Source organism: Pelagibacterium halotolerans (assembly GCF_044811015.1).
Classification (GTDB): Bacteria; Pseudomonadota; Alphaproteobacteria; order Rhizobiales; family Devosiaceae; genus Pelagibacterium; species Pelagibacterium halotolerans_A.
Window position 1 is genome coordinate 2561606 of sequence record NZ_CP085243.1, and the last position, 55441, is coordinate 2617046.

Below are 55441 nucleotides of genomic sequence, written 5' to 3' on the forward strand. Positions count from 1 at the left end.
CGGTCTTGGCGAAAGGGTACAGATTGACCACGACGAGGTCGATCGGGGAGATGTCGTGGATCCGCATGGCGCTCTTGTGCGCCTCATTCGAGCGGATACCCAGAAGGCCGCCATGGACCTTGGGGTGGAGCGTCTTGACGCGTCCGTCCATGATCTCGGGGAAGCCGGTGACCTCGGAAATGTCGATGACGGGCAGGCCGGCATCGGCGAGCGCCTTGCGCGTGCCGCCGGTCGAGACGATTTCCACGCCGAGCCGGGAGAGGCTCGAGGCGAAGTCGACAATGCCGGTCTTGTCGGAGACCGACAGCAATGCCCGTTTGATCTTAACCCGCATTTTTCACACTCCTTGTGCCCTGCGTCGGATTTTGGCGAGTTGGATACGGGTGCGGAGCGAAAAAGCATAGTACACCTATGCTTTTCTCGCGCCGTGCCCGGAGGCGACCGCCAAAGTCCGACCCGAAGGGCCGGTCGAAAATGGCGACAGGGGGCGTCAGAGAGCTTGCGCGTATGTCCAATACGCTCTGCGCTCTCTTCCTGCCCTGATCGCCATTTTCGACCGGCGCAGGGCACAAGGAGTGTGAAAAATGCGGGTTAGGGTTCGCGGCAGGCGCCATGCTCATCACGTCCTGAATAGCAATTTCTAGGGGAGGATGCGCGCTCGCTAGCACGGAATGAGCAAAAGGGGAACCGGGTCGGCTTTTACTGCCGGGTGAACACCCAGGCGATTTCGGCGTCGGGATGGGCGGGGCCGGAGAGCACGATCTGGCGGGTCTTGACCAGCCCGAAATGTGCAGAATGACGAACGCTTTCCTCGATATCGGCATAGGCGCCTTCCCAGAGGAAGGTCCAGGGGCTGCCGGACTTGAAGGCGAGCCGGATGAGGTCCTCGCCGTCGGCGCGTTCGAGGGTAACGTCCGGGGCGAGGTGGAAGCGGATGATGAAGTCACCCCGGCGGTTGCGGTTCTTGGGGCCAGTAACGAAGCGGTCCTGGCCCACGAGCGTATGGCCGCCGCCTAAAAGTGTGAGCGAGCGGATGATGTCGAGGCCGTAGCGGTTGCGATAGGCGGTCGAGCGCATCTCGATAGCGTTGTCCTCAGGCGAGACGGTCATGTCCGTCGCGCCGCGTGGGCGCAATATGCCGCCGAGCAGGCAGCCGCCAGAAATCGAAGCGTTCGAGAGATCGTCGATTGTCGGAGCCGAATGGGCCGAGGTGTGGCGGAAGAGATTGCGGCTTTCGGGGAGCTGCGCGGGGGCAGGGCCGCAATTGCCCACGATCAGGGCGCCATGGCTCGAAAATTCGAAGCTCAGAGCGCCCGCATGAGCGTTGCCGGCGAATTCGGGCGGTGGAACGAGACCGCTATCGGCGACGAGCTTCCCGGTCCCATCGACCAGGATGCCATAGCCGTCGCAGGTCCCTGTGCCGTTGCCACGGCTGCCGGACTGCGCGGCAATCGAAAGAATGAGTTCGACGGGAGCCTGGCCGCATCCGTTCATGTAAACGGGCTCGCGGGAACCGAGAACAAGCCGGTTGAGGGCCCCCTGCATCGTTTCGACCCTGGCGCCAATCGCGGCGGACAGTTCGTGCCGGCGCTGGCTGATGAGCTGGCTCACGGGAATGAGTTCAGTCAGAATCTGGATTTGCGCGAAGGGATTGCGTGAACGGTGCAAACCGTCGGCACCCAGCTGGGCGGAAAGGCAGGCTTCGAGCCGGGCGACGAATTTTTCGGTGTCCGGATTGTCCTCGGAGCTGCTCAGCGCCGCGCCGGCCATGGCGATCTGCGCCATCAGCCGCGCCAGTGGATCGGCCGCAAGCGGTGCGCGGACGACGAGCGACTGGAGCTGGATGGCCAGGGACCGGTTGATAGTGCGGATTTGCTCGGGATTGGCGCCCTCGGTTATCAGCGCGTAATTCTTGAGCCAGTTGAGCACCCGCCGGGCCGTCGCAAAGAGCGACCAGGTCCCGCGCTCGAATCTGCCATGTCGGCCGATCCAGTCCATTACGAGCGTGCGGGCAAAGCGGCGCTGGCCGGGATCACGCAGGTCGCGGAAATGCCGCAGCCAGCCAAAGCTGTGGAGATCGGCCAGCCAGTCCTCGGCATCGGTTTCGATCGCAAAGGGGGAGACGCCACCGGTATCGATGAAGCGCGTGCCCAGAAGGTATTTGCCTTCCATCATTTCGACGATGGTCTGGGCGTCGGCGGAACGGAAGTCAGTGAGGCGTTCGGTGAAAGTACGCGCGGAACTGCCGGACCAGGTCCAGGCGAAAAGCGGGTTCGTCACAACCCGGTCCGCAACGGAGAGCGCCATCCGCCGCAGAGCAAAACGCATAACTTCCAACACGCCTTTGGCCCCATAGATACTCGCAATTATGAGTTTATCATCAAAGCGGCGTTAACCACACCCAAAAGCGCTTTGGCTGTCCGCTGAATTGCGGAGCTGGTCCAAGCCTTTGTTTTAGCGCATGTTTTAAGCGAAAAAGTCTGTCAACTTTTCCAAAAAAAGCGGGCGTAGCGGGGCTTCAACCGAAAACTCGGGCTCAAGCGATCGTGAATCGGGCGATGAAGAAGCCGTCGAGCGTACCTGCGGCAGTGCCGGGCGCGGCGAGGCCGGGGTGGGTGCGGACGGTACCGTCTTCGCGAATCGGCGTTGTCCAGCCATCGAGCTCGGCAGGGGAGACGGGGGCGAGGGTAAGGCCAGGATGGGACGTGAGTACCCATTTGACCTGATCCTCACCCTCTTCGGGTTCGAGTGAGCACACGCAATAGATGAGCGTGCCACCGGGCGCGAGGAGGGTAAGCGCGCGGGCAATAAGGTCGCGCTGGAGCGCGACGCGGTCTTTTATGCCCTCGGGGCCACGGTTGACGAGGACGTCGGGGTGGCGGCGGAAGGTGCCGGTGGCCGAGCATGGAGCGTCGAGGAGGATGGCATCGAATGAACGTCCGGGCGCGTAGGTGAGCGCATCGGCGACGACAGTTTCGGCTTTGAGGTTCAGGCGTTCGAGGTTTTGTGCGAGGCGCCCGGCGCGGGCGGCGTCGATATCGAGCGCGGTGACGTCGGCGCCGGCGGCGGCCAGCTGTGCGGTCTTGCCGCCGGGTGCGGCGCAGAGGTCGAGAACGCGCATGCCCGGCCCGGCACCGATGAGCCGCGCGGGAATTGCGGCGGCCGCGTCCTGCACCCACCACTGGCCTTCGGCAAAGCCGGGGAGGTCTGCGACAGCGGCGTCGCGGGTCTCGATGCGAACGGTGGTCCCGAGAACGGGTGTGGCGCCGAGGGCTTCGACGAGCGCGGGATCGAGGGTTTTGAGGGTGAGGTCGAGCGGTGCGCCCGCGAGGAGAGCGTTCGCGAAGGCATAGAGCGCCTCATCGCCATAGGCTTTGCGCCATTTGCCCGCGAGCCAATCGGGGAAAAGCTCTGTTTCGGGCAGCGTGCGGAAGGTTTCGGCCTCGCGCTGGAGGGTGCGTAGGGCACCGTTCACGAGCTTGTCGAAGCGGCCGGCGCGCTTATCGGCGCGAGCGGATTCGACGGCGAGGTGGATGGCCGAATGGGCGGGGACCGCGTCGATATAAAAGAGCTGGGCGATGGCTATGCGCAGGACGGCTTCGAGGATGCCGGCGCGGGCGGGTACGCCTTTTTTCAGAAGCGTGTCGAGGATCGCCGTGATGTGGCCGTGGCGGCGGAGCGCCGTGGTCGCGAGGCGGTTGGCGAGGGCGCGGTCGCGCGGGTCGGGGAGGCGGTCGGAGGCTATGGGCGTAAAGGGGGCGCCACGGAGGACGGTGTTGAGGGCGAAGGCGGCTTCGAGCCGGGGCTGGAGGCCGGGGGTGGGTTTGGTCGACATTGGCCCTCGTTGTGCGCGTCCGCACCCAAACAGACGTGCGTCGGTTGCCCAACGCACGTCTGTTTGGGTTTTTTTGTTGCAGGTTCTTGTCGCAAAACCGCTGGACACTTTTGCGGAACCTGCTTGGCCCCCGCTTATCCCCAGGGTCCCCGGTGCTCCCCCGCATCACGCGGGCGGGTGCCGGGGGTACGCCAGTTGGGGGTCGTGCGCGGGCGGTCGGGGTCGACATATACCTGCGTGCGTTCGGATGCGCCACCACCGCCACCGGAGATTTCGCCAGCCATCGCTTCGAGCGCGGCGATGCGGTTGGCCGGGTTGGGGTGGGTTGCGAACAGGTTGTCCATGCGCTGGCCCGAAAGCGGGTTGGCGATATACATATGCGCCATCGCCGGCGCGCGCTCGGCTGCCATATTGGGGGTACGCCGGGCCATGCGGGTGATTTTGCCGAGCGCCGAGGCGAGGGCGAGGGGATCGCCGCAGATCTGCGCGCCGTCCTTGTCGGCTTGGTATTCGCGGGTGCGCGAGACGGCCATCTGGACGAGCATGGCGGCGATGGGCGCGAGAATGACCATCGCGATGGTGCCGATAAAGCCGACCGGCGAATCATTGTTGCGGCCGCCGAAGAAAAGGCCGAACTGCGCCAGCATGGAAATGGCACCGGCCAGCGTCGCGGTGATGGTCATCGTCAGGCTGTCGCGGTTTTTGATGTGGGCGAGTTCATGGGCGATCACCGCGCCGACTTCGTCCATCGAAAGATTTTGCACGAGCCCGCGGGTGACCGCCACGACACCTTTTTCCGGGCTGCGGCCCGTGGCAAAGGCGTTGGGCTGGGGCGAATCCATCAGATAGAGCTTCGGCGTCGGGATGCCGGCGTTCTCGGCCAGGCGGGCGGTCAAATCGTAGAGCTCGGGAGCGGAGCGCGGGTCGAGTTCGCGGGCGCCCTGCATGGAGAGCACCATCTTGTCGGAATTCCAGTAGGCAAAGGCGTTCATGCCGAGGGCGACGATAAACGCGATCGTCATGCCGCCGGTGCCACCGACGAGATATCCCACGCCCATAAAGAGCGCGGTCATACCGGCGATCAGAATGGTGGTGCGCAGAAAGTTCATCATCGTCTCGCTATGGTGCTGTCTGGTCGCTATAGTTATGGGAATGCGCGAACCGTCAAACAAGGTTCGCGCGCCTTAACTCTTTGTCATCTTGATAGCCAGGCGATCACAATGAACGACACCGCCAAACCCAAGCGCCCCGACCCCGAAACCGCCCGCCGGGCGCTCGCGGAAGCCAGAGCGCGCAAGGCGGAGATCGACGCCAGGACCGAAGCCGCGCCGCGCGAGGTTGACGGGCGCGGCGGGCTCGACCCGGCGCGATATGGCGACTGGGAGGTCAAGGGGATTTCGAGCGATTTTTAGGGTCCCGGGCCTTAAAGTCCCAACGCCGCCGCGAGGCCGATTTCCACCATGTCCACCAGCGAGGTCTGACGCGCGTCGGCGTCGATTTCCTCGCCGGTAATGAGGCAATCGGTCATGGTGCAGACCGTGAGCGCGCGGGCGCCATGACGGGCGGCGAGGGTGTAAAGGCTGGCGGCTTCCATTTCGACGCCCAAAACGCCGTGCGCCATCAGCTTGGCGTAGGTTTCAGCACCCGAGGGGTGGTAGAAGATGTCCGAGGAGAGGAGGCCGCCCACATGGGCGGTGAGGCCTTTGGTCTCTGCTACCTTGGCGGCGGCGCGCAGGAGGCCGAAATCGGCTATTGGGGCGTAATTGTAGGCGCCGAACGCGTCCTTGACGATGGTGGAATCGGTGGACGCCGCCTGGCCGATGACGACGTCGCGGACCTTCACTTTTGTGTTGAGCCCGCCGCATGTGCCCACGCGAACGAGGGTCTTGACCTCGTAGACGTTCAAAAGCTCGTGGACGTAGATGGCGGTCGAGGGCTGTCCCATGCCGGTGGCCTGCACCGAGACGGGCTTGCCCTTATAGGTGCCGGTGAACCCGAGGCAGTTGCGGACGGTGTTCACGCATTTTGCGTCTTCGAAAAAGGTCTCGGCGATCCATTTGGCGCGCAGGGGGTCGCCGGGGAGAAGGACGGCCTCGGCGTAGTCGCCGGGCTTTGCGTTGTTATGGGGCGTCATTTTTTATCCATTGGTCAAATTTCACCGAGATTAGCGGTGGCGGGGTGGCGAGGCAACAGAGTCTTGTCCGAGGATAGATTGCATGCACTTTCGCCCGCTGACCGCTTGGCTTTCGGCGTCGGTTGGATTAGAGAGCGCAGCAGACACTTCAATCTGCGGCTTTTCCGGGACGTGCCGGAAATGTCCCTTGGGGAGCTTTGGCGAAAAGAGACATGGATAAGTTCACGACCCTGACCGGTGTGGCGGCCCCGTTGCCGATCATCAATATCGACACCGACATGATCATCCCCAAGCAGTACCTCAAGACGATCAAGCGTACCGGGCTGGGGTCGGCGCTCTTTTCGGAAATGCGGTACAATGAGGACGGTTCGGAAAAAGAGGATTTCGTCCTCAACAAGCCGGGCTACCGGGACGCCAAGATCATCATTGCGGGGGACAATTTCGGCTGCGGGTCTTCGCGCGAGCATGCGCCCTGGGCGCTTCTGGATTTCGGCATCCGCTGCGTCATTTCCACGAGCTTTGCCGATATTTTCTACAACAACTGCTTTAAAAACGGCATCCTGCCCATCGTCGTAACCCCCGAGCAGCTCGAATTGCTGCTCGATGACGCCGATCGCGGGTCCAATGCGACATTGACGGTCGATCTCGAGGCCCAGACGATTTCGGGGCCGGACGGCGGGTCGATCCATTTCGACATCGATCCCTCGCGCAAGCACGTTCTTCTCGAAGGCCTCGACGATATCGCCATGACGCTCAAGGACGACAAGGCGATCACGGGCTTCGAGACGAAGATGGCCGAAAGCCGGCCCTGGGTTTAGCTTTGGTCACACGCGTTTCCACCGGTTCCCCATTCGAAAAGACCTTCGGCTATTCGCGCGCCGTGCGCGATGGGGAGATGGTCTATGTCTCCGGCACCACCGGGTACGATTACGAAACCATGACGATGCCCGAGGGCGCTGGCGCGCAGGCAAAAAATGCGCTCGCCACGATCGCTAAGGCGCTTGAAGACGCAGGAGCCGCGATCGAGGACGTGGTGCGCGTGGTTTATTACGTCACCGATACTGCGTTCGTCGACGATGTCGTCGCGGCGGTCGGTCCGGTCTTTGCCGACGTCCGGCCGGCGGCGTCGATGGTCGTTTGCGGGCTCATCAAACCCGAGATGAAGGTTGAGATCGAAGTGACCGCGCGGATCGGTGCCGCGTCTTCGCAATAGAATTTCAAAAGCAAACCCGAAACGGATCGATATGGCCCAGCATAATCTTTTCCTCCTCCCCGGCGACGGCATCGGCACCGAGATCATGGCCGAGGTCGAAAAGCTCATCGCGCATTTGAACGCGAGCGGGAAGACCGATTTCGCTTACGAAACCGGGCTCGTCGGCGGTGCCGCCTATGACGCGCACGGGGTCGCGATTTCGGATGCGGATATGGAAAAGGCGCTGGCCGCCGATGCTGTGATCTTCGGCGCAGTGGGCGGGCCCAAATGGGACGACGTGCCCTATGAGCACCGGCCCGAGGCGGGGCTTTTGCGGTTGCGCAAGGATCTGGGGCTCTTCGCCAATCTGCGGCCGGCGATCTGCTATTCGGCGCTTGCGGATGCGTCTTCGTTGAAGCGCGAGCTGGTCGAGGGGCTGGATATCCTCATCGTGCGGGAGTTGACCGGCGGGGTCTATTTCGGCGAGCCCAAGGAAATCACCGAGCTGGGCAACGGCCAGAAGCGCGCCGTCGATACGCAGGTCTATGAGAGCTACGAGATCGACCGGATCGCGCGAGTCGCATTCGATCTGGCGCGCACGCGCGGCAAGAAGGTGCACTCGGCGGACAAGAAGAACGTCATGAAGTCCGGCGTCTTGTGGGACGAGGTGGTAAAAGAGGCGGCCAAGGATTACCCGGATATTGATTTGCATCATATCCTCGCGGACAACGCCGCGATGCAGCTTGTGCGCAATCCCAAGCAGTTCGACGTGATGGTCACCGACAACCTTTTCGGTGATATCCTTTCGGATGCCGCGGCGATGCTGACAGGCTCGCTCGGCATGCTGCCCTCGGCCTCGCTCGGCGCGCCTGATGCAGAGACCGGTAAGCGCAAGGCGATGTACGAGCCGGTGCACGGTTCCGCGCCCGATATCGCGGGGCAGGGGGTCGCCAATCCGATTGCCATGTTCGCCTCGGTCTCGATGGCGCTGCGCTATTCCTTCGAGATGGTCGAGCTTGCAACCGCGCTCGACAATGCGATCTCGGATGTGCTGGCAGACGGGCTCCGGACCGGCGACATCATGCAGACCGGTTGCCGGAAAGTGACGACCTCGGAAATGGCTGACGCGATCATCGCCAAGCTCGTTTGATTTCAGTCAAGGCTCCAACCTCCGGTGCCACCATAATGGGGCTCCGGAGTTGGGCTTATGAGCGTGGGTCTCTTCATTGCTGTAGGAATTGTTCTTGTTGCTGCGGGAGGCCTCCCGTGGCTGGCCGTGCTCGCCAATGCGGAAATCCGCCGATTGAGGGCTTCAGTTCTTGGCGCCCGGAAAGAGCCGCCTTCAGCGAGGGTACCCGCGCAGCTCGCCACGCTGGCCGAACGGTTCGGTCCGATACCGGAAGGGGCGGTGGCGCTTTGCCTGCGCCAGACGGGTGAGATGCGGCTTTCGCCCACCGGGGACTGGCTGCCATTTCGTGCCGAAGCGGTTTTCTCCCTCGATGCCGTCGCGTTCGTGTGGGATGCCTGGGTGCGCATGATGCCCGGGGTCAGGGTACGGGTGATGGATGCCTATGATGGGACCCGAGGCATTCTGTGCGTGCGGCTTTTCGGGATCGTGCCGGTGGTCGTTGCGCGGGGGGCGGATATCGATCGGGCCGAGGTGCAGCGCTACATTGCGGAATTGGCGTGGAACCCGGTCGCCTTCAACCGTAACGGCGCACTGGCGATCGCTGGTCAAGGGGCGAACGAATATGCCGTTCATTATTCGGGTGATCCGTCGACCCGTGTCGATTTGCGGCTGGCCGAGGACGGTACGATTGCCGAAACTTATACCGATGCCCGCCCGATGCGGGCAGGGGGCGAAACGGTAGAGCGGCCCTGGGCTGGTGATTTTTCCGGCTGGGGAACCGTTGGAGCGTTCGCGATGCCGCGCCGCGGGCGGGTGTCGTGGCTCCTCCCGGGGGGAGAATATGAATACTGGCGCGGGGATATCCGGCAGGCGGTCTTTCTCGACGCCGACGGGAACGCCCTCTCGCCTTGAGCGTTGACAATCCGCCTGCTCTGGGGTCGAGTGCGGCGCGCCTATATCAAAACAGCCTTGCCCGATTCCGATGAAGCTTTCCCAAGTTGCCCTTGCCGTTTTCGCAGGCCTGATCCTGCCTCAGGCCGCCTCGGCGCAGGAGGACCGGGTGCTCGATGAGATTCGGGGCGGGGTGTTCTTTCACAACGCCTATATCGGCTTCCTGCCCACGGGTGACAGTTGGGACCTCTCGCGGCTCGAGGACGTGAAGGTTTCGGCACTTTTCAATTTGCCCGAGCATCCCGTCGTCGAATTCATCGGCTCGCCGCGTCTCGAGGTGGGCGGCACGGTCAATCTCGCGGGCTGGGAAAATCTCGTTCACGCCAATCTCAACTGGCAGTTCGGTTTATTCGATACGCCGTTCTATATCGAATTGGGTTTCGGTGCCGCGCTGACGGATGCGGCGCTCGACGGCGCGGCGACGCCGGGGCGCAATATGGGCTGTCCGCTCAATTTCTACGACGCCGGAGGCATCGGGGCGCATGTCAATGAAAACGTCACGGTGACGCTACGCTACGAGCATATCTCCAATCTGAGCCTGTGCGACCGCAATGACGGGCTTTCAAATCTCGGGCTGATGGTTGGGTTCAAGTTCTAGCCCGCCGTTGATCTTGGGCCCGATTGCGTCTATGAGATGGGCGCGAATTATGGGGAGCGTGCCATGCGCCGTCCGGCCATGACATCGATGAGCAGGAAATCACGCGGCGTGATAAGCGCCGCGGGCGGCACGCTTTTTTCCAAAACCACCACCAAAACCGCCTAAAGCGTCTCCCCGGGCCTACGCCTCCCGACGGGGAGGCGGCGATAAACGCGGCCCTCGGACGGAATGGTCCGAAGCGGGAGGTGGGGTCAAAAGGATCAGCAAAATAATGGGTTACAAGGTTGCAGTCGTCGGGGCCACGGGCAATGTGGGCCGCGAGATGTTTGAAATCCTCGCCGAGCGGAATTTTCCGGTCTCTGAAGTGGTGGCCCTGGCGTCCTCGCGGTCGGTTGGGCGCGAGGTGAGCTTCGGGGACAAGATTCTGAAGTGCAAGAACCTCGAGGATTTCGATTTTGCCGGAACCGATTTCGTCTTGATGAGCGCGGGCGGGGATATCTCGAAGGCCTGGGCGCCCAAGATCGGCGCGGCCGGTGCGATCGTGATCGATAATTCCTCGGCCTGGCGCTATCACGAGGATGTGCCGCTGGTCGTCCCGGAGGTGAACCCGCAGGCGCTCGATGCGTATTTCAAGAAGAACGACCGCAAGAACATCATCGCCAACCCGAACTGCTCGACCGCGCAACTTGTGGTGGCTCTAAAGCCGCTGCACGATCTGGCGAAGATTACGCGTATCGTGGTTTCGACCTATCAGTCGGTTTCCGGCGGAGGCAAGGACGCGATGGACGAATTGTGGAACCAGACCAAGGGCATTTTCGTCAACGATACGCCGACGCCCAACAAGTTCCCCAAGCAGATCGCCTTCAACGTCATTCCCCATATCGATGTCTTTATGGAGGATGGTTACACCAAGGAAGAGTGGAAGGTGCTCGCCGAGACCAAGAAGATGCTCGATCCCAAGATCAAGGTGACTTGCACGGCGGTGCGCGTTCCGGTCTTTGTCGGGCATGCCGAGGCGGTCAATATCGAATTCGAGAACCCCATCACGCCGGACGAGGCGCGTGACGCGCTGCGCGAGGCGCCGGGGATCGCCGTCGTCGACAAGCGCGAGCCGGGCGGCTACATCACGCCGGTCGAGGCCAAGGGCGACGACAACACTTTCGTCTCGCGCATCCGCGAGGACGTGACGGTGGAAAACGGGCTCGCCATGTGGGTGGTTTCGGACAATCTACGCAAAGGCGCGGCGCTCAATACCATCCAGATCGCTGAAGCGATCATTGAGCGCGGGTTGGTTTCGCCGAAGGCCGGCGCGTGATGCGCCGAGTGGCGCTTGTCTACCTTTTCATGTCGTCACTCGGGTTGGCCGGGTGACGACATGAGCGCAGCCTCTAAACGTCTGGCCGCGTAAAATCTCCACTTTCGCCGTTCATCACCCAGAGTTCGCCAGTCGAGATGTCGAACCAGGCGCCGTGCAGGGAGAGTTTGCCCTCGTCAACGCGGGATTTGACGAAGGGGAAGCCCATCAGGTTGCCGATAGACTGGCGGATGGAGATGCGTTCGAGTGCCGTCTGGCGCTCGGAGGCGGTCAGGAGGTCGTTGGCTTCGACGCGCTCGGCGACGGGCTTGACCATGTCGAGCCATTTGCCGATGAACGCGCCTTCGGGGGCGTTGCCGCCGGCAGTCGCGAGCGCGCCCTGGATGCCGCCACAGCGGCCATGGCCCATCACGACGATATGGGCAATCTTCAAATGCACGATTGCGAATTCTATGGCCGCGGAGGTTCCGTGATAGGCAGCGTCCGGTCCGAAGGGCGGGACGAGGTTGGCGACGTTGCGGACGACGAAAAGCTCGCCCGGGCCGCAGTCGAAGACGGTTTCGGGTGCGGCGCGGCTGTCGCAGCAGGCGATGACGAGGGTTGTGGGTTTTTGCCCTTTCTCGGCAAGGTCGCGATAGCGTCCGCTTTCGGTCGCGTAGCGTCCGGCCATGAAGTTCTTGTAGCCATCCAGCAAAAACTTTGGAAAGCCCTGCATCTGCTTACCCTTCTTCTTCATACTGTCCGCCTTGCAACTAGCCCTTGAGAGAGAAGAAGCGCAAGAGGTAACCTCGGTTTCGTGATTCCCTCCGCGTATCCAAGGAGTTCTCTCATATGGTGATTTACCGGTTCTTGAGCGGCGACGACGATTCGGCGTTCTGCCATAAGGTGACCAAGGCACTTTCAGAAGGCTGGCTGCTCTATGGCGAGCCGCACTACGTCTTCGACGCGGTGGCCGGGAAGATGCGGTGCGGGCAGGCGGTGACCAAGGAGGTCTCCGACCAAGTCTACGATCCTGACAAGAAACTCACCGAGTACGAATAGGCGTCAGGTCTTCGGGCCGTTCCATTTCATGCGCATATAGACACTGCCGTTCCGAAGTTCGTCGAGCATCTGCGCAATGCGCTTTTCGCGCGTTTCGAGGCGCTTGGCGCGGGCGATCCAGCCGAGATAGTCGTTGCGCTGATAGGCGGGGCGCGCGGCGTAGGATGCACGCAGGCCCGCCTTATCGAGTCTGGCGGCGACATCCGCCGGCATCGGGTTGAGGGGGCGGGTGAGGTTCGCGGTATCGGGGGAGGTGTTCATCAAGGCCTCCCTCAAGCGGGCGTAAAGACCACCGATTCGGCACTGCGGGTGGCGGGGCCGTGGTAGACCGCTTCGAGGTTGTTGCCGTCGGGGTCGAGGATATACGCCGCGTAGTAGCCGGGGTGATAGGGGCGCTCGCCAGGCGTGCCGTTGTCGGTGCCGCCATTGGCGATGCCGGCGGCATGGAAGCGCGCGACGGTGTCCTTGTCGTCGGCCTGGAAGGCGAGGTGGCAGCGGCTTGTGTCGTCAGTTGCCGTGTCGACGAAAAGCTCGTCGGCGACGAAGAAGGTGTCCGTTTCGAAGGTGATGTCGCGGCCGACGGCGTTGAGGATCGCGCGGTAGAAGGTGCGGCTTTTTTCGAGATCGGATACGCGAAGGTGCAGGTGGTCGATGAGACGGCCTCGGTGAAACTCCATGATGAAATCCTCCGTCCGGCTTTACCCATTTATATAGCTATGCTAACAGTTAGCTTAGCTAATGAAAAGAGGGATTGGTGACCCAGTTGCATAAATCGCGGGCGTTGCAGTTGTTGCATCGGGTCGTTCTGCCGCTCGACCGTGCGCTGCAGGCGGCGGACAGGCAGACCGGATGCAGCGCCGCGCAGCTTCAGGCGCTTTCGGTGATCCACTATCTCAAGGCCAATACGATCGGGCGGCTGGCCGCGCACGAGAAAATCAGTGTGCCGACGGCCTCACGGCTTTTCGAAGGGCTGGTGCAGCGGGGCTTGGCACGGCGGGTCGAGGGGCGGGACCGGCGAACGAGCGTGCTTGAGGTGACCGATGAGGGGCTCGAGGCGGTAGAGATCGCGTGCGCGGCACGCGAGGCGATTCTCGAGAACCTCTTCAAGGGGCTTAGTGAGGAGGAATGGCGCGGGTTGAGGGCAACGGCCGGTGCTCTGGCGCGGGAACTGGGGGTGGGGCCCGAGGCGATTCACGCGGACGACTAAGGACACTCTCAAGAATTACTGCATCGCCTCGCTTGTCTTTTTCTCGCCCGATCCAACGCAGTAATTCTTGAGAGTGTCCTAAAGCATCCCCTCAAGCGCCACATACTGGATCAGCGCGACCGTCTTGGCGTCGACGATGGCACCGTTGCGCGTCATGGCGAGGGCGTCGGCAAAGGGGATGGTGACCACCTCGATGTCTTCGCCTTCATGGCTAAGCCCGCCGCCGGCGGAGACGCGGGACGTGGCATCGTACATGCCGATGAAGCAGTGGACCTTTTCGCTCAGTGAGCCGGGGCTGACATAGAGGTCGAAGGCGTGGATGAGCGATTTGGGCGCGATGCCGGTTTCCTCGATGGCTTCCTTTTTCGCGCAGTCTTCGGGCGTATCGCCATCGAGCAGGCCGGCGCAGGCTTCGAGCAGGCATGGACTATCGCCGGCGACATAGGCGCCCATGCGGAATTGGCGCACCAGGGTCAGTTCCCGGACCTCCGAATCAACCAGCAAAACCGCCGCGGCATTGCCGTGGTCATAGACCTCGCGCAGGAGATCTTGCTCGGTGCCGCCGGCGTGCCGGTAGCGGATCGTGTACTCTGTGAGCGTGCCCCAGCCGGCATGGCGGATTTTTTTCGCGATCGTTCTGGCACTGTCCGTCATCGCGGCCTCTCTTTACGCGGTAGGTAAACTTAGCTGACATTTTCTCACATTTGCCGCGACTTAGCCTCTCTTGTCCAGTGCCTGCAACAAATATGACTATAGTAATCAATATTTTAACGGACGAAAAACGACGCGTTTTCAGACCAAAGACCTATCGCGCGCCCTTTGACGAATGGGGAAAGCAGGGCTAGAAGTTGGCGCAATGCTAATTTGCCGGATCAACCGGCCCATCCCTCCCCGGCCAATCGAGGGCAAGTCGAGGACACGCATGGCTTCTCAGTTCAGACCGACCTCCCCACACCTTTCCGTCTGGCGCTTCACGCTCACCATGACGCTCTCGATCCTGCACCGCATTCTGGGGATCGGGCTTTATATCGGGACGCTGCTTTTCATCCTCTGGCTGGGCGCGGCGGCGCTTGGGCAGGATCAGCTTGCAGCGGTCAACGGGTTTTTTGGGCACTGGCTCATTCAGGCCGGGCTCTTTATCTACACCTGGACGCTGTTCCAGCACATGGCCGGCGGCATCAAGCACTTCATCTGGGATACTGGCGCGGGGTTCGATCCGGCGGCGCGCGAGATGATTTCGGTTGCGACCCTCGTCTTTTCCGCGCTGGCCACCTTGGTGTGCTGGGCGCTCTTTGTCTGGTTCTAGGGGGATAAAATGAGCGCACACGGGAAAAAGGGAACTGGCACCTTCATCCAACAACGGGTGACGGCGTTTCTCAATATCTTCCTTGTCGGATTTTTGATCTGGCTCGTCGTCTCTCTCGCCGGCGCCGATCGCGCGCAGATGGCGGCGACCTTTTCGAACCCCGTCGTCTTCATCCTGACGCTCGTTCTCTTTGCCTCGGTGCTTGTTCATATGCGCATCGGCATGGGCGAGGTGATCGAGGATTATATCCATACCCCGTCGCTGCATCGGCTGTGCCTGGGGCTCAATACCGCTTTTGCCGTGATCGTGGGGGCCATTGGCGTCCTCTCGGTGCTCGTTTTGGCCTTCGGAGGTTAGACCCAATCTATGGCTTCACAAGCTTATCCGATCATCGATCACGCCTATGATGTCGTCGTCGTGGGCGCGGGTGGCGCGGGGCTTCGCGCGACCCTGGGCATGGCCGAGCAGGGGTTCAAGACCGCCTGCGTGACCAAGGTGTTCCCCACCCGCTCGCATACAGTCGCGGCACAGGGCGGCATTGCCGCGTCGCTCTCGAACATGGGCCCGGACAGCTGGCAGTGGCACATGTACGACACCGTAAAGGGGTCGGACTGGCTGGGCGACAACGACGCGATGGAATATCTCGCGCGTGAGGCGCCGCAAGCGGTTTACGAGCTCGAGCACTACGGCGTGCCGTTCAGCCGTACCGAAGAGGGCAAGATCTACCAGCGGCCCTTCGGCGGCCACATGCAGAATTATGGCGATGGCCCGCCTGTGCAGCGGACCTGCGCGGCGGCTGACCGTACGGGTCACGCGATCCTCCATACGCTTTATGGGCAATCGCTTCGGCATAATGCCGAGTTCTTCGTCGAATATTTCGCGCTCGACCTTCTGATGAGTGAGGATGGCGTCTGCCAGGGCGTCATCGCCTGGAAGCTCGATGACGGGACCATCCACCGGTTCCGCGCCAAGATGGTGGTGCTTGCGACCGGCGGGTATGGCCGGGCCTATTTCTCGGCGACCTCGGCGCACACCTGCACAGGCGACGGCAACGGCATGGTGGCACGGGCGGGGCTGCCGCTTCAGGACATGGAGTTCGTTCAGTTCCACCCGACGGGCATTTACGGCTCGGGGTGCCTGATTACTGAAGGTGCGCGCGGGGAAGGCGGGTATCTCGTCAATTCCGAGGGCGAGCGGTTCATGGAGCGCTATGCGCCCAACGCCAAGGACCTCGCTTCGCGCGATGTGGTTTCGCGCTGCATGACGATGGAAATCCGCGAGGGGCGCGGGGTGGGCCCGAAAAAGGACCACATCTTCCTCCATCTCGATCATCTCGATCCCGCCGTTCTGCACGAGCGGCTGCCGGGAATTTCCGAAAGTGCGAAGATTTTCGCCGGCGTCGATCTGACCCGCGATCCGATCCCTGTCATCCCGACCGTCCACTACAATATGGGCGGTATCCCGACCAATTATCATGGCGAAGTGCTCGATCCGTCGCGCGGCGGGCCCGATGCGACCGTGCCCGGGCTGATGGCCGTGGGCGAAGCGGGCTGCGCTTCGGTGCACGGGGCGAACCGGCTGGGCTCGAATTCGCTTATCGATCTCGTGGTCTTCGGGCGCGCCGCCGCTATCCGGGCGGGCGAAGTCGTCGATCGCGAGGCGCCGATCCCAGAGGTCAACCAGGCGTCTGAAGACAAGATCGTGGCCCGGTTCGACCGTTTGCGGTACGCCGATGGCGGAACGCCGACGGCGAAGCTGCGGGACAAGATGCAGCGCGCCATGCAGGAAGACGCCGCGGTGTTCCGCACCCAGGAAACCTTGGAAAACGGCTGCAAGCGGATTTCGGAAATCTGGGGTGAGCTTAAGGACATCAAGGTCTTCGACCGGTCGCTCATTTGGAACTCGGACCTCGTCGAAACGCTCGAACTCGAGAACCTGATGGCGAACGCGGTCACGACAGTCTACTCGGCGGAGGCACGCAAGGAGAGCCGTGGAGCGCATGCGCGTGAGGATTTCTCCGACCGCGATGACGAGAATTGGCGCAAGCATACGCTTTCTTGGGTCGACGAGGCCGGTAAGGTGACGCTCGACTACCGGCCGGTGCATGTCGATCCTTTGACCGACGGCATCGATCTTAAAAAGATCGCGCCCAAGGCGCGGGTTTACTAAAGGAGCGGCATGGTGGCGCTCACGGCGACGGGATATTCGGGCACGCCTTTGCCCAAGAAGCTTGGCCTCAAGGATGGCCAGCGGGTCCTGTTCGTCGGGTTGCCCGATGTACTCGGGGCGTTGGCTGACAGTTGCCAGTTTCTGGCGGTCGATCGGGAGGGTAGCCTTTCGGGGCTGGCGCTCGGGGACACCCGTTACGACGTCGTCCATGCGTTCACGGCTTCGCGCGGCGAGTTGGCAGGGGGCATGGATACGCTTCAGGACGCGATCGTTCCTGACGGGATGATCTGGGTCTCCTGGCCGAAAAAGGCCGCAAAGATCGAAACCGACGTTACAGAGGACGTGGTGCGGGCCGAGGCCCTGGCGCGCGATCTCGTGGACGTCAAAGTCTGCGCCGTCGACGCGGTGTGGTCGGGCCTCAAACTCGTAATCCGCAAAGAAAAGCGGCATTTGCACTAGGAACCTGGCAATGGCAGAACTTATTCTCGACAAGCGCTCCCGGCCCAAGAAAGGCAAGGTCTGGCCCAAGCCCGAAGGTGCGACGCGGCTGCGGGAATATCAGGTCTACCGGTACGATCCGGACACCGAGGCCAATCCCAGGATCGATACCTATTTCGTCGATCTGGACGATTGTGGGCCGATGATCCTCGACGGGCTTTTGTGGATCAAAAATAATGTCGATCCGACGCTGACGCTGCGGCGGTCCTGCCGCGAGGGCATTTGCGGGTCATGCGCGATGAATATCGACGGGGCTAATACGCTCGCCTGCACCATGGGAATGGACGAGGTCTCGAACGGGCCGGTCAAGATCTATCCTCTGCCGCACATGCCGGTGGTCAAGGATTTGGTGCCTGACCTTTCGACCTTTTACGAGCAGCACAAATCGGTCGAGCCATGGCTGCAGACCAAGTCGCCGACGCCGGACACCGAATGGCTGCAAAGCCGGGAGGACCGGGCCAAGCTCGACGGGCTTTACGAATGTATCCTCTGCGCGTGCTGCTCGACTTCCTGCCCGTCCTATTGGTGGAACGGGGAAAAATATCTCGGCCCGGCCGTGTTGTTGCAAGCCTATCGCTGGCTCATCGACAGCCGCGACGAGGCGACGAGCGAACGGCTTGACTATCTCGAAGATCCGTTCCGGCTCTATCGCTGCCACACGATCATGAACTGCGCCAAGGTGTGCCCGAAGGGGCTCAACCCGGCCAAGGCGATTGCCGAGATCAAGAAGATGATGGTCGAGCGCAAGGTCGCTTAAGCGCCAATTTTGGTTTACATTCAAAGGGGTCCGCTGCTTTGCCGCGGGCCCTTTTTCTTTGGTGGAGGTGTGCGATGACCGATTACAAGACCATTCTTTACGTCGAAAAGGAATCGATCGCGCGCATTCTGATTACGGCGCTCCGGGCACACGGGTTCACTCCGCGCGATATCGCCTATGGCGGACTGCCGGGCATCCGGACGGGGCTTTCCGAGGGCATCGCGATCGACGTGCCGGAAGACCAAGCGTCGGACGCACGGCCGCTGGCCGAAGCATTGCTGGCGGATATGGATCGCTGAGCTTGATCCCTTACGGGAATGGCGGGCATGGCACATCTGCCCTGTGGCACGGCGCACACAGTCGAAAATTTGTGCGCACGACGTGACCGCGCCTGGCTTGAGCCCGAAACGGCCCCCGCATACGTTCGCTTTGGATTGAGTGGAGTTGTTGCGGCCATGTTCGACAATTTATCGCGCCTTTTCCGGCAAACCTCGGCGATGCCCGAGCCGTCGCACGAGCCAGAACTGGCGGTTGCGGCGATTCTTGTGCATTTGGCAGCGGTGGACGGGCAGGCGCGGCCTGAAGAGTTCAAGATGATCTCGGGCATTTTGCAGGATCATTACGGGCTCAGCGACGGTGAGGTGAGAAAGCTGATCGACGAGGCCAAGCGGCAGGATCGGGAATCGGTGGATTTTTACAAATTCACCCATGAGCTCACCAGGCTGGAGCCCGATGAGAAGATCGCGATCATCCGCATGATGTGGCAGGTGGTTTTCGCCGACAACACAAATCACGAGCTTGAGGACAATATGGTCTGGCGCGTGGCCGAGCTGATCGGGGTATCCTCGCGGGATCGGACGATCCTGAGGGCGCAGACCAAACGGGCCGGTACGCCGGAGGGGGATTATCCCGAGGACTGAAGGGATCGACAAAAAGGCCGCGCCAGGCAGCGCGGCCTATTTGCGTGTCCGATGGGCCGCTTACTGCGGGTCGTAGGTCACCGTTCCGGCATCGTATGCCGCCCGGCAGTCGGTGGCATCGGCAAGTTCGTTGTGTGCAAAGAGCTCAGGCGCGCCGCCGCGGCCCTGGAAGCGGGGATCGTCGCAGACCCCGTCAAAGGCCATATCCGAGGAATCGTCGCCGAAGTTGATGCGAACATCGTCGCCGTCTTCGCTGATGAGCGTAACGGTGCCCTCGTTATAGGCCGCTTCGCAATCGCTCGCGTCGGCCATTAGATGGCTGTCGAGGGCGGTGTCGAACATGCCCGGGCCTTCGAAGCGCGGGTCGTCGCATTCTCCGTCATTGGCATATTCGCCCGAATCATCGCCGAAATTGATGCGGACATCGCCGGTATCGACGGGAGCAAGGGTAACGGTGCCGTCCTGGTACGCCGTCGAGCAGTCGGTGGCGTCGGCCATCAGGTGGTCGTCGAGCGCGACACCGGTGCCCGAGCCCTCGAAGCGTGGATCATCGCACTCGCCATCATTGGCCCAGTTGCCCGAATCGTCGCCGAAGTCGATGTCGTCGATGACGATCGGATCAGTTGCGCGCTGATCGCCGATATAGACGATGCTGCCAGCCTCGTAAGCGGCCTGGCAGTCGGAGGCGTCGGCCATCACGTGGCTGCCCATGGCAACGCCCATGCCGTCGCCCTCAAAGCGTGAATCGTCGCATTCGCCGTCATTGGCCCATTGGCCGGAATCGTCGCCGAAATCGATCTCTCCGACGGCCATGTCGCCATCGTCGGCGCTGGCCTCCTCGGCAAGGGTCACGGTGCCGGCGTTATAGGCGGTCTCGCAGTCGGACGCGTCAGCCATGTAGTGGCTATCAAGCGCCACGCCCACGCCTTCGCCTTCGAAGCGCGGATCGTCGCATTCGCCATCGTTGGCCCATTCGCCCGAATCGTCACCGAAATCGATCTCGCCGACCATTTCGGTATCTTCGCCCAGATAGGTGACCTCGCCGGCTTCGAAGGCCGTGCGGCAGTCGGTGGCGTCCGCCATCACGTGGCTGTCGAGCATGCCGCCAAAGCGTGGATCGTCGCATTCCCCGTCATTGGCCCAGGCGCCCGAATCGTCCCCGAAATCGACATCGCCGGTCATTGGTGTGGGGGGCTCGGCCGGCGCGGCTTCGGTGCTCCCGGCCTCACCGACAAAGGTTACCGTCCCGGCCTGATAAGCGGCCTGGCAGTCAGCGGCGTCGCGGCCCTGATCGACCGGGCTTGTGACGCTGGCCGCGCCTTCGCCTTCAAAGCGGGGGTCGTCGCATTCGCCGTCGTTTGCCCAGGTGCTGGTGTTGTCGCCGAAGTCGATATCGTCCTGCGCCCATGCCGGGCCCGAAAGTGTCAGGGCGAGAGCAAGGATGGCGCCGCCCAGTATGGTTCTCGTGGTTTTCATGATCTCGTCCCTCAGTCCGGCGATGCCGCCACGGTTGATTTTTCCGGCGTGCCCCTTTTTCGCCGAAGCAGTTATGAGTGAACAGCATTCGGCGCTAAATTACCAGTGCGGGACGCCAAATTTGGGTGTCTCATCCGCGCGGATGCGCCTTGCGGTAAACGTCGAGCAAATGTTCGGTGTCCGCGTGGGTATAAATCTGCGTTGTCGAGAGCGACGCGTGGCCTAAAAGCTCCTGGATGGACCGCAGATCGCCGCCCTTGCCCAGAAGGTGCGTGGCGAAGGAATGGCGCAGCGCATGGGGGGTTGCCGAGGGCGGCAGGCCGAGCGCGGAGCGGAGCTGTTCGGCGCGGTATTGCACGATACGCGGCGAGAGGGGCCCGCCGCGGGCGCCGCGGAAGATCGGCTGGCTGGGATCGAGCGCGAAGGGACAGAGCTTGAGATAGGCGGATATGGCCTTGCGAACCGGCGCGATGAGCGGGACGAGGCGCACCTTGTTGCCCTTGCCGGTGACGCGCAGGCTTTGCGTATCGAGGTCGGGCCGCGTTATCGCCAGCGCTTCGGAAATGCGGAGGCCTGCGCCGTAGCACAGCGCGAGGACGGCGGCGTCGCGGGCGGCGATCCAGGGGCGGTCTTCAAGCTCGTGGGTCGTGTCTATTGTCGCCTTGGCTTCGGAGACCGTGAGCGCCTTGGGCAGGGTTTGCGGGCGCTTGGGTGTCCTTATGACCGAGAGGGCTTCGAGCGCCATGATTCCCTTGCGCTCAAGGAAAGTGAAGAAGGATTTGAGCCCGGACAGGCCGCGCGCCAGGGAGCGCGAGCCGGTGCCGCCGGCGCGGCGCGCGGCGAAGAAGGCTCTGAGGTCGGCGGCGCGGACTTCCTTTAAATCCGCCATGTCCACGGTGCCGCCGATATGACCCGAGAGGAAGGCAAGGAACTGGTCGAGGTCACGCATGTAGGCCTCGACGGTTCTGGGCGAGAGGCGGCGGAGGGCGGTCAGCTCGCGTCGCCACTCGGTGATATGAGCGCGGAGAGAATCGGAGATGGCGAAGCCGGTGTCGGTCATGGGGAAAGGGTAGGCGCAAGAGGTTTAGGAATTGGCAAAGGCATGGCAAAATGGCCGACGGCGCGCGCGCCTCGGGTGCTATTGAGCGTGGACGGTATGCGGCGAGACGCGCCTCATACTGATTATATAGATGCGAGGCACGCCTCGCCGCATACGTCCGGGGTTTTTGGCTTGGCGTCCGCTCGGGCTGGGGCCAATCCCCGCCAGGTTTCCCCGGTGACCACAGGATCGCTGTGGCTGGCCACGGTGACGTTTGGGCCTCCGCTGGGACGACTCCCATCGGACCCGGACCGGTCCCGCCCAAACGTTCGTTGCGCCTGCGCCCATCAAAAGCGGGTCCGTGGGAAGCATCATACTTGACGTTTCGGGAGCGGGGATAAGTTTTGCGGTTTTGCTGTTTTTCCAATGTGCTACGGCGAACATAGCAGCCTGCCGGTATGCTCTCGCCTCCCATCTTTCTCCAGGGCAATCGGATGAAGCCAACCTCTCCACCACCACCTCGCCGCCCCCGACTTGATCGGGGGCCCATCAGCGCTTTGGCGACCCGGGATCGTCGTGTGATGCACGGCAGCGCCACCGCCCCTTGCCGTGCCGAATGGTGAGGGCGTCGGGTGCATTGGACGGGCAACGGATCCTTACAGTCTCACCATCCGGCATGCTCCCGGTTCCAGGTAGCGCTCTGCATCGCACACCCAATTCGGGCGCTCAAACGCTGATGGGCCCCCGATCAAGTCGGGGGCAGCGGTGGGGAAGTGGAGGCGCCAGAGCCAGAGCCCGCTTCCATCCGGGCAGATAGCACGTCCCTTCAAGCGATCGCCCCCGGGCGCGATGTGTCTGGCAGTTGCGCCGGCGCACAGAATCGCGTCCTTTTGCCGGTTCATTGTTCGGGAAATGCCAGTGTCCCAGCTCGGTCCCATCGTTTCGGTCATGGTCGCGGTCGCCGTGGACAAACCCTATTCCTATCGGGTGCCCGAGGGAATGGAGGTCAAGCGCGGGTCGATCGTCGTCGTGCCTCTGGGGCCGCGGCCGACGCTCGGGGTGGTCTGGGGCGTGCCCGAGGACAATTTCGCGCATAACCGGCTAAAGGACATCGCGCACGTCTTCGATGTGCCGCCACTTTCCGAAGAGCTTCTGCAACTCGTCGACTGGGTGGCGCGGTATACGCTGGCGCAGCCGGGGATGGTGTTGCGCGGGGCCTTGCGGAGCCGCGAGGGGCTCGACCCGCCGCGACCGGTGATCGCGTACCGGCGCGCGGGGCCGGAACCCGAACGGCTGACCGATGCACGCAAGCGCGTGCTCGATACGATGGACGATGCGATGCCTTGGGCCAAGGCGGCGCTCGTTGGTGCGTCGGGGGTGTCGCCCTCGGTGATCGAGGGGTTGGTCAGGACCGGGACGCTCGAGCAGATCGAACTGCCACCCCCGCCGCCGGTGATGCCGCCCGAGCCGGATTTCGCGCCTGCACAATTGTCGGAGGACCAGCAGCGGGCGCTCGATGAGATCCGGGCGCATGACAGTGGCGGGTTCTCGGTCGCGCTGCTCGACGGCATCACGGGGTCGGGGAAGACGGAGGTCTTTTTCGAATCGGTTGCCGATTGCCTGCGTGAGGGCCGGCAGGTCGGTGTCATTTTGCCGGAAATCGCACTGACCCATACGTTTCTCGACCGGTTCGAACGGCGCTTCGGTCAAAGGGCCGCCGAATGGCATTCGGACATGACCCCGATGCAGCGCGCGCGGGTGTGGCGCGGGGTTTTGACCGGCGAGGTGCGGGCTGTGATCGGCGCGCGCTCGGCGCTCTTCCTGCCGTTCCGGGAATTGGGGCTGTTCGTTCTCGACGAGGAGCATGACGGGGCCTTCAAGCAGGCCGACCGGGTGAATTATCACGGGCGTGACATGGCGGTGGTGCGCGCATCGCTCGCCAAGGCGCGGGTGATCCTCTCTTCGGCAACGCCGTCGGTCGAATCGCGGAATAATGCCAATCAGGGGCGCTATGCGCTTGTCCGGCTCGAAAGCCGGTTTGCAGAAGCGAGCCTGCCCGACATCACGGCGCTCGACATGCGCGAGGAGGGGCCGGAAAAGGGGCAGTGGATCGCGCCGCGGCTGGCGCGGGCGGTGTTCGACGCGCTCGACAGGGGCGAGCAGGCGCTGTTGTTCCTCAATCGCCGGGGCTATGCGCCTTTGACGCTGTGCCGGGCGTGCGGGCACCAGTATCAGTGCCCCGATTGTTCGACATGGCTCGTCGAGCACCGGTTCCGGGGCGTTCTGATGTGCCACCATTGCGGGCACGAGGAGCGGGCGCCGGAGGTCTGCGGGTCGTGCGGGGCTGTGGATTCGCTTGTCGCGGTCGGGCCGGGGATCGAGCGGATCGCCGAGGAGGTGGCGGACCGGTTTCCTGGCGCGCGGCCGGTGGTGCTTTCGTCCGATATGGGCTCGATGAGCCAGATCCGCGACCGGTTCGCCGAGATCGCGCGGGGGGAATACAATCTCATTATCGGAACGCAATTGGTGGCCAAGGGGCACCACTTCGAGAAGCTCTCGCTCGTGGGGGTGATCGATGCGGATCTGGGGCTGGCGCATGGCGATCCGCGCGCGGCGGAGAAAACCTTCCAGATCCTGACGCAGGTGACGGGGCGTGCGGGGCGGGCGTCCAAAACCGGCAAGGCGTTCCTCCAGACCTATCATCCCGAGCATCCGGTGATGCAGACCATGGTCAAGGGCGACCGCGAGGCGTTTTATGCGCATGAATTGAAGGTGCGCGAACAGGGCGGGTTGCCGCCCTTTGGACGGCTGGCGGCGCTTATCGTTTCGGGCACCGATCACGACGAGACCTTTGCCTATGCCAAGAGGCTGATGGCGGCGGCGCCGCTTTCGGAGAACGTGCGGCGGTTCGGGCCAGCCGACGCGCCGGTGGCCATGGTGCGCGGGCGGCACCGCGTGCGGATTTTGACGCAGAGTCCCAAGGACTTCGACCTTTCGGGCTATGTGCGATTCTGGCTCGACAACGCCGATCCACCAAGGGGGAGTTTGCGGGTTCAGGTCGATATCGATCCGATGAGTTTTTACTGAGCCTTTCAAGGCCCTCGCCCGTTCGTTGACAGTTGCGACATTTATGCCGCCTCAATTTGGCCGCGATGCGCTTGCGCGGCCCGGTGGGGCATGGTAAGGCCACGCGGAAATTGAGGGTTGTCCGTTCCCGGGCGGCCTTATGGGAAGCTATCATTTTGAAATTTTCGTCCCGTGTCGCGCTTACTGCTGTGCGCGATACCGGAGGTAAACAGCGGGGTTGGACGGCTTGAGCGCTACACACTCTGTTTTGTTCCAGATCGCGCGGCCGTATGCGACGGCGCTTTTCGATCTGGCTAGCGAAGCGAAGGGAATCGAGGATACCGAGAAAAGCCTCGACGCGATCGCGGCCCTCATCGTTTCCTCTGACGACTTCGCCAAGTTCCTCGAAAGTCCGACGATCACCGCCGACAAGAAGGGTGAAGTGCTCGAGGCTATCCTTGCCAAGGCCAAGACGTCCGAGCTTGTCGCCAACACGCTGCGGCTGGTCGCCAAGAACGGCCGGCTCTTTGCGGTTCCGGCGATCATTTCGGTTTACAAGGACCTTGCCGCGGTGGCGCGTAACGAGGTGAGCGCGGATGTCGTTTCCGCCGCCACCCTGTCCGATGCGCAGACCAAAGAGCTGGCCAAGGTTCTCAAGGACAAGATCGGCAAGACCGTATCTTTGAAAACGCGTGTCGATGAGAGCCTGATCGGCGGTCTGATCGTCAAGGTCGGCTCGAAAATGATCGACACCTCACTCAAGACAAAACTTTCGGCCATGAAGATCGCCATGAAAGGGGTCAGCTAATGGACATCAAGGCTGCGGAAATTTCCGCGATCCTCAAAGACCAGATCAAGGATTTCGGCAAGGAAGCGAGCGTTTCCGAAGTCGGGCAGGTGCTTTCGGTCGGTGACGGTATCGCGCGCGTTTATGGCCTCGACAACGTGCAGGCGGGTGAGCTCGTCGAGTTCCCCGGCGGCATCAAGGGCATGGCGCTGAACCTCGAATCCGACAATGTCGGTGTCGTGATCTTCGGTTCGGACCGCGAGATCAAGGAAGGCGATACGGTCAAGCGCACCGGGTCCATCGTTGACACTCCGGTCGGCAAGGGCCTTCTGGGCCGCGTCGTCGACGGCCTCGGCAATCCGATCGACGGCAAGGGCCCGATCGAATACACCGAGCGCAGCCGCGTGGACGTCAAGGCGCCGGGCATTCTGCCGCGCAAGTCGGTGCACGAGCCGATGTCGACCGGGCTTAAAGCCATCGACGCGCTCATCCCCATCGGCCGTGGTCAGCGCGAGCTCGTCATTGGCGACCGCCAGACCGGCAAAACCGCCATCCTGCTCGATACCTTCCTCAACCAGAAGCCCGCGCACGACGCCGGCAACGAGAACGAAAAGCTCTACTGCGTTTATGTCGCTGTGGGCCAGAAGCGTTCGACCGTGGCCCAGTTCGTCAAGACGCTCGAGGACAATGGCGCGCTCGAATATTCGATCGTCGTCGCTGCGACCGCTTCGGACCCCGCGCCGATGCAGTTCCTGGCGCCGTTTACCGCGTGCGCGATCGGCGAATATTTCCGCGACAACGGCATGCATGCGGTGATCGGGTATGACGACCTTTCCAAGCAGGCCGTCGCCTATCGCCAGATGAGCCTGCTGCTGCGCCGTCCTCCCGGGCGTGAAGCCTATCCGGGCGACGTGTTCTATCTCCACTCGCGCCTCCTCGAACGCGCCGCGAAGCTCAACGAGAACCACGGCGCGGGTTCGCTGACGGCGCTGCCGGTCATCGAAACGCAGGCCAATGACGTGTCGGCGTATATCCCGACCAACGTGATCTCGATCACCGACGGCCAGATCTTCCTTGAGACCAACCTCTTCTTCCAGGGCATTCGTCCGGCGGTAAACGTCGGCCTGTCGGTTTCGCGCGTGGGCTCCTCGGCCCAGATCAAGGCGATGAAGCAGGTGGCCGGCTCGATCAAGGGTGAATTGTCGCAGTACCGCGAAATGGCGGCGTTCGCGCAGTTCGGCTCGGACCTCGACGCGGCGACGCAGCGGCTTCTCAATCGCGGTGCGCGGTTGACCGAGCTTTTGAAGCAGCCGCAGTTTTCGCCTTTGAAGACCGAAGAACAGGTCGCGGTGATCTTTGCGGGCGTGAATGGTTATCTCGACGATCTGCCGGTTACCGGCGTGCAGGCGTTCGAGAAGGCACTGCTTGGCACCTTGCGGAGCAAGCATGCCGATCTGCTCGAAGCGATCGCGACCGAGAAGGCCCTTTCGGACAGCATCAAGGATCAGCTCAAGGCTGCCCTCGATGCGTTCAAGAAAACCTACGCGGCCTAACCCCGACCCGGCTGGCAAGGAGCTTCTGGCGCAATGCCCTCTTTGAAAGACCTCAAGAACCGGATCACCTCGGTCAAATCGACCCAGAAGATCACCAAGGCGATGCAGATGGTCGCCGCGGCGAAGCTGAAGCGCGCGCAGGACGCCGCCGAGGCCGCGCGACCCTATGCCGAGCGTATGGAGAAGGTTCTGTCCGGCTTGGCGCTCGCCTATAAGGGCCGTCCGGATGCACCCAAGCTCCTCGCCGGGACCGGCAAGGACGATACGCACCTTCTCGTGGTCGCCACGGGCGAGCGCGGACTTGCGGGCGGCTTCAACTCCTCGATCGCGCGGATGGCGCGCGAGCATACCGAAAAGCTTCTGGCTCAGGGCAAGACGGTCAAGATCCTGTGCGTGGGGCGCAAGGGTGCGGATATCCTCAAGCGCCAGTTCTCCAAGAACATGCTGGAGACGATCTCGCTCAGAGAGGTCAGGCAGCTCGGCTACGATACAGCGCAGGGGATCGGCCAGAAGCTACTCGATATGTATGAGGCGGACGAATTCGACGTTGCCACGTTGTTTTTCGCCACCTTCAAGTCGGTGATCAGCCAGGTGCCGACTGCGATCCAGCTCATCCCGGCCAAGTTCGACGAGCAAGAGGGTGAAGAGGCGATCCATTCGGGCGCGGCGATTTACGAATACGAGCCGGACGAGGAAACCATCCTCGCCGACCTTTTGCCGCGCAATGTGAGCGTCCAGGTGTTCCGGGCGCTTCTGGAGAACAACGCCTCGTTCTTCGGCGCGCAGATGTCGGCAATGGACAACGCCACGCGCAATGCCGGTGAGATGATCAACAAGCTGACGCTTTCGTACAACCGCCAGCGCCAGGCACAGATCACCAAAGAACTGATCGAAATCATTTCGGGCGCCGAAGCGCTCTAGAGGTAAGGAAAGACTCATGGCAGACAGCAAAATCGGCCGCGTCTCTCAGGTAATGGGCGCCGTTGTGGACGTCACCTTCGATGACCACCTGCCGGCCATTCTGAACGCGCTTGAAACCGACAACAACGGCAACCGTCTGGTGCTCGAAGTTGCCCAGCACCTGGGCGAGAATACCGTGCGTACCATCGCCATGGACACGACTGAGGGCCTTGCCCGCGGCGCCGAGGTGAAGGACACTGGCGAGGCGATCACGGTGCCTGTGGGCGACGAGACGCTGGGGCGCATCATGAACGTCATCGGCGAGCCCATCGACGAGGCCGGCCCGATCGGCACCAAGGCGCGCCGCGAAATTCACCAGCCTGCCCCTGCTTTCGTCGATCAGGCGACCGAGGCGCAAATCCTCGTGACTGGCATCAAGGTCATCGATCTTCTCGCGCCCTATGCGCGTGGCGGCAAGATCGGGCTGTTCGGCGGCGCCGGTGTGGGCAAGACGGTTTTGATCCAGGAGTTGATCAACAACGTCGCCAAGGGACACGGCGGTTACTCGGTGTTCGCCGGTGTGGGCGAGCGGACCCGCGAAGGCAACGACCTTTATTACGAAATGATCGAATCGGGGGTGAACAAGGACCCCAAGGAGAACAACGGTTCGACCGAGGGCTCGAAGTGCTCGCTGGTGTTCGGCCAGATGAACGAGCCTCCGGGAGCGCGTGCCCGCGTGGCGCTGACCGGGCTTTCGATCGCCGAGGATTTCCGCGACAAAGGCCAGGACGTCCTGTTCTTTATCGATAATATCTTCCGCTTCACGCAGGCGGGTTCGGAAGTGTCGGCGCTTCTGGGCCGTATTCCTTCGGCGGTGGGCTATCAGCCGACGCTCGCCACCGACATGGGTGCGCTGCAGGAACGCATCACCACCACCAACAAGGGCTCGATCACCTCGGTGCAGGCCATTTACGTCCCGGCGGACGATCTGACCGACCCGGCGCCGGCAACCTCGTTCGCGCACCTTGACGCGACCACGACGCTCAACCGCGCGATTTCCGAAAAGGGCATCTATCCGGCGGTCGATCCGCTCGATTCGACGTCGCGCATGCTCGATCCTTCGATCATCGGCGAGGAACACTACAAGGTCGCCCGTGACGTGCAGGAAGTGTTGCAGCGCTATAAGTCGCTCCAGGACATCATCGCGATTCTGGGCATGGACGAGCTTTCCGAGGAGGACAAGCTCATCGTGGCCCGCGCCCGCAAGATCGAGCGTTTCATGAGCCAGCCGTTCCACGTGGCCGAGGCGTTTACCAATACGCCGGGCATCTATGTCGAGCTCGAAGACACCATCAAGGCCTTCAAGGGCCTGGTGGCCGGTGAGTACGACCACCTGCCCGAGCAGGCCTTCTACATGGTCGGCACCATCGACGACGCGGTCAAAAAGGCCCAGAAGCTGGCCGCAGAAGCCGCTTAAGAAGGATCTCAACCATGGCCGATGGCGTCAAAATCGAAATCGTTTCGCCCGAATATCTCGTGCTTTCGGCCGAGGTGCGGTCGGTTATCGTGCCGGGCGCTGAGGGGTACCTGACGGTCATGGGCGAGCATGCGCCGCTGATGACCACGCTTAAACCGGGTTTCGTTACTGTGACCGAGACCGATGGGACGACCGCAAGCTATTTTGTGGGCGGCGGGTTCGCCGATATTTCGGGGGCAGGGCTCACGGTTCTCGCGGAAGACGCCAGGCCCGCAAGCGAGTTTGGACGGACAGAGATCGAGGCGAAGATCGCTCAAGCGCAGGATGCGCTGTCGACGGCTGAGGATATCGACGCCAGGAGTGCTGCGCAGAACCGGCTCGATACCTGGAAAAATCTTCTGGCGGAAAGCGCCAGTCTCGGCGCGTCTGCGCATTGATCCGGAACGGCATTGTGGTTTGAGAAGGGGCGCCTGAGAGGCGCCCTTTTTTTGTCGCTGTAGGCTATTCGTTAGGACTTCGGCTTACGCCGAATGCCCTGACCGGCCTCCGGCCCTCCGCTCACGGCTACCGGATTCACGCATTTCCGGTTGTGATCGCAGAGCTTGAACCGGGCACGGTTTCCCTTCTCCCCTTGAGGGAGAAGGTGGCCGCTAAGCGGTCGGATGAGGGGTGCGCGCCGCGGCAAAGCTCGGATTTTGTGCAGTTTGCAAGGCCGCAGGCACCCCTCATCCGACCTTTCGCTGACGCGAAAGCCCACCTTCTCCCTCAAGGGGAGAAGGGAAACCGTGCTCACGGTTCAAGCATGGAAGCGACAAAAGGAAATGCGTGAATCCGGTAGCCTTGACGGGGGTGGGGCCAAGGGGCGCAATGCCAAAGAGCGAAACGCCCTGCCCATAAGGGGCAGGATGATATGGTGACAGGGCGCAGGGCGTGTGAGAGCCGAAGGGCTGTGTCAACGAAATGCAGATCAAACGTCTACCCGCCTTGCCGGGCTTAACGCAACGTTAGCGGTCGTGAAACTTTGATTTAATCAATTGTCCCTACTTTCCTCCCGAGTGTACCCAAGGAAGGGGGATAACCGATGACGATCGGTGAAAACCAAGAACAGGTTGAAACCGGCGCCGTTCACGAAGGCGCGGAAGAAAAGAAGAAGGGCTCCTTCTTCGGTCGTATCAAGATGACGACGATGATCGCGGCGATGGTGATTTCCGCCGTGATGCTTTCAGTCGGCGTCGTGGTTCTTGCGGTGTTCATTAACCTGAACGCCGATACCGAGAACCGTGTCGCCGCTGCAGAGAACAGCAATATCCGGACCGCCGCGACCGTTCTGAGCGGGATGGGCGGAATCCAGGTCGAATGGAGCGAAGAGGGGAATATCGCCAAAATCGGCACCTGGGTCATGCCGCGCTTCTACAATAACGATACCGTGGATTCGATTGCGCGCGTGACCGGCGAAAACGCTGCCGTCTTCGCATGGAATGCGGAAACCGGCCAGTTCGAAGAGGCTTCGTCTTCCCACGTCGATGCTGATGGTGAACGCGTGGCACAGGCCCCGATCACGTCGGATAATGCCGCATTCGAGCGGCTGTTGGCCGGTGAGGCGGTTTATACCGAAACCCACTTCGGCGGGATGGAATATTATACCGTCTATCAGCCGATCACCTATCTTTCGGGTGAAGACGTTCTGGGCCTTTTGCAGGTCAATATCGACAAGGAGCACATCAACGCTCTCGTTGGCGAGACGATGAACCTCCTGCTCATTGTGGGACTCGCCACGGCGCTGGCTGTCGGCGCGCTGGCGATATTCGCTTCGCGGGCGATTTCACGGCCGATTCCGAAGCTTTCGGACGTGATGGGCAAGATTGCCAATAATGAGCTCGACACCGAAGTGCCCTATGTGGGCAACAGCAATGAAATCGGTGAGATGGCACGTGCCGTCGAGGTCTTCCGCGACAACGCCGCGCGCATCGCGCAGATGAGTGAGGACGAAATCGCCGCCAGCGAAGCCCGGCGCAAGGAACGTCAGGCGATGATGACCGAGCTGCGCGACTCCTTTGGCGAAGTTGTTAATGCCGCGGTCGCGGGCGACTTCTCACAGCGGGTCGAGGCGAATTTCGCCGATGCCGAGCTCAATGCGTTGGCGGGCGGGGTCAACGACCTCGTCGAGACCGTCGAACGGGGGCTGGGCGAGACCGTTACTGTGCTTGGTGCTCTCGCGCAGACGGACCTCACCCGCCGGGTCGAGGGCGAATATCAGGGCGCATTCGCCAAGCTCAAGGACGATACCAACGCGGTGGCCGAGAAGCTCGTCGATATCATCACAGAGTTGCGCACGACCTCGCGGGCACTCAAGACCGCGACGAGCGAGATCCTTTCAGGCGCAAACGACCTGTCTGAACGCACCACGCGCCAGGCAGCTACCATCGAGGAAACCTCCGGTGCGATGGAGCAGCTTGCCGGCACGGTTCTGGACAACGCCAACCGGGCTCAGGAAGCCAGCGCGACGGCACAGCAGGTCACCGGCGCCGCCGAAGAAGGCGGCCGGGTGATGGAAGAGGCAACCGCAGCCATGGAGCGGATCACGACCTCCTCGGCCAAGGTTTCGGACATCATCAAGATGATCGACGACATCGCGTTCCAGACCAATCTTCTGGCGCTCAACGCTTCGGTTGAAGCCGCGCGCGCCGGGGAAGCGGGCAAGGGCTTTGCCGTGGTCGCGGTCGAAGTGCGCCGGCTGGCCCAATCGGCTGCGGAAGCCTCGGGCGAGGTCAAGGCACTGATCGAAGACAGCACGACGGAGGTCGATGGCGGCTCCAAGCTCGTCGCGCAGGCGGCCGAAAAGCTCACTGCGATGCTCGAGGCGGCCCGGGCCAACACAGCGATCATGGAAGAGATCGCAAGCCAGAGCCGAGAACAGGCCTCGTCCATCGAGGAAGTCAACGCCGCGGTGCGTCAGCTCGACGAGATGACCCAGCACAATGCGGCGCTGGTGGAAGAAACCAACGCGGCAATCGAGCAGACCGAGGCCCAGGCCTCCGCGCTCGACCGGATCGTGGAGATCTTCCGGCTCGATGCGAGTGCGACGATCACGGCAGCGCCCGTGGCGCCCACGGCCCAGCCGAAGCCCGCGGCAGCCAAGGCCGCTGCCAGGACCTATCTCACCGACGGCAACGCGGCGATCGATCCGGACTGGAACGAGTTCTAAACAAGAACCGTCACCTAGAGAACGAAAGGCCGCGCCTTTGGGCGCGGCTTTTTTTACGCGTGCGCGTTCGGTCCTGATTTCTGCGCAAAATGGATAATTCGACCATTCGTTAAGTAATGCCGTCTATTTTCTCATTTGAACGTACTTAATGTGCGGCACCCAGAAGGACGCCGGGGTCATGCATTGGATAGACAGGAGAGAGCTGTCCATGCCCAGCCAGCGCCTTGCGCGTTTAGCGGCCATTATGGCCGGTATTGTATTCAACCCTCTTGCGCCGGCATATGCGGCTCAAGAGCACGAATTCACCCAGGAACGTCTCGAACTCGGCCGAACCGAACTTGCCGCCATCGTGCGCGAGCCGGTCGGCCTTGACGCGATCAGGGCGCAGAACGCGCGGACCGGGTCGTTGCCGACGCTGGTGACCAGCCGCTCATTGCCGAAACGATGTCGAACGCCGCTTCGCAGTATTTCGCTTCGGTCCAGGGCGGTCCCGAGGGCGTTTATGCCGAGATGGTCGTCATGGACGCGGTCGGCCTCAGCGTCGCGCCAAGCATGGTCACTTCGGACTATTGGCAGGGCGACGAAGCCAACGCAATCCATGTCGGGTGAAATCGAATATGACAAGTCGAGTCAGGTCTTTCAGTGCCAGGTGAGCCTGCCAGTCGTCGACCCGGATACCGGTGTGCCGACTGGAGCGAGTTCTAACCTGCATCTTCCGCCTGAACGGTTTAGGAGCGCGCTGCGGGAGCGTCCCTTTTCCTTTGTCTGGAGACGCGTCCTTAACCGGGGATGGGCACTATGGGGCAGGGTTCGGCTGAGGGGGCAAATCCATGACCACACGCCGGGAATTTCTTTGGCTTTCTGGTGCTACACTGCTGGGGTGCACCGCTCTACCGGCGGTAGCGCAGACGCCGCCCGAGCTCAATGAGAGCATCGTCGCTTCGCAATTGCGTGCGCTCGCCAATTCACAGTTGCGCCGGATATCGCACGTACCCCTGATCCTCGACGCGGTCAAATTGCAGAACCGTAAAACCGGTGCGTATAGCCGCGATCTTATCGAACGGCTCAACGGCGACTGGCGGCGCGAAGTTTACAATATGAACCGCCGGACATTGATCCCAGCCGTGATGGAAACGCCGGCTTCGTACTTTCTCGCGCGGGCGAAAGAGCTGTCGGGCGGGCTCTATACCGAACTCATCCTTCTGGACGCGCGTGGGCTCACGGTTGCGCTGTCCGAGCTTTCGGCGCTCTACTGGCATGGCGAACGGGCGCGGTGGCGGGAACCCTACGAGGGTGGCTTGCACGGACTTTGGATCGGGCCCTACGAACTCAACAAGGCGACCGGCGTGTGGCAGCGGCAGGTGTCGATTACAGTGAGCGACCCGAGCAGCCTTTATCCGCTCGGGGTCCTGTGTGCGGGGGTTGCCGTCGAGAAACTTTAGGCCGCCTCTGCTTCGGCGGCGCGGGTCCCTTCGGAGATCCGGAAGATGTCGACGATACGGTCGAGCTCACCGGCCTGAGCCTCGGTCTGTTCGATGGCCGCATTGGTCTCCTCGACCAGCGCGGCGTTGTGCTGGGTCATTTCGTCGAGCTGCCGGACGGCGGTGTTGACTTCGGTGATGGCCGAGGCCTGCTCCTGGCTCTGGCGGGCAATCTGCTCCATCAGTCTGGTGTTCGCCCGTGCGGCTTCGCGCATGGTTTCAAGCTTGGTCACGGCATCGCCGACCAGCTTCGAGCCGATATCGACTTCACCCGTGCTGCGCTCGATCAGCGTCTTGACTTCTGCTGAAGCTTCGGCCGCGGATTGGGCCAGGCGGCGAACTTCGACGGCAACCACAGCGAAACCCTTGCCGGCTTCGCCCGCGCGGGCCGCCTCGACCGAGGCGTTGAGTGCCAGAAGGTTGGTCTGGAAGGCGATATCGTCGATCATGCCGATCACTTCGGAGACCCGCGCCGACGATTCGGTGATGCGCGCCATGGCGTTGCTGGCTTCGCCCATCACGCGACTGCTCTCTTCGGCAGTACGCGCGTTTTTTTCGGCATCCGTGCTCGCAGTTCGGGCCTGTTCGGCGTTGTTGCGTACGGTGGTTGCCAATTGTTCCATGGCCGCGGAGGTTTCCTCAAGCGTCGCGGCTTGCCGAGTCGTGCGTTCGGACAGATCATTGGCGCCCGAGAGGATTTCGCCGGTTGCGGTCCTGACCGTCCGGGAGGTTTCGCGCAGACGCTTGACGATGTCCGTGAGCGTGTCCGCGACGGCATTTGTATCGTCCCGCAGTTTGCCGAAGGCGCCGCGGTAATCGCCGTTCATGCGGACCGTCAGGTTGGTTTGGGCGAGTGCAGCGAGGACCTCGCCGGCTTCGGAAAGGCCTGAGTCCACCGTATCGACAAGCGTATCGAAATTCTTTGCGATCCGGTCGATATCGGCTTCGGCGAAGCTCGTTCCGATCCGCTTGGTGAAGTCGCCCTCGAGCGTGGCGGCGACGACACCATCGAAGGCGGACTGGAAGCTCTCCATGGTTTCAGCGCGTGCCAGACGACGGCGCGCTTCCTCCTGTTCGGCGGCCGCCATTTCGGCCACGCGAATGCCGTTCTCCTTGAAGACCTGCACGGCGGCGGCCATCTGGCCGATCTCATCGCGCCGGCCGGCGAAGGGCACCTCCGCTTGCAGGTTGCCCTCGGCGAGAGCGTTCATCGATCGGGTGATGCGGGCGATGGGTGTGGTGACGCGGTGGACGACGACCCAAGCGGCGAATGCGGCCAGCGCGATGCCGGAAAGGAGCAAGCCCGTATTGGTCAGCATGGTCAGCCGCGCGTGCGCGGCGGAGGCATCGGCGAGACTTTCCGCTTCCACCGTGGTCTCGGCGGCAAGCGCCAGCAGAGTGTCGATGCCGGTGGTCGCTTCGGCGATCCAGGTGTCGGCGTCGAGGGAAAAGGGGGTGCCGTTGGTACCCTCCGCATAGACTTGCGCACGGATATTTTCGAAATCGCCGAAGAAGACCCGGCGGACCTCGTCGGCGGCAGCGATGAGCCCAGCGGGTGCATCGTCCTTTTCGAGATAGGCCTCCACGCCCGCCCAGGCTTGTTCGACGCGGCCGCGATACGTGGCGAGGGTCCGCAAGGTTTCCGTATCGAGCGGGGCGGCACCGGCGATCGTTGCGCCGATAAGAGCGCGTTCGCGTCCGGCGAATTCGCTCATGACCCAGACCATGTCCTTGAGATTTTCGGCGAGCAACACCCGGGTCTCCATCGTCTCGGGGAGAAACTGGGCGGCGAGGCGCAGACGCTGCGAGGCCATGATCAGATCGGTGAATGTCGGCACCCATTGCGCGCCAAGGCCGGCGGGCCGGGCGTCCGCCGCGACGGCGAGCGCTGCGTCCGCCTGCTGGCGCAGGGCGACAACCGTTGTGTATGCGGCATCGATCTCATCGAGAATGGTATCGCGGTTTTTGAAATCGGGCCCGGCCGCGATGCGCAGGCGGGCGCGTTCGAACGCTTCATCGGCCCGCTGTCGGCGCGTGTCGATGGCTTCGCGCATGGCCGTAGGAACGCTGCCAGGCATGGCAAGAGCGGAATTGGTTATGCCGCGCTCGACCGCCCAATTGCCTGCAGCGGTCAAGAGCAGGTCGGAGGTCTGGCCACTTTCGCTGATGCCGCCAGCCACGGCGATACGCTGCCAGCCGCTCACGACCTCGCGGGCCGAGAATGCGATCACGGCGATACAGAGTATCGAGACCAGTAGGATCAGGATCGATCGTACGCTCAACGTGACATTGTTCATCGGTGCTCCCCTCCGGCATCCGCAGGTCATGCGGTGCCTGCGCAGTCAATCGCAAATCATAGAAGCGCGGGGGTACGGTTAATGCCGTCTTTATGTGCGTGCGGGGCTGTGCATTTTCATGCGTGTTTAGGATAATATCTTCGCGTTCTGGATAGTTTGGCCTATGCCTCGATCGCCGCTGCGACTGCCGCCTTCGCGTGCAGTTCGGTCGTGTCGTAGACGGGCAAGGGGCTGTCGTCGTCGGAAATGAGCATACCGATTTCGGTGCAGCCCAGGATCACGGCTTCGGCGCCGCGCGCGGCGAGGCCCTCGATGGCGCGGACATAGATTGCACGCGATGCGTCCGTGACGATGCCACGGCAGAGCTCTTCATAGATGATGGCGTTGAGGTTGGTGCGGTCGACGTCGGGGACGAGCGGTTCGAGTCCCATTTCGCGCAGGCGGTCGGTATAGAAATCCATTTCCATGGAAAAGCGCGTGCCGAGGAAACCGACGCGGGTTGCGCCGTCGTCGAGCAGGGCCTTGGCGGTCGGTTCGGCGATGTGGAGGAACTTTGCCGTGATCGCGGCCTCGATCTGGGGCGCGCAGATGTGCATGGTGTTGGTGGCAAGCACGATAATCTCGGCACCCGCCCGCTCCAGCCGTCCCGCGCTTGCGGCGAGGATATCGCCGGCCTTGTTCCAATCTCCTGAATTCTGGAGCGCGGCAATCGGGGCGAAATCGACCGATTCCATCAAGATGGGTGCGGAGTGGAGGCCGCCCATGCGCGCGGCGGTCTCGCGGTTGATCGCGGCATAGTAGTGCGCGGTCGATTCCCAGCTCATGCCGCCGATGATGCCGATGGTCTTCATTGTATCCGCTCTCCGAGTTCCAGTCTTGGGCGTAGCCTAATGGCGGAAATCGTGTTGGCAATCCCTGGTCGTGACGATGGCTTGACACATTAGGATGTGCATCCTAGTGTCTGCATTAGGATGAGCGTCCTAATTCGATCCGAGAGGCGATGATGAGCGGCAAGGCGACACGGGCGCAGATTGTCAAAGAGGCAGATCGGCTTTTTTACGAGCAGGGTTTCGAGCACACCTCGTTTTCGGACATCGCGGATGTGGTGGGGATCTCGCGCGGGAACTTTTATTATCACTTCAAGACCAAGGACGAGATTCTGGACGCGGTGATCGCGTTGCGCGTGGCCAACACGCAAAAAATGCTCCAGACCTGGGAACAGGAAGGCGCGCACCCGGCCGACCGTATCCGCAGCTTCATCCGAATCCTCGTGACCAACCGGACCAAAATCATGCGTTATGGCTGTCCGGTGGGGACGCTATGTGCGGAGCTCGCGAAGCTCGACCATGCGATGCAGGACAATGCAGCGGGGCTTTTTACGCTTTTCCGGACTTGGCTCGTCCGGCAATTCGAAGCGTTGGGCAGACCTGAGGACGCTGACCGGCTTGCGATGCATCTGCTTGCGCGCAGCCAGGGTATCGCGGCCTTGGCCAATGCATTTCATGACGAGGATTTCATCGAGCGGGAGGTCGAGGCGATGTGCGGCTGGCTGGCGGGATATACGCAGCCGGAAGCTTACGATGCGGCTCCCGGGCAACATTAGGGTGTGTTTACACTCGGGTCAGGGCGGCCTGCAAATGGCCGTTTTCGGCTCGCCCTGACCCGAGTGTAAACACACCCTAGAAGGAGACACCATGTTTGTCGTGTTTTTGAAATTTTCCGCCAACAAGGATCGGGCGGGCGCGTTTATGGATGGTCATAATGCATGGCTCAAGCGCGGGTTTGACGATGGCGTCTTCGTGCTTGCGGGAAGCCTGCAGCCGCGGCTGGGCGGGGGGATTCTGGCGCACGGCACGTCGCGCGCAGAGCTTGAGGCCAGGGTTTCTGAAGACCCTTTCGTCGCCGAAGGGATCGTCAGCGCGGAGATCGTCGAACTCGCGCCAGCGAAGGTGGATCCACGGCTCGACTTCCTCGCGGTGTGACGCATGCGAAGCGGCGCCTGCCTTATTTCAGGCGCTTGCGAAACATCACCATGCGTTGGGTTTCCTCAAAGCCCCATTGTCCGTGTCGCGCGATAGACACTGCGTTTTCGATGAGGGCGTCCGAGCCAAGTTCAGCAAGACCCTTGTCGCGGGCCCAATTCTCGATGGCTTTGACAAGGCGGTGGGCGATGCCCGCGCCGCGATACTCAGGGGTGACGTAGATGCCTTCGAGCCAGCCGACCGGAGCGGTGTCGCAGCCGTCGCCCCGGGGGCGGATGGTGGCTTCGGCAAAGGCGACGAGGGTGTCGCCGTCAAATGCGCCGATGGCGGTGGCTTTGGGGTCACCCGGATCGTAGTCATCGAGTTCGCGCACGAGCTTTTCGGTCGCACATTCCGGCCAGAGCGCGTGACGCAGGGTAAGCCATTGCGCCTTGTCGGCGGCAAGGAGCGGGCGGAGTTCAACCATCGGCCAATTGCATGGGGAGTGATGCGAAGGCTTCGACGACCTTTAAATAGGCGTCGCGTTTAAAGGGGACGATCAGGTCGGGCAATGCGCCGAGGGTTTCCCAGCGCCATGCGTCGAATTCGGGGTCGCAATCGCCATCACCAGGGGTGTCGAGATCGATCTCGGTTTCGTCACCCTCAAACAGGAAGGCGAACCATTTCTGGCGCTGGCCGCGATATTTGCCCTTGAGCGCGATGCCGAGGACGTCGTCGGGAAGGTCGTAATAGATCCAGTCCTCAGCTTCCTTGATAAGCCGGATGGTGCGGATCGAGGTTTCCTCATAAAGCTCGCGATAGGCTGCGGGAAGCGGCTCCTCGCCCTCGTCGATGCCCCCCTGAGGCATTTGCCACGGTGCCGCGACTTCGGACTGATCGACACCCTCCTCAGGGATGCGCTTCGCGATGAACACCTTGCCTTCCTTATTGAACAGCGCGATGCCCACGCAGTCGCGGTAGGGCATGGCGTTGCGGTCGGGCTTCGAGGCTGTCATTTCGGCTAATCCGGTTTGGTCGCAAGAGCACTGACGGGTACGATCAGCATGGAGTCTTCGTCAAGGCTTTGCGCCCATTGGCTGAGCGTGCGGATGGAGACGGGAAGCGCTGAAATCGTCGCGATCGCCCAACCGCGCTCGGCCGCCTGAGCTTCGAGCGCCTCGAGCTTTTCGAGAATGGCGGTGCGCGAGGGGTTTTCGTCGAGCACCATATCGACACGGGCGAAGGGGACGCCGTTCTGCGCGGCGAGTTGTGGGGCGACCGAACGGGCCGAGGTGCCGTTGTCGAGATAACCCAACCCCCTGAGGCCGAGCTCTTCCATTATGGGGCCAAAGTCGGCTGCCGATGCTGTGAAGCGCGCGCCCATATGGTTGATGAGCCCGGTATAACCGCCTATACGCGAGAGCAACCAATAGAGTTTTTCGAGGTTTTCGCGCGGAGGATGCTCGACCAGAAGCGTATGTGGGCCGGGGTCGTTCTGGGGGTAGTCGAAGGGCTCGAGCGGGATTTCGAGCATCAATTCGTGGCCCGCGGCACGGGCCTGGGCAGTCAGGTCCACGAGGCCCTGTCCGTAGGGCGCGAAGGCGAGGGTCACCGTACCGGGGAGCATTTCTATGGCATCCCGGGTCGAGGTTTCGTTGAGCCCGAGCCCGGTCATAACCACAGCGATCAATGCCCGTCCGCCGGCGGCGTTGGGGCTCAACGATGGACGGGCATACGCCTCGAAAGGCGTGAGGCCATCGGCCCCTGTGCGCGGCAGAAGGCCGAGCTGGGTGGTTTCCACAAGCGCGGGTAGCGCGCCAAATTCGGTGGCGGCGCGGTCCGCGCTCGTTGTTATGGTGCCGTCTTCCCCAAGCGTGATGATCGAGGGGCCATCGGGGCTGGTTCCGGGCAGACCGGTGGCCGGGGCAGCATCGGCGGGCGCATCGCTTGGCCCTTGGGCTCCGACTTCAATCGCGACGGGGTTGGGCTGGCCCTGGTTGGAAACCGGGGCTTCGGCGATGGGCCGGCCACCCGCGGGATCGTTGACCACGATCACCCAACCGGTCACAAAGAGTGCGGCCAATCCCAGGCAGGCAAGGCCGATACGCGCCCACGGCCATCTGCGCCAGCCGCCATGACCGGGTTGAGCGCTTGCGCGCTTGCGCCTTTTGTTGCCAAGGGGAGCGCTCAGCTCGTCGGTCATTGCCCCAAAATCGCTACGGCCGGTTCGCGGGTGCGGCGGCGCGTCCGAATCAACGCGCCGCCGACGCCATCTATAGCATTAAGGACGCTCACGAGAATAACTGCATCGCCTCGCTTGGTCTTTTCGTCCCTGGCGGCGTCGCGATCAGCCGGAAATATCTCGATATTCCCGGCTGATCGCTCCTGGCCAGAACCGAAAATCCCGGCCGACGCAGTTATTCTCGATCGTGTCCTAATCACCAGCCTGCGTCTGGGCGAAGGTCACCTCCGGGTTGGGCGGGAACTTCTCGTTGGTTTCTTCACCCAGGATGAGGTCGATGGCGTATTGAAGCTGGTTGTCCTCGGCGCGGTCGACGGGCACATAGACCGAGGAGCCCACAGTGGCTTCCTCTTCGGCTTCGCCGTCGATATGTCCGGCCAGACCCGCCTCACCGATAATCTCGTCGTGGCCCTGGAATTCCTCGGGCACGTCCTGGAAGATCTCGATGTCGGGGCGAATGCCGAGGGCCTGGATCGAGCGATTGTTCGGCGTGTAATAGCGTGCGGTGGTCAGGCGCATGGCGCCATCTACGCCTAAGGGGATAATCGATTGCACCGACCCTTTGCCGAACGAGCGCGTGCCAACGAGTGTGGCACGACCGTGGTCCTGTAGCGCGCCGGCGACGATTTCGGCCGCCGAGGCGGAACCGCCGTTGATCAGGACGATGACCGGAACGTCCTCGAGCATCGCGTCGAGGTCGTCGGGCCGTGCGTCGTAGCGGGCGCTCTGGGAATCGATCCGGCCGCGGGTCAAAACGATGCTGCCTTGCGAGAGGAAGGCATCGGAGACGAAATGCGCCTGGTCGACAAGCCCGCCGGGATTATTGCGCAGATCGAGAATAATGCCCTTGGGCGGGTTGCCGTCATTTTCAGCGAAGATTTCGCGTACGGCATCCTCAAGGCCTGAATAGGCCTGGCCGGAGAAGCGCGACAAGCGGATGATGGGAACATCCCGCTCGTTGCTCCAGCGCACGGCAGCGACTTCGATGATGTCGCGGGTAAGCGTCATCTCTATAAGGTCGTCGGCGCCTTCGCGGGAGACGAGGATATTGATATCGGTGCCCACTTCCCCGCGCATCAACTCGACCGCTTCGTCGAGCGTCATGCCCATAACCTGCTTGCCATCGATTTCGACGATCAGGTCGTTGGCAAGGATGCCCGCGCGCGAGGCGGGGCTGTCATCATAGGGGGTGACCACCTTGACCAGGCCATCCTCCATGGTGACTTCGATACCGAGGCCGCCGAAGGTACCCGAGGTATCTTCCTGCACGTCGGCGAAGCTTTCTGGGCTCAGATAGGCAGAATGCGGATCGAGCGAAGTCAGCATGCCGTCAATGGCCGCGCGAATAAGCTCGATGTCGTCGGGGGCTTCAACGTATTCGGCGCGGATGCGGTCGAAAACGAGCCCGAACAGTTCGAGTTGGCGGTAGAGTTCCTGCTCGTCGGCCTGGGAGCGGGCCGTGCCCTCGGTCTGGGCGTCCTGGGCCGATGCCGCTATGGGCGAGAACGCCCAAACGAAGGCCAGGCTCAGGGCGATCACGCGGCGGGGAAGAGATGCCATCAGCTAGTTCCACTTTCTGCTATCAAGGGTTCGGCACGCCACCAGCCTTCCGGATCGATGGGAATGCCGCCCTCTCTGAGTTCAACATAGAGCGTGGGGCCGGTCAGGTCAGGGTTGGCCGCAAGGAGATGTTCGATCGGGTTTTCGCCCAAGATTCCGAGGGGTTGTCCCATCCTGACGAATTGCCCCTCGTCGACGTCTATGCGGTCCAAACCGGCCATAACGATCATATAGTTCTGTCCGGCATTGAGTATGATGATTTGGCCATAATTGAGGAAGGGCCCTTTGTAGACCACCCAGCCATCGGCGGGGGTAACGACCTCGGCATCGGGCTCGGCGGCAATGGCGATGCCGTGGGACGTGCCCCCATAGCCATCGGCGGCACCATAGGGCAGAAAGCTCTCGCCGGCGACCGGCTGGGCGAGGAATCCGCGAGCGGAAACAAGGGGAACGGCCGGTTCGGTACGAGCGTCGTCCGAGAAGGCGACGCGGAGGGTTTCTTCATCGAGGGCGGGTACGGTCTGGCCCGCACTGGCGGCGCGGGTGGCGGCGTCGGCGGCAGTGACAGCGGCGATGCGGGTCTCGAGGCCGGCGATCAATTGTTCGAGAGAGGTCGCGCGATCAGCGAGCGCCTGGGCTTCGGCCTGCTCGACCAGAAGGTCTTCGGAGAGCCATTCCATGCCCTGGGTCCGGGCCCGGATGATGGTGGAAATACGCAGCCGCTCCTCGCGCAGGGTCTGGAGGTTGGCAGAAAGCTCGTCAGCTTCGGCTTCGACATCACTCTTTAGCGCCTGGAGGGCTTCGAGGTCTTCGGTCACCTCGGCGGCGCTTTGCTGGAGCTGGGGCAGAACGGCGCTCAGGAGCATGGCCGCGCGGGCCGACCCCAAGGCATCGGATGGATTGACGATCATGGCTGGGGGCGGGTTGGCCGAAATGCGCTGGAGGGAGGCCAGCAGGCCCGAGATCGAGCGGTCATGTCCATCGAGCCGGCCGCGGATGGAGCGTTCCTCGGCAAAGAGCGCCTCAAGACGCTCTTCGATAAGGCGTACGTCCTCGGCGGCAAGATCGACGCGTCGGCCAGCGGCGACCAGTTCGGCGCTCAGCTGGGCGGCATCGCCGTCGAGCGCTTCGATTTCAGCACGGATTTCTGCAATGCGCTCGGCGTTGAGGTCGATCTCGGCCTGGACGTCCCGGAGGCTCATATTGGCGCTTTGGGCGGCCTCGTCGAGATCACGATTGGCGATGTCTTCCGGGCTCGGCAAGATATCATCCGCAGCAACCGGCGGTTCAGCGGTTTCGTCCTGCGCGGAAATGGTCAGGGGGAGCGCGGTCGCGGCAAACAGGACACTGCCCGCGAGCAGGCATCTCCCTGCCGCCCATTTCGGGCCAAGGCCAACAGGGTCACTCCTATGCCGCCGTGTACGTATAATCGCGAAACCTCCGAATCAGCGCACACAATACCAGAGCACACGGCGATTTTGTGCACTTTGAAGGGTGGGTGCGATGGTTTGCATAAAGCTCTCAATCGCCCCGGTGATAGGGGTGGCCGGCGAGAATGGTGGTCGCGCGATAAAGCTGTTCGGCGGCCATGATGCGGACGATCTGGTGCGGCCAGGTCATGGGGGAAAACGAAAGCGTGAGGTCGGCCCTTTGCCGAATCTCCGCGTCGAGACCGTCGGCGCCGCCGATGACAAGCATAAGGTCAGCGCGGCCCATATCGCGCCAGGAGACAATTTTTCCAGCGAAATCCTCGCTCGAAAGTGACTTGCCGCGTTCGTCGAGCGCGATAAGGACCGACTTTTCGGGGATGCCGGCAAGGAGGGCACGGGCCTCTTCCGCCTTGCGGGCATTGGCGCTCGAGGCCCGGGATTCGGTAAGCTCGGTCACGGCGAAGCCGGTGAGCCCGAGCGGCTTTCCGGTTGCCGCTGCACGGTCGAGATAGCGCGACACGAGCCCCCGTTCGGGCCCATCCTTCATGCGCCCGACGGCAACAAGAGCGATACGCATCCCGGCTTTACGTCGGGATCAGTGCGCGTCTGCGCCGAATTCCGCCGCCCACATCTTTTCGATGTTGTAGAACTCGCGGACTTCGGGGCGGAAAATGTGCACGATTACATCCGACGCATCCACGAGCACCCAATCGGCGGCCGGCAGGCCTTCGATGCGGGGTTTCTCGTAGCCGGCGTCCTTTAGCGCCTTCACCAACTGGTCGGCGATGGCGGCGACATGACGCGCGGACCGGCCCGAGGTCACGACCATATGGTCGGACAGGGACGATTTTCCGGTGATGTCGATGGCAATCGTATCTTCGGCCTTGGCGTCCTCAAGAGTGTTGAGAACAAGATCACTCAGCGGGATCTTAACGGCCTTTTGAGCATTCGCGGCGTGGGCCGCTGTGGTGCTGGGCGTTGGCGCCATTAAAGCGAACCCTCCGCCCGGTGCGAAGAACCATGGGTCATGAAGACGGTTTTCTCTTCCTTTGCTCTTTGCTCTCGCAGCCCGATTGTCGAACCGCTTTCATCAATATGCGCCTCGACCCACGATTTGCCAAGGGTTGCAGCGCAAATCGAGTGCAGCATTAGTTGATGTCGGATTTGCGACGGTTGCCGTTTTGTCTGATTTCCGTCGAAGACAGCGAGCTCATGAGCCCGTTCAAAAAAACCCATGCCGGGGCCTTGAGGTGGGGCAGGAGCCTCGCGTCGGTCTCGTCGATCCGGGCGGAAGCGTAGCGGATCGACGCGCGGGAGAAGGGCGCGCGGCGGGTCGAGCCGGGGCGGACATAGACGGCGATGGGGAGGAGCTCGAAGATCTCTTCCCAACGGTCCCAGCGGTGGAAACTCGAAAGCGAATCGGCGCCCATGATCCAGACGAATTTCCGGTCCGGCATGGTGGCGGTTAGGAATTTGAGCGTGTCGTAGGTGTAGCGGAAGCCGTGCTCTGCCTCAAAGCCGGTGATCGAAACGCGGGGGTGATCTACGAGCTCGCGGGCGGCCAGGACGCGCTCTTTGAGCGGTGCGAGTTCTGAATTATCTTTCAGGGGGTTGCCTGGTGTCACCAGCCACCAGAGCGCGTCGAGTCCGAGGCGTTTCATGCTCTCGCGCGACACCAGCCGGTGTCCGTCATGGGCCGGGTTGAAGCTGCCGCCGAACAGCCCGATGGTCATGCCGGGAGCCGAGGGCGGCAGTTCGGTGATGCCGGGGATACGCGAAGACACCGTGCTCAAGGACGGGTCTGCCCGTTGCCGCGCACGAGGTATTTGAAGCTCGTTAGTTGCTCGACGCCGACGGGGCCGCGGGCGTGCATCTTGCCCGTGGCGATGCCGATTTCCCCGCCAAAGCCGAACTCGCCGCCATCGGCGAACTGGGTCGAGGCGTTGTGCATCAGGATCGCGGAATCGACCTCATTGAAGAATTTTTCCACTGCCGCGGGGTCCTCGGCGATGATCGCTTCGGTGTGGTGCGAGGAGTAGGTTTCGATGTGCACAATGGCAGCATCGAGGGAATCGACGACTTTCACCGAAATGATCGCGTCTTCGTATTCGGTGCGCCAGTCTTCCTCGGTCGCGGCCTTGGAATCCGGGCGTTTGGCGCGGATGGTCTCGTCGGCGCGGATCTCGCAGCCCTTCTCGGCGAGCGCGTCGAGGATGGGGTCCACGTGGGTGTCGATGACATCACGATGAATCAGGAGCGTTTCGGCGGCGCCGCAAATGCCGGTGCGGCGCATTTTGGCGTTGGCGATGATGCTCACGGCCTTGCCAAGATCGGCGCTCTTGTCGACGTAGATGTGCACGATGCCTTCGAGGTGCGCGAAGACGGGGACGCGGGCTTCGGCCTGGACGCGGCCGACGAGGCCTTTGCCGCCGCGCGGGACGATGACGTCGATATTGCCATCGAGCCCCTTGAGCATTTCGCCCACGGCGGCGCGGTCGGTGGTGGGGACGATCTGGATGGCATCCTCGGGCAGGCCGGCGGATTTGAGGCCCTCAACGAGGCAGGCGTGGATGGCGCGGGAGGAATGGTAGCTGTCCGAGCCGCCGCGCAGGATCACGGCGTTGCCGGCTTTAAGGCATAGCGCGCCAGCGTCGGCGGTGACGTTGGGGCGGGATTCGAAGATGACGCCGATGACACCCAAGGGCGTGCGGACGCGGGAGATCGAGAGGCCGTTGGGGCGCTCCCATTGGGCGATGACCGTGCCGACCGGATCGGGGAGACCGGCGACGGTTTCGAGGGCTTCGATAATGCCGTCGAGCCGGGCATCGGTGAGCTTCAATCTGTCCTGGAAGGCAGCGCTCATCCCGTTGGCCTTGGCCGCTTTAAGGTCGCGCGCGTTGGCCGCGAGGATTGTTTCGCGGTCGGCGTCTATGGCTTTGGCGGCGGCGCTGAGCGCGGTGTTTTTCTTGTTCGTCGCGGTATGGGCAAGCACCGACGCAGCGGCGCGCGCCTTGCGGCCGATCTCGGCCATGATTTCGGCGACAGGACGATCTTCTGCTGTGGCACTCATGTTTCCACCATTAGTTTTGCCGCACGGATCTGCCACCGGCCCGGTTTCCCTTCTCCCCTTGAGGGGAAGGTGGCCGCGAAGCGGTCGGATGAGAGGGGTACGCCTCTCAGATGAACTCGGCCTATGTGCTGTTCGCAATGCCGCAGGCACCCCTCATCCGACCTTTCGCTTCGCGAAAGCCCACCGTCTCCCTCAAGGGGAGAAGGGCAACCGTGCGCTGGGCTACTCGGAGCATACCGATCCACTACGCAGTCAAAAGCACAAGATTGTCCCTGTGCACAAGCTCGGTTCGCGTGTCGGGGCCGAGAAGGTCTCTGATGAGGTCCGATTTCTGACCCTTGACCCGGTCGGCCATCTCGCGGTCGAGCCCGGCGAGGCCGCGGGCGACCTCGCGGCCTTCGAGGTCGAGGATGGAAACGGTATCGCCCCGGCCGAAATCGCCGCGCACTTTGACGACGCCGATAGGCAGGAGCGAACGGCCGGACTTGAGTGCGCGCACGGCACCGTCGTCGATGGTGATGTGCCCCGCGATATCGAGCGTACCCATGATCCAGCGCTTGCGTGCTGCTGTGGTTGTGGGCGCTGGCAGAAAAAGCGTGTGGCGTCCGCCGGTCATCAGCGCCCTAAGGGGGTGATCGCGGGTGCCCAGCGCGATGAGCATGGCGGTGCCGGCCTTTGTGGCGATCTTGCCGGCTTCGAGCTTGGTGGTCATGCCGCCGCGTGAGAGGTGGCTTGCCGCGCCGCCAGCCATGGCCTCGATCTCGGCGGTGATCTCGGCAACCTGTGGGATATGGGCGGCGTTCGGATCGCGCACGGGTGGAGCCGTATAGAGCCCGTCGACATCCGAGAGCAACACGAGCGCGTCGGCCTCGATCATGGTGGCGACGCGGGCGGAGAGCCGGTCATTGTCGCCATAGCGGATTTCGGCGGTGGCGACGGAATCGTTCTCGTTGATGATCGGGACCGCGCCAAGGCCCAAAAGCGTGTTGACCGTGGTGCGGGCATTGAGGAAGTAGCGCCGCTCCTCGGTGATGTTGGGGGTGAGGAGAATCTGTCCGGTGACGATGCCGTGATGCGCGAGGTGCCCGGACCAGGCCTGCGAAAGCGCGATCTGCCCTGCGCTCGCGGCAGCCTGGCTCTGTTCGAGCGAAAGCGTTTTGCCCGCCAGTCCCAGAAGACGGCGGCCCAGCGCGATCGCGCCGGAGGATACGATGACGATCTCGCGGCCTTCGGCCTTGAGCGTGGCGATGTCCTCGGCAAGCGCGGCGAGCCAGTCCTTGCGCAGCTTGCCGGTGGTGCCATCGACAAGCAGTGCAGAGCCGATCTTGATCGTGAGGCGCTTATAGCCGGCGAGGGCGTTCTGCGTGTCGGCAGCGGCGGCGTCCATCAGGGTTCCCATTTTTCCGCGGGCTCGGCGTTTGCGTCGCGGGTGGCATTGTCCGCGTTGTGATCGAGGATTTCGAGGACGCCATAGAGCACCTTCTCGACGTTCTCGCCGGTGGCGCCGGAGATGGTCAGTACCTCGCCGCCCGAGGCCTTTTCGAGCGCGGCTTTCTTTTCGGCGAGTTCTTCGGGCGGCACGGCGTCGATCTTGTTGAGCGCGAGGATTTCTTCCTTGGTTTCGAGGTCGTGGCCGTAGGCCTCGAGCTCGTGCCGGACAGTGCGGTAGGCGGAAACGATATCCTCTGCGGTGGCGTCGACAAGGTGAATGAGCGCGCCGCAGCGTTCGACGTGGCCTAAAAATCTGTCGCCCAGTCCCGCGCCTTCGGAGGCGCCTTCAATGAGGCCGGGGATATCGGCGAGGACGAATTCGCGCGCGCCGATCCGCACCACGCCGAGACCCGGATGGAGGGTTGTGAAGGGGTAGTCCGCAATCTTGGGCTTTGCCGCGGTGACCGCGGAAAGGAAGGTCGATTTGCCGGCGTTGGGCAAGCCGACAAGGCCTGCGTCCGCGATCAGCTTCAACCGCAGCCAGATCCATTTCTCGGTGCCTTCCTGGCCGGGATTGGCGCGGCGGGGGGCCTGGTTGGTCGAGGATTTGAAATGCGCGTTGCCGAAACCGCCATTGCCACCGCGCAAAAGCACTGCGCGCTGACCGACTTCGGTGAAGTCGGCGATGAGCGTTTCGTTATCCTCTTCAAGGATTTGCGTTCCGACGGGAACCTTGAGCACGACGTCCTTGCCGTCCGGGCCGGTGCGGTTAGAGCCCATGCCGTGCGTGCCGGTGCCGGCCTTGAAGTGCTGCTGATAGCGGTAGTCGATGAGCGTATTGAGCCCGTCGACGCATTCGACGATCACATCGCCGCCGCGCCCGCCATCGCCGCCATTGGGGCCACCGAACTCGACATATTTCTCGCGCCGGAACGAGATCGCGCCGCCGCCGCCATTGCCGGAACGCACATAGACCTTGGCCTGGTCGAGGAATTTCATGTGTGACTCACTCGTGTCATTGCACAGCGGTTATGGCGGGTTGGCACGACCCCACCGCCGTCATCCTTGTGTCAAGTGCGGATGACGGCGGTGGGGCCAGAGCCAGAGAACACCTTCATCCGGGTAGATAGAACGTCCCATCAAGCGATTGCCCTGACGGCGGTGGGGGATATGCTATGCCAACTGGTCAAAATCATTGTGCAGTACCACTACCTTATTCGCCGCTGCGGGCAACGGATATCCGCGCGCGCTCACGCGCTGCAAGCGCGGCGTGAAACGCCTCGCGGGTGATGAGCGTTTCGATATGGTCGATCTCGGTGCCCTGGGCAAGGCAGATTCGTTTGCCGATGCCGGTTGTAACGAAGCCGAACTTCTCCTGGATCGCGAGAGACGCCTTGTTGAAATGAAAGACGCCGGAAATCAGCCGGTTGGCCCCCGAATTGTCGAAATACCAGGAGATGACGGCTTCGACCGCCTCGGTCATATAGCCTTTGCCCCAATAGGGTTCGCCCAACCAGTAGCCGATCTCGGCATCATGGCCCTCCCGGTGCGTGCCGCAGAAGCCGATCAGGCCGGCGCGCTCGGTGTAGATCCCGAAGGTCACGGACTCCGGGCTCCACTCCTTGCGCTGGCGCAACAGCCAGTCCACCGCCATGTTCATGGTGTAGGGGTAGGGCACGCGGGCGAGGTTCTTGGTCACCTCGTAATTGTTCAAAAGCGCGGCGATGCGCGGCGCGTCGCGCAGGCGCGGCCGGTGCAACACGAGGCGGTTTGTGACGATTTCGGGCTGCGCGCGCATCGGTCAGGGTCAGTTAACACTTATGGATAGGAGTTTGACGGGTCATAATCCAAGAACCTTTCGTGGAAAATTTCGCGCCGTAGGCCGGCGCCTGCAAGCGGGATTTTTCGCGACAAGGGGCCGGACTATGACCCGCCCGAAGGGTTTTGCATAAATCGTCCACTGCCGGCGCGTTTCCCCTTGCCAAGGGGAGCCCCTTGGCTGCGGGGAAACCCTTGGCATTGAACGACTTATGCAAATCAACCCCCCTATCCATAAGTGTTAACCGGCCCTTTTTGCCTCGTAGCGGTAGTCTGTCATCTCGACGCCTTTGTGCGGGCCGCAATTGCCGATGGCCTGGCGCACAAGGGTGAACCCGGCTTTTTCGAGCACGGTGCGCGACCCGCGATTGGTTGCGATCACGCGGGCAAAGACGACAGGTTCGACGTCCACGATTGCCGCGATCGCGCCGCGTACGGCCTCGGTGGCGTAGCCGTGGCCCCAGAAGGGCTCGCCAAGCCAATAGCCCAATTCGGGCGGTTGTCCGTCAACGAACGAAAAGCCGATGACTCCGATCAGCGTTCCGGCCTCGGCGAGCGTTATGGCGTAGATGCGCTCGTTCGGGTCGGAAACGACGTTCGTGATGAAATCGACCGCATCCGTCTCGCTATAGGGATAGGGAACCCGGGCAAGGACGGCGTGCAGTTTCTCATTGTTGGCCAGCCGCGCGATGTCGGGCGCATCGGCAAGGACCGGCGTGCGCAAAACAAGGCGCCTGGTTATGATCGGCTGGGTTTTCGGTCTCTCGTCCATAGTGCGCAACCGTGTTGGCATGAAAAAGGGGAGCCGGTGACCGGCTCCCCTGCAACTGTATCGGAGCGAAGCGCCGGGGAGAAGGTCTCCGGCAGCATCCGCTAGATGATCTGCCGTTATTCGGCGGCTTTCGCCGGCTCGACGGAGACGAAGCTCTTGCCGCCAGACTTGGTCTGGAAGGTCACCTTGCCATCGACGAGCGCGAAAATCGTGTGGTCCTTGCCCAGGCCAACATTGGTGCCCGGGTGCCACTTGGTGCCGCGCTGGCGCACGATGATGTTGCCGGCGACGACGGCTTCGCCACCGAACTTCTTGACGCCGAGACGGCGGCCGGCTGTATCGCGACCGTTGCGGGACGAACCGCCTGCTTTTTTATGTGCCATTTCTCAAGTCCTCTCGAATTCTTGTCTCTGCCGAGCGATTACTGATCGGCCTTGGCGCGCGGGGGCTTGCCGGCAATCAGATCCTTGGCCTGACCGATCCAGTCGTCGCGCTCGATGCGGCCCTTGAAGTTGAGTTCGCCGTCGATGCGTTCGATCTCGTCCTTGGACCATTCGGCGATCTGGGTAAGGCTCGTGACGCCCAGGGCAGCGAGCTTCTTTTCGAGCGCGGGGCCGACGCCGCCGATGAGCTTGATGTCGTCCTTGAACTCGGCGGCCGGAGCTTCAGCAGCCTTGGGTGCGGCCTTTTCCTCGGCCTTGGCCGGGGCTTCTTCAGCCTTTTTGGGCGCGGCCTTCTTCGGCGCAGCCTTCTTGCCCGAGGGCTTGGCGCCGCCGGTCAGGATTTCAGTGATGCGAACGAGCGTCAGTTCCTGGCGGTGGCCGTTCTTGCGGCGGTAGCCCTGGCGGCGCTTCTTTTTGAAAACGATGACCTTCTTGTCGCGGAACTGCTCGACGACCTCACCGGCCACAAGCGCGCCGTCAACCAGCGGCGAGCCGACGGTGACGTCGGCGTCTGCGCCGACCATCAGGACGTTTTCGAAGGTGACGGTGTCACCGGCTTCACCGGCGAGCTTTTCGACGCGGACGAGGTCGTTGGCCGCGACCTTGTACTGCTTGCCACCGGTCTTGATGACTGCGAACATATTCTTTCCTTTCCCGGGATTGTCCCGGGCCTTTTGCTTTTCTCGCGCCTTATGGCGCCGCGGGGTGCCCCGATTTCAAATCCCGCGGGCTTCTTTCACATGCCGGACGATGCATCCGGCGGGCGGCCTCTGACTGCGATTTTCCAATAACAGACACGCGCACGGAACGGGTCCATGCGCGAGATGGCGTGGTTATGGTGGCAATCGGGCCGTGAGTCAAGCGTTTCGGCGTCGCGCTCGCGTTACGCTCAGACGTCCTTGTACCAGTCATGCACCTGGATCGTGGTCTCGCTGTCCGCCGGCAGCATCGCCTGGAGCGTTTCGGGGGCGAAGCCGGGTTTGTCGAACGGGAAACGGTAGTGGAAGGGATAGGCGAATTTGGGTTTGACCCGTTCGATGCATTCGACGACCTGGTCCGGGGTCATCGTATAGGGCAGATTCATGGGGAAGAAGGCGACGTCGACTTCGCCCAGACCCCGCATGTCCTCGGTGGGCTCGGTGTCGGAGGCGAGGTAGACTTTCGCTCCGGCGAAATCGAAGAGATAGCCGTTGCCGACGCCTTTTTCGTGGTATTTCAACCGGTCGGGTGTGGTGTTGTACATGGGGATGGCCCGGATGCCGATGTCTGCGATCTCGGCAGTGTCGCCATTGGCCATCAGCCGGGTCTTGCCCGCGATGTCGGCGGGGAGCTGATCGTAGACGACCTGCGGCGCGATGAGCCGGGCGGTTTCGCCCACCAGCGCATCGAGGGTGTGGAGGTCGAAATGGTCCTGGTGGTGATGGGTGAGGACGATGAGATCCGGTTCGGAGAAATGTTTGTAGCGGTCCACGGATCCGACGGGATCGCAGATGACCGTTTTGCCGTTCCATTCAAAAACCAGCGTCGCATGGTGAATGGGGATGATGGTCAGCGGTCCGGCATCGGTCTCGATCGTATCTCGGTCATACATCGGCGTCCTCCTCAACGGTTTCCCCCATTATGCCTGGGCGGTGGATTTCGTTCCATTGTTCGAGAGTCCAGTCGGGGGCGTCGGCGGAAATCTGAGCGGTTGGGAGGTAGGCCCAGGCCGTTATGGCCTCGCCGCGAACAGCAATTGTGACCGGCGCGCGAATATAGTCGTCGCCCTCATAGGCGTCCAGAAGCGCCATTTCGGTTTCGCCGAGACCATAGAGGACCAGACCGGGGGCCGCGGTGCCAGGAACAGGGATGATCGCGGGGAAGGTGTGGCCGGGATAATAGACCGTCCGGAAATCCGGGGCACGCGCGGGGGCCGTTTCGGTCTCGTGGAGGCGGCGGTTGACGACGGCGGCCAGCACATGCGGATCGCGCAGGGTGCCGTAGACGAAAAGCGGCAGTGCAGGTGGCGTTGGGGTCATTTGAAAAACTTTACCAAGCGTTGGTCTCGCATTCAAACAAGGTGTTGCGGGGGCAATCGGGCTATGTCATAAGGCGCCCACCCAAGCGACCGTTCGGGGCGCGCAGCCGCGTGCCTTGACGCCCAAGACGGAGAGGTGCCGGAGTGGTCGAACGGGGCGGTCTCGAAAACCGTTGAGCGCGCGAGCGTTCCGAGGGTTCGAATCCCTCCCTCTCCGCCATCTCATAAGCCATTGAAATTGCTAGGGAATAATCCGAATCAAAATCGGATTCTGTCACAGCAGCCCGTCACAGAGACGGGAGTGTTTGTGCCTTGCATAGATCCATTTCATCTTTGGTCCACCGGCGAGGTCCGGTCTTCTGGTTCCGGAAATCGGTGCCCGTGGACCTGATCGATCGCCTCGGCAATTCGGACATCCGCCGATCGTTGCGCACGTGCAACAAGCGGGTGGCCCGGCAGAGAGCGTGGACATTGATCTTGGTGATCGAAGAGGCATTTGCGGTATTGCGGGACGCGCGGCTTTCGCCGGGCGTCCGGGCTGCCTTTGATGCCATCCTCGATCGTGTCATGGACGATTTCGATCGTGATCAACAGGCTTGGGCCGAGCGCGCGAAATACCGCATGCTCATCGACAGCCTCGGCACGGCGGGCAACGACAACGCCGGAGTGGATGTGGTGGCCGAGGAAGTGACGGTGCCTGCATCGGCCGCGACGGTTGTTCTCCAAGCGGCGCCGGCTGCCCCGCAGCCCATAGTGGTGTCCGGCAGTTCGGGCAGTCTTGAAGACATCATCACGCAGGCCGTGCGGGCCGCGCAGATCGATCCGAAGGCACGGAGGCCGCTGAGTGCGTTCGTTTCTGCCTATCTCCGGCACAAGCACGAAAAGACGCAGTCGAAAACACTTGAGGATATCGCGACCAAGATTCGCATTTTCATCACCGCCATGGGCGATCTCGAGGCGCACGCCTATACAAGGGAACATCTGCTCGACTACCGCGACCTCGTCGACGAAATGCCGAAGGACGCGATCAAATTCCTCAAGACCGACGATCTCCGGAAGGCGATTGCGCTCAACGCCAAGCGCGCTGTTCTCCTGCCGACGATTGGACCGGTGACGGTGGACCGGAAATATATGTCGGCCGTTCATGGCCTCTTCGGTTACCTGGTCCAGCTTGGCATTCTCAAATTCAATCCCGCGTCGGGCGTGCATTCAAGGCAGATTTCCGACGATGGCGAAGATTTGCTCGACGCGGAGAAGCGGTTGCCCTTCTCGAAAGACCAGGTGCGTCAGCTTATAGCGCGAAGCGACCGGGAGCGCCGCACTTCGGCCGACTACTGGTGGCCGCGGGTCGCTCCGTTCACGGGCTTGCGCATCGGCGAGTTCGCGCAGCTGACAGCGGCGGACATCCGCGAGCATCATGGCCGATTGTGCATCGACCTTCTCCACACGCCTGACGGAGATCCGGATAATGCCAAGCGCCGCGCTCAGCTGTATCTCAAGAGCGATGCGGCCCACCGGGTGGTTCCCCTCCCTCGAATCGTTCTGACTGGCGGGTTCACGGATCTTGTGGAGCGGCGGCGCGAGCGCGACGGTCCACTGGCACGGCTATTCCCGAACGAAACGCCCAACCACCACGGCGCCTATGGCCAGAACCTTTCCAAGCGCGTGGGCCGCGATATCGACGAGATTTCGACCGACCCACGCCTGGTTGCACACTCCGCGCGTCACTTCTTCGCGGCGTGCTGCGATGAGGCCGGTGTGCCCTTGAATTTGCGGAACAGGTTGATGGGGCATGAGCCGGACAGCGACACGAAGAAGAGTTTGCGTCGCGGCAGGCATGTCAGCGCGCGGTACGGCTCGCCTATTCTGTCCGCCAACGAGATGGCCTGGATCGACCGCCTGGAGTTCTGACGGCTTCAGCTTCGTTCCCGATAGCGAGCCCGGGGCCGGATGATCTCTCCGCTTTCCACCTGTTCGATCGCGTGAGCGATCCAGCCCGCCAGTCTTCCAACCGCAAAGATCGTGAATGCGGCTTCATCAGGAAGGCCGTAGACCATACTCATCGTGGCCAATGCGGCATCGATGTTCGGTGAGAGGCCAAACCGGCGGGACAATGTCCGCAGCGCGACCGCAGGCGGTGTATCCGGCGCGAGGCGGTCCAGAATGTGGCGCGCCCTAGGGTCGCCAGCCGGATAGAGAGGATGCCCAAAGCCGAAGCCATAGGGTGAGCGGTCCGCATGCTCTGTCAGGAAGGCCTGCTGGTTTCCGTCCAATGCCGCCTGAAGCGCCGCCCGTGCCACCGATGCCACCCCACCATGGCGCGGACCGCTGAGGGTCGCCAGGCCGCTCAGCAACGCCGCCGGA

Annotated in this window: 59 protein-coding genes and 1 tRNA gene (2 of these 60 cut by a window edge); 29 read left to right on the forward strand and 31 right to left on the reverse strand. The window is 62.4% G+C overall.

Translation table 11 applies throughout. The annotated features are described in order from the left end of the window. The 4 genes from purH to htpX form a co-directional block, all read right to left on the reverse strand. Nucleotides 1-334, reverse strand: the 5' portion of a protein-coding gene (gene purH, locus LG281_RS12545; RefSeq protein ID WP_404401179.1) for a bifunctional phosphoribosylaminoimidazolecarboxamide formyltransferase/IMP cyclohydrolase. 1247 nt of this gene lie to the left of the window's left edge; the window shows 334 of its 1581 coding nt (coding positions 1-334); it begins with the start codon at nucleotides 332-334; its stop codon lies off the left edge, out of view. Between the two features lie 365 nt (nucleotides 335-699). Then, nucleotides 700-2328: a heparinase II/III family protein gene (locus LG281_RS12550; protein ID WP_404401181.1), complete on the reverse strand. Its 1629-nt coding sequence runs from the start codon at nucleotides 2326-2328 to the stop codon at nucleotides 700-702. Nucleotides 2329-2536: 208 nt separating this feature from the next. After that, nucleotides 2537-3835 carry an RsmB/NOP family class I SAM-dependent RNA methyltransferase gene (locus LG281_RS12555; RefSeq protein ID WP_404401183.1) on the reverse strand — a complete coding sequence of 433 codons (1299 nt, stop codon included), beginning with the start codon at nucleotides 3833-3835 and terminating at the stop codon, nucleotides 2537-2539. 134 nt (nucleotides 3836-3969) lie between these two features. Next, nucleotides 3970-4944 (reverse strand): zinc metalloprotease HtpX, encoded by a 975-nt coding sequence (gene htpX, locus LG281_RS12560; protein WP_404406732.1) that lies wholly within the window; start codon nucleotides 4942-4944, stop codon nucleotides 3970-3972. Between the two features lie 111 nt (nucleotides 4945-5055). On the opposite strand from htpX, the gene LG281_RS12565 reads away from it, so the two are divergent. Next, nucleotides 5056-5247 carry a DUF1674 domain-containing protein gene (locus LG281_RS12565; RefSeq protein WP_404401185.1) on the forward strand — a complete coding sequence of 64 codons (192 nt, stop codon included), beginning with the start codon at nucleotides 5056-5058 and terminating at the stop codon, nucleotides 5245-5247. Nucleotides 5248-5258: 11 nt separating this feature from the next. Here the strand turns inward: LG281_RS12565 and deoD are convergent, their stop codons facing one another. Beyond that, nucleotides 5259-5969: a purine-nucleoside phosphorylase gene (gene deoD / locus LG281_RS12570; RefSeq protein WP_404401187.1), complete on the reverse strand. Its 711-nt coding sequence runs from the start codon at nucleotides 5967-5969 to the stop codon at nucleotides 5259-5261. A 212-nt stretch (nucleotides 5970-6181) separates the two neighbouring features. On the opposite strand from deoD, the gene leuD reads away from it, so the two are divergent. From leuD to LG281_RS12600, 6 genes are all read left to right on the forward strand, one after another. Beyond that, nucleotides 6182-6787, forward strand: a complete 606-nt coding sequence (gene leuD, locus LG281_RS12575) for a 3-isopropylmalate dehydratase small subunit (RefSeq protein ID WP_404401189.1) — start codon at nucleotides 6182-6184, stop codon at nucleotides 6785-6787. Nucleotides 6788-6789: 2 nt separating this feature from the next. After that, a complete protein-coding gene (locus tag LG281_RS12580; protein ID WP_404401191.1) occupies nucleotides 6790-7182 on the forward strand; it encodes a RidA family protein in 393 nt (130 codons plus the stop codon). A 31-nt stretch (nucleotides 7183-7213) separates the two neighbouring features. Further along, complete coding sequence (leuB, locus tag LG281_RS12585) at nucleotides 7214-8311, forward strand: 3-isopropylmalate dehydrogenase (protein ID WP_404401193.1); 1098 nt, start codon at nucleotides 7214-7216, stop codon at nucleotides 8309-8311. Nucleotides 8312-8368: 57 nt separating this feature from the next. Beyond that, complete coding sequence (locus LG281_RS12590) at nucleotides 8369-9202, forward strand: DUF6920 family protein (RefSeq protein WP_404401195.1); 834 nt, start codon at nucleotides 8369-8371, stop codon at nucleotides 9200-9202. 70 nt (nucleotides 9203-9272) lie between these two features. Next, a complete protein-coding gene (locus tag LG281_RS12595; RefSeq protein ID WP_404401197.1) occupies nucleotides 9273-9839 on the forward strand; it encodes an acyloxyacyl hydrolase in 567 nt (188 codons plus the stop codon). Nucleotides 9840-10110: 271 nt separating this feature from the next. Beyond that, nucleotides 10111-11154 carry an aspartate-semialdehyde dehydrogenase gene (locus tag LG281_RS12600; RefSeq protein WP_404401199.1) on the forward strand — a complete coding sequence of 348 codons (1044 nt, stop codon included), beginning with the start codon at nucleotides 10111-10113 and terminating at the stop codon, nucleotides 11152-11154. 73 nt (nucleotides 11155-11227) lie between these two features. Here LG281_RS12600 and LG281_RS12605 read toward each other — a convergent pair whose 3' ends face one another. Beyond that, nucleotides 11228-11869: a carbonic anhydrase gene (locus LG281_RS12605; RefSeq protein WP_404406734.1), complete on the reverse strand. Its 642-nt coding sequence runs from the start codon at nucleotides 11867-11869 to the stop codon at nucleotides 11228-11230. Nucleotides 11870-11985: 116 nt separating this feature from the next. Between LG281_RS12605 and LG281_RS12610 the strand changes: the two genes are divergently transcribed. Beyond that, nucleotides 11986-12195 (forward strand): DUF1737 domain-containing protein, encoded by a 210-nt coding sequence (locus LG281_RS12610; RefSeq protein WP_231800261.1) that lies wholly within the window; start codon nucleotides 11986-11988, stop codon nucleotides 12193-12195. Between the two features lie 3 nt (nucleotides 12196-12198). Here the strand turns inward: LG281_RS12610 and LG281_RS12615 are convergent, their stop codons facing one another. Both LG281_RS12615 and LG281_RS12620 read right to left on the reverse strand, forming a co-directional pair. Beyond that, nucleotides 12199-12456 carry a YdeI/OmpD-associated family protein gene (locus tag LG281_RS12615; RefSeq protein WP_404401202.1) on the reverse strand — a complete coding sequence of 86 codons (258 nt, stop codon included), beginning with the start codon at nucleotides 12454-12456 and terminating at the stop codon, nucleotides 12199-12201. A gap of 11 nt (nucleotides 12457-12467) precedes the next feature. Then, nucleotides 12468-12872 carry a VOC family protein gene (locus LG281_RS12620; protein WP_404401204.1) on the reverse strand — a complete coding sequence of 135 codons (405 nt, stop codon included), beginning with the start codon at nucleotides 12870-12872 and terminating at the stop codon, nucleotides 12468-12470. 77 nt (nucleotides 12873-12949) lie between these two features. Here LG281_RS12620 and LG281_RS12625 point away from each other — a divergent pair, with 77 nt between their 5' ends. Continuing rightward, the gene (locus LG281_RS12625; RefSeq protein WP_404401206.1) at nucleotides 12950-13402 is read left to right on the forward strand and encodes a MarR family winged helix-turn-helix transcriptional regulator; all 453 of its coding nucleotides are present in this window, start codon (nucleotides 12950-12952) and stop codon (nucleotides 13400-13402) included. Nucleotides 13403-13480: 78 nt separating this feature from the next. Here LG281_RS12625 and LG281_RS12630 read toward each other — a convergent pair whose 3' ends face one another. Further along, nucleotides 13481-14056 (reverse strand): NUDIX domain-containing protein, encoded by a 576-nt coding sequence (locus LG281_RS12630; protein WP_404401208.1) that lies wholly within the window; start codon nucleotides 14054-14056, stop codon nucleotides 13481-13483. Between the two features lie 268 nt (nucleotides 14057-14324). On the opposite strand from LG281_RS12630, the gene sdhC reads away from it, so the two are divergent. The 7 genes from sdhC to LG281_RS12665 all read left to right on the forward strand — a co-directional run bounded on the left by sdhC (nucleotide 14325) and on the right by LG281_RS12665 (nucleotide 19052). Next, nucleotides 14325-14708 (forward strand): succinate dehydrogenase, cytochrome b556 subunit, encoded by a 384-nt coding sequence (gene sdhC, locus LG281_RS12635; protein WP_404401211.1) that lies wholly within the window; start codon nucleotides 14325-14327, stop codon nucleotides 14706-14708. 9 nt (nucleotides 14709-14717) lie between these two features. Then, nucleotides 14718-15065, forward strand: coding sequence for a succinate dehydrogenase, hydrophobic membrane anchor protein (gene sdhD, locus LG281_RS12640; RefSeq protein ID WP_404401213.1), 348 nt, complete (start codon nucleotides 14718-14720; stop codon nucleotides 15063-15065). Nucleotides 15066-15074: 9 nt separating this feature from the next. After that, on the forward strand, nucleotides 15075-16877 hold the full coding sequence (gene sdhA, locus LG281_RS12645) for a succinate dehydrogenase flavoprotein subunit (RefSeq protein ID WP_404401215.1): 1803 nt from the start codon (nucleotides 15075-15077) through the stop codon (nucleotides 16875-16877). 9 nt (nucleotides 16878-16886) lie between these two features. Further along, nucleotides 16887-17336 (forward strand): DUF3052 domain-containing protein, encoded by a 450-nt coding sequence (locus LG281_RS12650; protein ID WP_404401217.1) that lies wholly within the window; start codon nucleotides 16887-16889, stop codon nucleotides 17334-17336. Between the two features lie 10 nt (nucleotides 17337-17346). Further along, nucleotides 17347-18132: a succinate dehydrogenase iron-sulfur subunit gene (locus tag LG281_RS12655; RefSeq protein ID WP_404401219.1), complete on the forward strand. Its 786-nt coding sequence runs from the start codon at nucleotides 17347-17349 to the stop codon at nucleotides 18130-18132. 74 nt (nucleotides 18133-18206) lie between these two features. Further along, nucleotides 18207-18431, forward strand: a complete 225-nt coding sequence (locus tag LG281_RS12660) for a hypothetical protein (RefSeq protein WP_404401221.1) — start codon at nucleotides 18207-18209, stop codon at nucleotides 18429-18431. A gap of 156 nt (nucleotides 18432-18587) precedes the next feature. Then, nucleotides 18588-19052, forward strand: a complete 465-nt coding sequence (locus LG281_RS12665; RefSeq protein ID WP_404401223.1) for a TerB family tellurite resistance protein — start codon at nucleotides 18588-18590, stop codon at nucleotides 19050-19052. A 60-nt stretch (nucleotides 19053-19112) separates the two neighbouring features. Here the strand turns inward: LG281_RS12665 and LG281_RS12670 are convergent, their stop codons facing one another. Both LG281_RS12670 and LG281_RS12675 read right to left on the reverse strand, forming a co-directional pair. Beyond that, nucleotides 19113-20528, reverse strand: coding sequence for a hypothetical protein (locus LG281_RS12670; RefSeq protein WP_404401225.1), 1416 nt, complete (start codon nucleotides 20526-20528; stop codon nucleotides 19113-19115). A gap of 130 nt (nucleotides 20529-20658) precedes the next feature. Then, nucleotides 20659-21588: a tyrosine recombinase XerC gene (locus tag LG281_RS12675; RefSeq protein ID WP_404401227.1), complete on the reverse strand. Its 930-nt coding sequence runs from the start codon at nucleotides 21586-21588 to the stop codon at nucleotides 20659-20661. An 891-nt stretch (nucleotides 21589-22479) separates the two neighbouring features. On the opposite strand from LG281_RS12675, the gene LG281_RS12680 reads away from it, so the two are divergent. The 9 genes from LG281_RS12680 (at nucleotide 22480) to LG281_RS12720 (ending at nucleotide 33997) form a co-directional block, all read left to right on the forward strand. Continuing rightward, nucleotides 22480-24654, forward strand: coding sequence for a primosomal protein N' (locus tag LG281_RS12680; protein ID WP_404401229.1), 2175 nt, complete (start codon nucleotides 22480-22482; stop codon nucleotides 24652-24654). Nucleotides 24655-24880: 226 nt separating this feature from the next. Beyond that, nucleotides 24881-25441, forward strand: a complete 561-nt coding sequence (locus tag LG281_RS12685; RefSeq protein ID WP_404401231.1) for a F0F1 ATP synthase subunit delta — start codon at nucleotides 24881-24883, stop codon at nucleotides 25439-25441. Next, nucleotides 25441-26973 (forward strand): F0F1 ATP synthase subunit alpha, encoded by a 1533-nt coding sequence (atpA, locus tag LG281_RS12690; protein WP_404401233.1) that lies wholly within the window; start codon nucleotides 25441-25443, stop codon nucleotides 26971-26973. The genes LG281_RS12685 and atpA overlap by 1 nt, the downstream gene beginning before the upstream one ends. A 33-nt stretch (nucleotides 26974-27006) precedes the next feature. After that, entirely contained in the window at nucleotides 27007-27894 is an 888-nt protein-coding gene (locus LG281_RS12695) for a F0F1 ATP synthase subunit gamma (RefSeq protein ID WP_404401235.1), read from the forward strand. A gap of 16 nt (nucleotides 27895-27910) precedes the next feature. After that, nucleotides 27911-29350, forward strand: coding sequence for a F0F1 ATP synthase subunit beta (gene atpD, locus LG281_RS12700; RefSeq protein WP_404401237.1), 1440 nt, complete (start codon nucleotides 27911-27913; stop codon nucleotides 29348-29350). Nucleotides 29351-29364: 14 nt separating this feature from the next. Beyond that, a complete protein-coding gene (locus tag LG281_RS12705; protein WP_404401239.1) occupies nucleotides 29365-29787 on the forward strand; it encodes a F0F1 ATP synthase subunit epsilon in 423 nt (140 codons plus the stop codon). A 644-nt stretch (nucleotides 29788-30431) separates the two neighbouring features. Continuing rightward, nucleotides 30432-32555, forward strand: coding sequence for a methyl-accepting chemotaxis protein (locus tag LG281_RS12710; RefSeq protein ID WP_404401241.1), 2124 nt, complete (start codon nucleotides 30432-30434; stop codon nucleotides 32553-32555). Between the two features lie 444 nt (nucleotides 32556-32999). Further along, nucleotides 33000-33164: a hypothetical protein gene (locus LG281_RS12715; RefSeq protein WP_404401243.1), complete on the forward strand. Its 165-nt coding sequence runs from the start codon at nucleotides 33000-33002 to the stop codon at nucleotides 33162-33164. A 221-nt stretch (nucleotides 33165-33385) separates the two neighbouring features. Next, nucleotides 33386-33997 (forward strand): hypothetical protein, encoded by a 612-nt coding sequence (locus tag LG281_RS12720; protein WP_404401245.1) that lies wholly within the window; start codon nucleotides 33386-33388, stop codon nucleotides 33995-33997. On the opposite strand, the gene LG281_RS12725 is transcribed toward LG281_RS12720, so the two are convergent. Both LG281_RS12725 and LG281_RS12730 read right to left on the reverse strand, forming a co-directional pair. Next, nucleotides 33994-36333: a methyl-accepting chemotaxis protein gene (locus LG281_RS12725; RefSeq protein ID WP_404401248.1), complete on the reverse strand. Its 2340-nt coding sequence runs from the start codon at nucleotides 36331-36333 to the stop codon at nucleotides 33994-33996. The two genes, LG281_RS12720 and LG281_RS12725, sit on opposite strands and share 4 nt — an antisense overlap. Before the next feature lie 161 nt (nucleotides 36334-36494). Further along, nucleotides 36495-37184 (reverse strand): aspartate/glutamate racemase family protein, encoded by a 690-nt coding sequence (locus LG281_RS12730; protein WP_404401250.1) that lies wholly within the window; start codon nucleotides 37182-37184, stop codon nucleotides 36495-36497. 152 nt (nucleotides 37185-37336) lie between these two features. On the opposite strand from LG281_RS12730, the gene LG281_RS12735 reads away from it, so the two are divergent. After that, nucleotides 37337-37936 (forward strand): TetR/AcrR family transcriptional regulator, encoded by a 600-nt coding sequence (locus tag LG281_RS12735; RefSeq protein ID WP_404401252.1) that lies wholly within the window; start codon nucleotides 37337-37339, stop codon nucleotides 37934-37936. Nucleotides 37937-38027: 91 nt separating this feature from the next. Continuing rightward, the gene (locus LG281_RS12740; protein ID WP_404401254.1) at nucleotides 38028-38315 is read left to right on the forward strand and encodes a YciI family protein; all 288 of its coding nucleotides are present in this window, start codon (nucleotides 38028-38030) and stop codon (nucleotides 38313-38315) included. A 22-nt stretch (nucleotides 38316-38337) separates the two neighbouring features. Here the strand turns inward: LG281_RS12740 and LG281_RS12745 are convergent, their stop codons facing one another. From LG281_RS12745 to LG281_RS12825, 17 genes are all read right to left on the reverse strand, one after another. Beyond that, nucleotides 38338-38781 carry a GNAT family N-acetyltransferase gene (locus LG281_RS12745; protein WP_404401256.1) on the reverse strand — a complete coding sequence of 148 codons (444 nt, stop codon included), beginning with the start codon at nucleotides 38779-38781 and terminating at the stop codon, nucleotides 38338-38340. Continuing rightward, nucleotides 38774-39310 (reverse strand): RNA pyrophosphohydrolase, encoded by a 537-nt coding sequence (locus tag LG281_RS12750; protein ID WP_404401258.1) that lies wholly within the window; start codon nucleotides 39308-39310, stop codon nucleotides 38774-38776. Before LG281_RS12750 ends, LG281_RS12745 begins: the two co-directional genes overlap by 8 nt. 5 nt (nucleotides 39311-39315) lie before the next feature. Beyond that, on the reverse strand, nucleotides 39316-40497 hold the full coding sequence (locus tag LG281_RS12755) for a divergent polysaccharide deacetylase family protein (RefSeq protein ID WP_404401260.1): 1182 nt from the start codon (nucleotides 40495-40497) through the stop codon (nucleotides 39316-39318). 231 nt (nucleotides 40498-40728) lie between these two features. Continuing rightward, a complete protein-coding gene (locus LG281_RS12760) occupies nucleotides 40729-42096 on the reverse strand; it encodes a S41 family peptidase (RefSeq protein WP_404401262.1) in 1368 nt (455 codons plus the stop codon). Beyond that, nucleotides 42096-43358, reverse strand: coding sequence for a murein hydrolase activator EnvC family protein (locus LG281_RS12765; protein ID WP_404401264.1), 1263 nt, complete (start codon nucleotides 43356-43358; stop codon nucleotides 42096-42098). Before LG281_RS12765 ends, LG281_RS12760 begins: the two co-directional genes overlap by 1 nt. A 259-nt stretch (nucleotides 43359-43617) precedes the next feature. Then, nucleotides 43618-44103, reverse strand: coding sequence for a 23S rRNA (pseudouridine(1915)-N(3))-methyltransferase RlmH (gene rlmH, locus LG281_RS12770; RefSeq protein ID WP_404401266.1), 486 nt, complete (start codon nucleotides 44101-44103; stop codon nucleotides 43618-43620). A gap of 18 nt (nucleotides 44104-44121) precedes the next feature. Beyond that, nucleotides 44122-44514: a ribosome silencing factor gene (rsfS, locus tag LG281_RS12775; protein ID WP_404401268.1), complete on the reverse strand. Its 393-nt coding sequence runs from the start codon at nucleotides 44512-44514 to the stop codon at nucleotides 44122-44124. Between the two features lie 160 nt (nucleotides 44515-44674). Then, complete coding sequence (locus LG281_RS12780; RefSeq protein ID WP_404401270.1) at nucleotides 44675-45319, reverse strand: nicotinate-nucleotide adenylyltransferase; 645 nt, start codon at nucleotides 45317-45319, stop codon at nucleotides 44675-44677. Further along, the gene (locus LG281_RS12785; RefSeq protein ID WP_404401272.1) at nucleotides 45316-46596 is read right to left on the reverse strand and encodes a glutamate-5-semialdehyde dehydrogenase; all 1281 of its coding nucleotides are present in this window, start codon (nucleotides 46594-46596) and stop codon (nucleotides 45316-45318) included. Before LG281_RS12785 ends, LG281_RS12780 begins: the two co-directional genes overlap by 4 nt. Before the next feature lie 244 nt (nucleotides 46597-46840). Next, on the reverse strand, nucleotides 46841-47983 hold the full coding sequence (proB, locus tag LG281_RS12790; RefSeq protein ID WP_404401274.1) for a glutamate 5-kinase: 1143 nt from the start codon (nucleotides 47981-47983) through the stop codon (nucleotides 46841-46843). Next, entirely contained in the window at nucleotides 47983-49026 is a 1044-nt protein-coding gene (gene obgE / locus LG281_RS12795) for a GTPase ObgE (protein ID WP_404401276.1), read from the reverse strand. Before obgE ends, proB begins: the two co-directional genes overlap by 1 nt. Nucleotides 49027-49240: 214 nt before the next feature. Beyond that, nucleotides 49241-49825, reverse strand: coding sequence for a GNAT family N-acetyltransferase (locus tag LG281_RS12800; protein WP_404401278.1), 585 nt, complete (start codon nucleotides 49823-49825; stop codon nucleotides 49241-49243). A gap of 261 nt (nucleotides 49826-50086) precedes the next feature. After that, nucleotides 50087-50569, reverse strand: coding sequence for a GNAT family N-acetyltransferase (locus LG281_RS12805; RefSeq protein WP_404401280.1), 483 nt, complete (start codon nucleotides 50567-50569; stop codon nucleotides 50087-50089). A 164-nt stretch (nucleotides 50570-50733) separates the two neighbouring features. Further along, nucleotides 50734-51000 (reverse strand): 50S ribosomal protein L27, encoded by a 267-nt coding sequence (rpmA, locus tag LG281_RS12810; RefSeq protein ID WP_231806137.1) that lies wholly within the window; start codon nucleotides 50998-51000, stop codon nucleotides 50734-50736. A 38-nt stretch (nucleotides 51001-51038) separates the two neighbouring features. Next, nucleotides 51039-51701, reverse strand: a complete 663-nt coding sequence (locus tag LG281_RS12815) for a 50S ribosomal protein L21 (RefSeq protein WP_404401283.1) — start codon at nucleotides 51699-51701, stop codon at nucleotides 51039-51041. Nucleotides 51702-51949: 248 nt separating this feature from the next. Next, nucleotides 51950-52651, reverse strand: a complete 702-nt coding sequence (locus LG281_RS12820; RefSeq protein ID WP_404401284.1) for an MBL fold metallo-hydrolase — start codon at nucleotides 52649-52651, stop codon at nucleotides 51950-51952. Continuing rightward, complete coding sequence (locus tag LG281_RS12825; RefSeq protein ID WP_404401286.1) at nucleotides 52644-53078, reverse strand: gamma-glutamylcyclotransferase family protein; 435 nt, start codon at nucleotides 53076-53078, stop codon at nucleotides 52644-52646. Before LG281_RS12825 ends, LG281_RS12820 begins: the two co-directional genes overlap by 8 nt. A gap of 129 nt (nucleotides 53079-53207) precedes the next feature. Here LG281_RS12825 and LG281_RS12830 point away from each other — a divergent pair. Beyond that, nucleotides 53208-53297 (forward strand) — tRNA-Ser (locus tag LG281_RS12830). Nucleotides 53298-53410: 113 nt separating this feature from the next. Continuing rightward, a complete protein-coding gene (locus LG281_RS12835; RefSeq protein WP_404406736.1) occupies nucleotides 53411-54988 on the forward strand; it encodes a DUF6538 domain-containing protein in 1578 nt (525 codons plus the stop codon). A gap of 5 nt (nucleotides 54989-54993) precedes the next feature. Here the strand turns inward: LG281_RS12835 and LG281_RS12840 are convergent, their stop codons facing one another. Beyond that, a protein-coding gene (locus LG281_RS12840) for a citrate synthase (protein ID WP_404401288.1) crosses the window boundary here: on the reverse strand, nucleotides 54994-55441 show its 3' end. 692 nt of this gene lie beyond the right edge of the window; the window shows 448 of its 1140 coding nt (coding positions 693-1140); its start codon lies off the right edge, out of view — the gene reads right to left on this strand; its stop codon occupies nucleotides 54994-54996.

Coding starts and splice junctions, on each gene's coding strand:
- LG281_RS12590 (WP_404401195.1), top strand. CDS start 8,369: ATGAGCGTGGGTCTCTTCATTGCTGTAGGAATTGTTCTTGTTGCTGCG.
- LG281_RS12650 (WP_404401217.1), top strand. CDS start 16,887: ATGGTGGCGCTCACGGCGACGGGATATTCGGGCACGCCTTTGCCCAAG.
- LG281_RS12605 (WP_404406734.1), bottom strand. CDS start 11,869: ATGCAGGGCTTTCCAAAGTTTTTGCTGGATGGCTACAAGAACTTCATG.
- htpX (WP_404406732.1), bottom strand. CDS start 4,944: ATGAACTTTCTGCGCACCACCATTCTGATCGCCGGTATGACCGCGCTC.
- LG281_RS12750 (WP_404401258.1), bottom strand. CDS start 39,310: ATGACAGCCTCGAAGCCCGACCGCAACGCCATGCCCTACCGCGACTGC.
- LG281_RS12760 (WP_404401262.1), bottom strand. CDS start 42,096: ATGGCATCTCTTCCCCGCCGCGTGATCGCCCTGAGCCTGGCCTTCGTT.
- LG281_RS12825 (WP_404401286.1), bottom strand. CDS start 53,078: ATGACCCCAACGCCACCTGCACTGCCGCTTTTCGTCTACGGCACCCTG.
- rlmH (WP_404401266.1), bottom strand. CDS start 44,103: ATGCGTATCGCTCTTGTTGCCGTCGGGCGCATGAAGGATGGGCCCGAA.
- LG281_RS12755 (WP_404401260.1), bottom strand. CDS start 40,497: ATGACCGACGAGCTGAGCGCTCCCCTTGGCAACAAAAGGCGCAAGCGC.
- LG281_RS12680 (WP_404401229.1), top strand. CDS start 22,480: ATGCCAGTGTCCCAGCTCGGTCCCATCGTTTCGGTCATGGTCGCGGTC.
- sdhC (WP_404401211.1), top strand. CDS start 14,325: ATGGCTTCTCAGTTCAGACCGACCTCCCCACACCTTTCCGTCTGGCGC.
- LG281_RS12705 (WP_404401239.1), top strand. CDS start 29,365: ATGGCCGATGGCGTCAAAATCGAAATCGTTTCGCCCGAATATCTCGTG.
- LG281_RS12630 (WP_404401208.1), bottom strand. CDS start 14,056: ATGACGGACAGTGCCAGAACGATCGCGAAAAAAATCCGCCATGCCGGC.
- LG281_RS12655 (WP_404401219.1), top strand. CDS start 17,347: ATGGCAGAACTTATTCTCGACAAGCGCTCCCGGCCCAAGAAAGGCAAG.
- LG281_RS12820 (WP_404401284.1), bottom strand. CDS start 52,651: ATGTATGACCGAGATACGATCGAGACCGATGCCGGACCGCTGACCATC.
- LG281_RS12600 (WP_404401199.1), top strand. CDS start 10,111: ATGGGTTACAAGGTTGCAGTCGTCGGGGCCACGGGCAATGTGGGCCGC.
- proB (WP_404401274.1), bottom strand. CDS start 47,983: ATGGACGCCGCCGCTGCCGACACGCAGAACGCCCTCGCCGGCTATAAG.
- LG281_RS12815 (WP_404401283.1), bottom strand. CDS start 51,701: ATGTTCGCAGTCATCAAGACCGGTGGCAAGCAGTACAAGGTCGCGGCC.
- obgE (WP_404401276.1), bottom strand. CDS start 49,026: ATGAAATTCCTCGACCAGGCCAAGGTCTATGTGCGTTCCGGCAATGGC.
- LG281_RS12725 (WP_404401248.1), bottom strand. CDS start 36,333: ATGAACAATGTCACGTTGAGCGTACGATCGATCCTGATCCTACTGGTC.
- LG281_RS12735 (WP_404401252.1), top strand. CDS start 37,337: ATGAGCGGCAAGGCGACACGGGCGCAGATTGTCAAAGAGGCAGATCGG.
- LG281_RS12710 (WP_404401241.1), top strand. CDS start 30,432: ATGACGATCGGTGAAAACCAAGAACAGGTTGAAACCGGCGCCGTTCAC.
- LG281_RS12665 (WP_404401223.1), top strand. CDS start 18,588: ATGTTCGACAATTTATCGCGCCTTTTCCGGCAAACCTCGGCGATGCCC.
- LG281_RS12785 (WP_404401272.1), bottom strand. CDS start 46,596: ATGAGTGCCACAGCAGAAGATCGTCCTGTCGCCGAAATCATGGCCGAG.
- LG281_RS12670 (WP_404401225.1), bottom strand. CDS start 20,528: ATGAAAACCACGAGAACCATACTGGGCGGCGCCATCCTTGCTCTCGCC.
- sdhD (WP_404401213.1), top strand. CDS start 14,718: ATGAGCGCACACGGGAAAAAGGGAACTGGCACCTTCATCCAACAACGG.
- sdhA (WP_404401215.1), top strand. CDS start 15,075: ATGGCTTCACAAGCTTATCCGATCATCGATCACGCCTATGATGTCGTC.
- leuB (WP_404401193.1), top strand. CDS start 7,214: ATGGCCCAGCATAATCTTTTCCTCCTCCCCGGCGACGGCATCGGCACC.
- LG281_RS12615 (WP_404401202.1), bottom strand. CDS start 12,456: ATGAACACCTCCCCCGATACCGCGAACCTCACCCGCCCCCTCAACCCG.
- deoD (WP_404401187.1), bottom strand. CDS start 5,969: ATGACGCCCCATAACAACGCAAAGCCCGGCGACTACGCCGAGGCCGTC.
- LG281_RS12595 (WP_404401197.1), top strand. CDS start 9,273: ATGAAGCTTTCCCAAGTTGCCCTTGCCGTTTTCGCAGGCCTGATCCTG.
- rpmA (WP_231806137.1), bottom strand. CDS start 51,000: ATGGCACATAAAAAAGCAGGCGGTTCGTCCCGCAACGGTCGCGATACA.
- LG281_RS12620 (WP_404401204.1), bottom strand. CDS start 12,872: ATGGAGTTTCACCGAGGCCGTCTCATCGACCACCTGCACCTTCGCGTA.
- LG281_RS12695 (WP_404401235.1), top strand. CDS start 27,007: ATGCCCTCTTTGAAAGACCTCAAGAACCGGATCACCTCGGTCAAATCG.
- LG281_RS12745 (WP_404401256.1), bottom strand. CDS start 38,781: ATGGTTGAACTCCGCCCGCTCCTTGCCGCCGACAAGGCGCAATGGCTT.
- LG281_RS12610 (WP_231800261.1), top strand. CDS start 11,986: ATGGTGATTTACCGGTTCTTGAGCGGCGACGACGATTCGGCGTTCTGC.
- LG281_RS12740 (WP_404401254.1), top strand. CDS start 38,028: ATGTTTGTCGTGTTTTTGAAATTTTCCGCCAACAAGGATCGGGCGGGC.
- LG281_RS12550 (WP_404401181.1), bottom strand. CDS start 2,328: ATGCGTTTTGCTCTGCGGCGGATGGCGCTCTCCGTTGCGGACCGGGTT.
- rsfS (WP_404401268.1), bottom strand. CDS start 44,514: ATGGCGCCAACGCCCAGCACCACAGCGGCCCACGCCGCGAATGCTCAA.
- atpD (WP_404401237.1), top strand. CDS start 27,911: ATGGCAGACAGCAAAATCGGCCGCGTCTCTCAGGTAATGGGCGCCGTT.
- LG281_RS12565 (WP_404401185.1), top strand. CDS start 5,056: ATGAACGACACCGCCAAACCCAAGCGCCCCGACCCCGAAACCGCCCGC.
- LG281_RS12730 (WP_404401250.1), bottom strand. CDS start 37,184: ATGAAGACCATCGGCATCATCGGCGGCATGAGCTGGGAATCGACCGCG.
- LG281_RS12675 (WP_404401227.1), bottom strand. CDS start 21,588: ATGACCGACACCGGCTTCGCCATCTCCGATTCTCTCCGCGCTCATATC.
- LG281_RS12800 (WP_404401278.1), bottom strand. CDS start 49,825: ATGCGCGCGCAGCCCGAAATCGTCACAAACCGCCTCGTGTTGCACCGG.
- atpA (WP_404401233.1), top strand. CDS start 25,441: ATGGACATCAAGGCTGCGGAAATTTCCGCGATCCTCAAAGACCAGATC.
- LG281_RS12720 (WP_404401245.1), top strand. CDS start 33,386: ATGACCACACGCCGGGAATTTCTTTGGCTTTCTGGTGCTACACTGCTG.
- LG281_RS12555 (WP_404401183.1), bottom strand. CDS start 3,835: ATGTCGACCAAACCCACCCCCGGCCTCCAGCCCCGGCTCGAAGCCGCC.
- leuD (WP_404401189.1), top strand. CDS start 6,182: ATGGATAAGTTCACGACCCTGACCGGTGTGGCGGCCCCGTTGCCGATC.
- LG281_RS12660 (WP_404401221.1), top strand. CDS start 18,207: ATGACCGATTACAAGACCATTCTTTACGTCGAAAAGGAATCGATCGCG.
- LG281_RS12715 (WP_404401243.1), top strand. CDS start 33,000: ATGTCGAACGCCGCTTCGCAGTATTTCGCTTCGGTCCAGGGCGGTCCC.